The organism is Brevibacillus sp. (assembly GCF_003521185.1).
In the GTDB taxonomy this organism is placed as follows: domain Bacteria; phylum Bacillota; class Bacilli; order Brevibacillales; family Brevibacillaceae; genus Brevibacillus; species Brevibacillus parabrevis.
Genome location: NZ_DOTK01000007.1, coordinates 1 through 57671 on the forward strand (window position 1 = coordinate 1; position 57671 = coordinate 57671).

Consider the following 57671-nt stretch of genomic DNA (forward strand, 5'->3'; position numbering starts at 1 on the left):
CCATGCGTGGCGCACCAAAAAAGCACCGCTTTCGACTGAAAACGGTGCTTTTCCTTTGAACCTCTGAGCCTTTGAGCCTCTGGTCCTTCATCCTGCGGCTAAGTAAAACGGATCGAGTAGCCTCCTGACAGCAAATACAGATGGCTTTCCACTTCCCGGGAAGGGTTGATAATTTGTTTGATCGCCCGAATGTAGAGACTGATTTGCCCATTGTATCTTCGTTTCATTTCTTCCATCGCGTTCGCTGAAGCTTCCTTCGCCATCCAGTCTGTCTTGAAGTCGATCAAAACAAGACCGCCGTCCTCTTCCTCCAACAGACAGTCGATCACCCCTTGGACGATGATTCTCTCGGCAGCAGCTTCGGCAAGCTGTGGCTCTACCTCATGGGCTGGAAGCGCCAAGGTAAATGGCAGCTCGCGGTGGACAGCCTTGGCCGCTTTCATGCGCTGTCCAAGCGGATCGGCAAAAAATCGGGCAATCTGGGCAACGTCTACCGCCTGTACCTGCTCCTCCGTCAAAAAGCGGCGCGCCGCCAGCTCCGCGACTTGCTCGCGAATATCCGCCTCATCCAGCGCTCGCTGCAAGTCAAGATGCTGGAAGACCAGGTGCGTGATCGTCCCTTTTTCAGCCGCCGTCAAACGATTCGACTTTTGTTCAGCCAAAAACTTCGGCTTTTCCGTAATGGAAGGCAAGGCGAACGGCTGACCATTTTTCGTGACCTTGGCCATTCGCGTAAGCTCGCTGACGCTCCACTTGGCTGCTACTCCGGGAGTGATCGGGTGCGGGTCAGACCAGCCGAGCCTGGACTGTACCAACTCTCGCAACGCTTCGTCGCGAGGCCGCTCCGCGATTGCTTCCCGTCTCGTCACTCGCTCCCACAAATTCATGTCGTCGCTGGCAGCTTCCTGTTGTGCCTTTAGCTCGTCTGCCTGGTAAAAATGAAAAGACCAGTCTGAGTCGTCGATAATCGTTCTGACCCGTACTGCTTCTCCTGCTCCTTGCGTCTGCGGATAAGCGCGCAAGTCTCCCGCTGACGGATGCCGCAGCAAGGCACGGCCGACCCAGTCAAAATATCCTTTGGCCTGGATCAAATCTTCATCGCTGAGCCGCTCCCCGTCGCCTTGCCTGCCCCAATCCGTCACGCTTTTGGCCAAGTCTTTCGCCGAGCCGACGAGAATCAGCTTTTCGCGGGCGCGCGTCAAAGCGACGTACAGCACGCGCATTTCTTCCGCGAGCATATCCCGGCGCAGTTGCTGGCGAATACCCAATGCCGCGATGCTCGGGTAGCGAAGCTGCATGGACGGCTCTACGGCCATCGGGCCAAAGCCCAAGTCCTTGTGCAGCAAAAAGGCGCTTTTCAAATCCATCGTGTTGAACTGCTTGCCCATGCCTGCCACGAACACGACAGGGAACTCCAGCCCTTTGCTCTTATGGATCGTCATGATCCGCACGACATCCTCGTTTTCTCCGATCGTGCGCGCCTCGCCCATGTCATTGCCTGCTTCCTGAAGCCTGTCCACGAAGCGCAAAAAGCGGAACAAGCCGCGATAAGAGCCCGCTTCGTACTGGCGTGCCCGATCGTAAAGCGCGCGCAAATTGGCCTGCCGCTGCTGCCCGTTTTCCAGCGCTGCCACATAGTCGAGGTAGCCTGTCTCGCGATACAAGACGGACAACAGCTCGGACAGCGCCCCTCTGCGGGCATGCGTCCGCCAGCCTTCCAGCTTGTAGAAAAAGTGGCGCAGCCGTTTTTCCCACGCTTCTTGCGCCGCCCGCTCCTCTGCATACTGAATGACAGCCAGGTGAAACGGCCCCGTTGGATACTCGATGCGGATGTGCGCAAGCTGTTCCTCGCGCAGACCGACAATCGGCGAACGCAAAACGGCCGCGAGCGGAATGTCCTGCAAAGGATTGTCAATCACGCGCAGAAGCGACAGCATCGTCTCTACTTCTGTCGCAGCGAAATACCCTGCCGTCTGTTCGGCGTAGACAGGAATCCCCGCAGCGTGCAACTCATCCTGCATCGTCTGCCCCCAGCCAGAGGTCGCACGCAGCAGGATGACGATATCCCGGTACGCAAGCGGACGCATTCCGCCTGCTTTTTTATCAAAGACAAGCAGGGGAGACTCTCCCTCTCCCGGTTCCATCCAGCGGCGAATGCGGCTGGCGATCAGCCGCGCCTCCAGTTGGGCGACGCTCGCTTCTTCCACCGTCTCACCAGCTGTATCGGGAACGCCTGCCGTCTCGCCCTCATCGCTCACCTCTGCCGACCACGCCTGTCCCTGCTCTGGCTCGGCCGTGCTGCGATTGATCAGATGCACTTCCGCCTGCAGCCTGCCTGGCTCCGCTTCGGGATACGATGCGCGGTTGATCAGCTCGGCTGACTGATCGTAGTCAATCTCCCCGACGCCCGGAGACATGATTTGCCGAAACAAAAAGTTGACCGCATCGACAACCTCGCGTCGGCTCCGGAAGTTGGCTGCCAGATCGATTCGTCGTCCCGGATCGGCTTCGCCTGCTTGACGGTAAGTCAAATACTTTTCCAGAAACAGCTTCGGCTCAGCCAAGCGAAAGCGGTAAATGCTCTGCTTGACATCTCCTACCATAAAGCGGTTTGCCACAGACTCGTTTGTTCCGTCGCGCGAAACCATGCGCAAGATCGTTTCCTGCACGAGATTGATATCCTGATATTCGTCGACGAGCACTTCCGCGAACTGATCGCGCAGCTGCTCGGATATGGAAGAAGCAACAAGCTCGCCAGCGTCATCGGTCGTCATCAAAATGCTCAAGGCAAGATGCTCCAGATCGCCGAAGTCCACCAAGCCGCGCGAGCGCTTTTCCAGTTGGAAAGCGTCGGAAAACTCGGTAACGAGTCGCGCCAGCGTCTTCATGTGCGGAGCAATCCGCTGCAAATCGGCAGCATACTGCTCGGCTGTCATCGAAAAATACTGCTCGATCAGCTCGGAAAGCTCCTTTTTCACGCCGTTGCGCAGCCCCTGAACCTGATCCTTCGTATCCGGGTCCGTTCCCTTCACGGGTGGCAGCTTGGCAAACGTCACCCCGCAAACAGCCTGGCTCGCTGCTTCCCAGCCTTGCTTGCACGAAGCCGCAGCTTCTCTTAGCGCCTGAGCCTCCGCCTGCAAAAGCGGCAAGTACGCCGCCGGACCTTCTGGCGACGCCGCCAGTTCCTGCGCCCTGCTCATTTTCCCCGCCATGCCGACGAGTTGCAGCTGCACAGATTGCAGCACGCTGTTGGCCCAGACTAGCCCGTCTAGCCCTTTTCCTGGCGGGATGTCAAACATAGCGGCTGCCTCGGCAAGCCATTGCTCGGGGGAAGGATGGCTGCGGGAAAACTCGTACAATCGCAACAGCAGCACAGCCAGTGACTGATCGTCCTGCCCGTCCAGCATGATATCTGCCAGCGCGTGAAAATCCGGGTCGGTTTCATACCAGCTCTCCAGCTGTTCCTCCAGAACGTCTTGCCGGAGCAGCTCGCCTTCCATCTGGTCGGCGATGCGAAAATCCGGGTCAAGCTCAAGCAAATAGTAATACTGCCGCAGAATGCCAAGGCAAAAGGAGTGCAGCGTCGTAATCGTGGCCCGCTGCAAGAGCGCCAGTTGTCTGCGCAAATGCGCGGAATGCGGCTGCTCCTTGAGCGCCTTTTGCAGCGCGTCGCCAATCCGGTGACGCATCTCGGCCGCCGCGGCATTGGTAAAAGTCACAACCAAAAGCTGGTCGACGCCGACAGGGTCGTGCTCATCCATGATGCGCCGGATAATCCGCTCGACCAGCACGGACGTCTTCCCCGAGCCTGCCGCCGCCGCGACGAGCAGATTGCTCCCGCGCTGAATGATCGCTTGCCATTGTTCGTCCGTCCACTGCTCAGGCTTGGCCTGCATCGCTTGCTCCGCCATCCGTGGCATCCCCCTCTCCTGTCAGCTGCTGTTCGGCCAGCATGCTCCAGATTTGTTTGTTGTTCCATTTGGACAGCTGCCTGTGCTCATTGCCGCCCGTCTCCCCGTCAAACTGGCACACAGGCTTGTACGAACAGTAATCGCACGCCGTCATCGTCCCGTTGAAATAAGGCTGGATTTGTATTTCCCCGTCCGTCATCCGCGTGCTGATTTGCTTCACCGTATCGCGCACGTATGTCGTCAATGCCTGGAATTGCTCGGCTGTCGCCACAGAAGAACGCGAAGAAAGCGTTCCGTCTTTTTTCAGTTCAAAAGGAACCAACTCGGACGGGCCTTGCTCGACATATCCGTCCATCATCCTGGCCAGCTCCGGATCAGCCAGCATCAGCCCTTTCATGCGCAAACGCTTGGCCCGCTCCTTGGCTGCTTCGTCGGCTGTCAGCAACCGCTTGGCTGTCACAAACGGGTCCGCCACCTGGTAGTAGAAGACGCCGCCCATCTCCGCCTTTTTGCCCAGCCATGCCTCTGCGTTTTCCACGACGACATCCAGGTAGACGAGCAGTTGCAAGTTCAGCCCGTTCCACACGTCTGAAAGCGATAGCTGCTTGGGACTTGATTTGTAGTCGATGACGCGCAAATACGGAACCTCACTGTCCAGCGACTGGTCCACACGGTCGATGCGTCCGATCAACTGCAACTCCACGCCGTTATCAAGCGTCAGCACCAAGCCTGGCAAATCCGAACCCGGCCCGAAGGAAACTTCCAGCCCTACCGGAGCAAAACGGCTGCGCTTCGCATGCTCTCCCAGCACGTAAATGGCGCGGCCAACCGCTCGCATCAGCTTGCCGGACAAATAGCGATAGCGAGCTGTCCGGGTGAGGATGCTGCTTCTCGTCTGCGGCACCAGCTCAGACACGACTTCGCTGGCCAGTTGCATGCTGTGGTCTTCCGTCAGCCTGCTCCACTCCAGATTTTCCTGATTCATTTTTTCCACGGCGCGTTTGAGCGAGGCGTGGAACAATTCCCCTACATCGAACCGCTCCAGCTTGTACATCGTCCGTTCGGACAGCCGCAAGCCGTGCGAGGAAAAGTGGGAAAACGGACACGCCTGAAAGCGTTCCAGACGCGACACGCTCATTTTCAACTGCTTTCCGTACAAAGTCGCGCTCGTCTGCCTGTCCAGCTCTTCCGGGAGATTGCGGTAGCGCAAGCCGCCCAGCAGCCATTTTTCCCGCAGCTCCTCTGTCGAGGAACGAAGGTACCAGTCGTACACTTCCCACCAGAAGACAGGCAGCTCGCCCGTCTTTTTCATCGAGCGCAAAAGGGTAAGCAGGTGGCGAAACACCCTTCTCGGCTGCCCAAGCAAAAAGGCGTCTGTATCCGCTTCGCCAGTCGGCTCGTTGTAAAACACTTCGTGCGACAAACCCGGCAGCACTTCCCTGATGCGCGAGAACACCGCGGACGGCAATAATGCCTTGCCCTCTTCATCGGCCAGGGCACAGCTCATCGTCAGCCGCTCGGACGGCCGCGTCATCGCCTGGTACAAAAGATACGGCTCTGCCATCAGCTTTTGCTTGGCACTTGGCGCAAGCGATTGTCCCATTTCTGCCAGCCGCTCGCGCTCAGCCTCATCTAAAATGCCTTCTTCTTTCGGGCGCAAAGGAATAATCCCTTCATTCACTCCGAGAATAAACAGCGCCTTGACGTCAGGCTGGCGGGAACGCTCCATGGCCCCGACCAGCACTTGATCCAGCGCGGGCGGTACAAGTCCAAGCTCAATCGACTCCAGTCCGCTGTCGAGGACACGCGCATAAGTAGCCAAATCCATGCTTTCGTCGCCCATGACCTCTACGACTTGATCCATCAGCTCGACAAGCCCGGTCCACACCTGACCATGCACCTGCGCCGCATCGAGATCGCCCTCTTTTTCAGCTTTTCGCTGCCAATATTCCAGCTTGTTTGGCACATCGAGAGCGATCAGCAAGTTGTACAGGGCGAGCGTCATGTCCCGAACGCTTTTGCCCGTGGCCTGCTTCAGCTCCCGTTCAAAGGCAAGCAGCGGAGCAGCGTACTTGCGCCTCAGCTCATCAGCCTGCGCATCTTCCGCAGCCCCGGCTTGTCCGCGAAAACGCCACGCAGACTCCTCCGCCCATTGGTAGCCGAATACGCCGTGTGCCAGCACATAGTTTTCCAATCGGTCGATTTCCTTGCGAGCCGTGCGTTCGTCCGTAATGTCCGTTACGAGCAAGTCTGTTTTCAAACAGCGAAAAACCGCGTCATACCGCCATTTCGTTGTGACGACCTCCAAAGCCGACCGCACAAGCTCCACCAACGGATGATTCATCACTGTACGCTTCTTGTCCAAAAAGTGCGGGATGCCGTAGTCGGTAAATACAGCCGAGATTTCATCGGCATACGTGCCGATTTCCCGCAGCAAGATCGCCATATCTCTCCAGCGGTATCCTTCTTCCCTGGCAAGCGCGACAATTTTCAGCGCGACGGCTTCCACTTCGGCCCGCCTGTTCACGGCAGAGAGCAGAGCTACCTCATCCGTGCGCCCAGCCTCACCGACAGGCGACGCCGCTCCCCATTGGAAATAAGCCTGCTCAAGCTGGCGCAGCCACGGACTGGTCACAAAGCGCCTTGTCTCGTTCAAAAGCAGCGGTTTGGCGATGGAAACGCCCGCTTCTCGCGCCATAAGCGACAGCGCCTGATACGTGCGCAACGTCGGATGGAACAATCCAAGCTCATCGACAGAAGCATCCCGTTCGTCCGGGTCCAACGTCAGGGCAATCGTCACCTGTCTGGCATGCAGCATCAGTTGCTCGATGACTCTCAGCTCCTGGTTGGTAAAGCCGGTGAAGCCGTCGATAAAAATTTCCGCTTGTCGGATGTACGCGGAGTCAGGCACCATGACCGCTACCCGGTTCAAAATATCGTCCGCATCGCAGTAGCCCTCTGCCATGTATCCTTCATAGGCGTTCATGATCAGCCGCAAGTCGCTTATTTTTTGATTGAGGTTCGCTCCCCCCCAATCCACATTTTCCGATTGGGTAAAAGAAACGCCATACGACTTGCACTCGCTGATCAGACGACCGAGCTGGGAGGCGAAGCCCGGCTGCATCGCAGACCGCCCGAATACTTGCAGCTCCTCTTTATGCCGCTCCAAAAGCATGCGCAGCACCATGTGCTTTCCGAGATCGTCAACCGCTACCGTCGTTAAATCCCCTAGTTCTTGTAGCAGCCGATGAGCCAGCCGTCCGAAGCTCAATACTTGCGAGCCAATCACGCCACTCAGCCCGGGCAAGGTGGCGAGGGCGTATTCTTCCTGAAAGCTGGCCTGTTCCGGCACAAGCAAAATCATCGGCGTACCCAGCGGCTGTTCACGCAGTCGCTGTTGCATCTGCTGACGAATCGCTTCTGTCTTGCCCGTTCCTGCCCGTCCCAGTATGAATTGGACTGCCATGTTTTTTCCCCTTCCCTACTCCATTTCCAGCAGCAGCTTGCTGCCTTTGCCCATCGGCTCTGCCGGAGTCACTACCAGACGGCGCGGCATGCGCACACGTATTTCCGGAACGTGACTGATGACGCCAATCGTAAAATCGTCCATGCGCAGCCGCTCAAGCGCATCCATGACGACCTCCAGCAGCTCGGGATCGAGCGTTCCAAAACCTTCGTCCAAAAAGAAAAATTCCAGTCTGCCGCCGCGCATCTGAATCTCCATCGACAAGGCTAACGCCAGCGACAGCGAGGTCAGGAACGTTTCTCCGCCAGACAAGGTGCTGACTGGACGGCGCATACCGCCTGCGCCCTCGTCGCGCAGGACAAACTCTCCCTCGTCGCCGATTTCCAATCCGTAGCGATTGGCCGTCATCCGCTTCAGATGGTAGGAAGCATCTCTCGCAATCGTCACCAGCTTTTCCTCGGCAATGAACTGGACAAACGCCTTGGCTTCAAACAGCTTTTTCAGTTCTTCCAGACGGCTTTGCTCATCTTGCTGCTCGACAATTTGCTGGTGCAGCTCCTGCCACTTGCTATGGTTTTTTTCCATGCGATCGACGTGCTCTTTCGCTACGGCGACTTGCTTTTGCGCCTCGGCAAAAGACTGCTCCCATGTGCCCCACGCCTCTTTGGCAGCGAGCAGTTCTTCCGTGCTGACCGTGCGCCCTGCAATGGCTTGCAGCAGCCTGTCTTCCTCGTAACGCAGCTGTGTCAAAGCACGCGTATACGCTTCGACCTGCTCCCTTGCTTGGGGCAATTGCCCGCGCTCTGCGTACCTTTCTTGTACCCGTTCCACGTTGGCGAAGCCCGTCTCCTGCAACCCTTGATACAAAGCCTCGTGCGCCTCTGACCGCTGTCTCGTCAAGACAGCCAGCGCCTCGGAATGCTTGACCAAATCGTTTTGAACCAATTGTCTTGCCTCGGCAGCCGTTTTTCGCTTGTCTTCTGCCTGTGCCAACGCTTGACGCAAAAGCGACAGCGCCTGCTCTGTCCGAGCCAGCCCTTCACTCGCGGGAGTGCCGCCTGTCCGCTCCAGCCACTGGGCGTGCTTTTGCTCCCACATGCGCTTCCTGTCTGCCAGGCGTTCTCCGAGAGCAGCTTCACGGTTTTTCCAGTCGGCTCTGCGCGTCTTGGCTGTCTCCACCTGTGTCAAAAGCTGGCTCTTCAGCGCTTCCTGCTCGGCACGCGTGCGCTGCAGCTGTGCCAGCAGCCGATCCAGACGGCCGATTTCCTCATACTGCTGGTCAATGTCCTCAACAGGAACGTCTTGGCGCACCTCATTCAGCGCTTGCCATGCCTGGTTGGCAGCTTGCTGCACCACAGCAAGGCGGGCTTGTATTTCCGCTGCTGACTGCTGCGCCTGTTCGAGCAACAGCGCGCTTTTTTCCATTTGCCGCTTCTTGTCGGCCTCTGCCTCGCGGAGCACTTCCAGCTGCTTTTGCTGCTGCTCCCGCTCGGCTTTTGCCTGTTCCCGTTCGGCATGCTTGGCTGCCAACGCTTTTTCCTCGCGCTGGTACACACTGATCAGCTCTTCAAAAGTGTCGACTGCCCAAGGCTGTCCATGCCCGTAACACTCCGCCTTGATGGCAGTTAGCCGCGCCGCCAGCTCTTTGTGCTCTGCCTGTATCGCGGCAAGCCGCTCCTCGACGGCTGCCAACGCCCCTTTGGCAACGACCCACGCTTCTTTGTCTCCGGCTGCTTTCTGTTCGGCAGCCTTCCCTGCTTCCTCTGCGGCTTTGATGCGTGTACGCAGCTCATCGCCAGCGACTTTGGCTTCACCGTCCGCCAATTGGTCCTGATGATCCAGCGAATGGTGCACAGAGCCACACACTGGACATTCTTTGCCCTGTTCCAGACGCTCTCGCAAATAGCGCGCCATGTTTTCCTGCTGCCACTGCTCCCACGCCTGCCTAAGCTCCTCCCGCTCGGTCTGGCGCGCAAGAACAATCGCCTCGCTTGATTGAGCGGCCAGCGCCAACTCTTGGCAGCGCTTTTGCACCTGTATGTGCTCTTGCTCGATCTTTTGCCGCTTTTCCTGCCAGCCTTCCACAGCCTGCAAACCTTCCCGCCATTGGCGGCCGATCTGCTTCATTTCGCCCAGCACATTGCGGGACTGCTCCCACTCTGCATCGCTCATGACCGGCTTGTCCGCTGCTTTCGCCATCTGCTCCTTGTGCGCTGCCAGGTGGCTCTCTGCCTGCTCCCAGTCGCGCTTATCCGCAGCGGCCTTTTCGGTCAACACCTGCAAACGCTGCACAAGCGTCTTCTGCTCTGTTTCTTGCTCACGCAGCTTCGCTTGCTCCCGTTCCCACTGCTGTTTCGCTTCTCTCGCCTGCGTGATCCGATCTCGCCACTCCGGAGCAACCATGGCCTTTTGGCTCGCTTCCTCCAGCCTGTTCCACTCCTGCTGCCAGTTCTCCAAGGCTGCTTCGTCTTGCTGTAGCTGCTGTTCTGTTTGCAAAAGGCCACGCGAGACTTCCTGCCACTCCCGCTCCAAAGCGGTCTGTTCCTCGCGAATCGCTTTTAGCTCGGCTTCCCATTCCTGAGCTTGCACCAGTCTGCCTTTTTGCTCGATCAACTGCGGTTCCTGAACAGCCAGATCCGCCTGAGCCTGAGCATACTGAACTTCTGCCTCTTCCAGAGCAAGCCGCGCCGCTTCCTGTTGTCCGCGGCTTTGTTCCAATGCCTGCCCGGTCCTGACCCACTCCTGGTCGAGCCGCTCGTATTGCTGCACCAGCGGCCACAAGCGGATGCTCGCCTCCCACTCGCCCATTCGCGAAGTCAAAGCAGCCATTTCCGCTTCCTTTGCCGTCTGCTGTTGCAACTGCTGCTGCACGCCCGCAAGCTCTGCCTGCCACTGGTGAAGCTGTTCCAGCTCCTTGAGCTTGCCCGTCAGCTCCTGCTTTTGCTCCGTAAATTCCCGCTCGATGCTGGCTGCCTCTGCGAAAGTTTGTCTCGCCTGCTCCAAAGCCTCTGGCCCCACATCACCCAAAGCCGCTGTCGCAAGCTGTAGCTGATGCATCTGCTCTTTTACCTGATCCAGGGCGTGCCGCACCCGTTCGCTCAGCTTTTCCCCGTATATATGCAGCCGGAACATCCGTTGCAGCATTTCATTGCGCTCGCTGCCTTTCAATGTCAGGAATCGCGAAAATTGCCCCTGCGGCAACACAACGGCACGGGTAAAGTCTTGCAGTGTCAAGCCAATCAAGTCCTCCACCGCCGCAGTGGCAGCCGTCGCCTTCGACTCCAGCACAACGTCCGGCTCTCCGGTCAAAGCCCCTGACTGAATCAGCCGCACTTCCGGCTGTCGCTTGTTTCCCTTTTTATCCAGGCCAAATTCCCGCTCGATCGTATATCGCTTGCGCTCATCCCCTGTGCCCAGCTCGAAAGTAAAAGAAACGAAGACGCGCTGCTCCAACTGGTTCAGCACTTCTTTCGGATGATTGCCTCCGCCCAGACGAACGACCTGACCGTAAAGCGCCAGTGTAATCGCATCGAGGATCGTCGATTTTCCGCTTCCCGTCGGCCCGAAAATCCCAAACAATCCCGCCTGGCACAAAATTTCGAAGTCAACCTCCTGCATCTCTCGATAGCTGTGCATTCCCGCCAGCTTCAATCGTATCGGTCTCACGCTTCTTCCTCCTCTCCTCCGGTTTCTTGGAGCAAACGCTGAAACAAGGCAACAAGCCGATCGTCCGGGGCCGCTCCCCGCTTGCGCTCATAAAATCGCCGGAACAGCTGATCCGCTGTCAGCTCGGTCAACTCCACCCGTTGCGCCTCTTCTTCCTCGCGCTGCTCGCGTACGACGACCCGCTGGATTTTCAAAAAGTCATCCGATAGCTTGCGCACACGCTGGAACTCAGCAGGGTCGATGACATCCGAAACATGCAGCTCCAGATCAATCCAAGAGCCTGCATCCCGCCCTTCTGCCAGCCAGCGCTCGACCTGGGCGATTCCTTCCGTCGCCTTCCAGCGAGCCAACGGTCGACCGCTCGTCAAGTAAATGATCTCTTCTTGCACCGACTGCCCCGGCTGCACCTCGACCAGTACGACCGCCTTGCTCTGTCCCGCTTCGGAAAAGCTGTAGGAAAGCGGCGAGCCACTGTAGCGAACGAGCGGCTTGTCACTGAGCTTTTGCAGCCGATGCAGGTGACCGAGCGCCACGTAATCGGCGTTTTTCGGGAACGCCTGCGGCGACACCGTCAAGGCGCCGCCTATTTGAATCGGCCGTTCCGAATCTGTCTCCATGCCGCCCATGACAAACAAGTGACTGGTGACGAGATTCACCGTATCTTCGCGAAAATGCACGGACAAATCCGCAAACAGCTGGGCAATCCGCTCGGAAAAGGCGAGCTGCATCTGCTCCTGGGTAAAGCTCTCGCTGAGCAGCTCCTTCAAGCGCGACTCTGATGGATAAGGCAGCGCAAGCACTACGGCATGGTGCTCGCAGCCAGGCACCTTCAACTCCAGCCAGGAAGGCCCGCCCTGAACGATCTGCACGCGATCCGCCGACACTTCCTGGGCGATCAACGGCGCTTCCTTCGGCAAGCCGAGCAAGACAATCCCTTGCTTCGTAGCGAGCGGTGCTGCTGCCCTGACCCGTTCCGGCTGATCGTGATTGCCCGCAATCACAATGACACCTCTCCGCCCTTCCGCGGACAACCGTTCCAGCGCTTCGTAAAACAGCTCCTCTGCCCATGCCGGAGGGTTAACCGAATCGTACACATCGCCTGCCACCAGTACCAAATCGACTTCGCGTTCCTCCGCAATCCGGCAAAGCTCGTCCACAAACGCCGTCTGCTCCACGCGTCGGTCCCGGCCTTCGAGCTGGCGGCCGAAATGCCAGTCTGCCGTATGTAAAATGCGCATGACTTCCATCCTTTCCTCACGATCATGTGTTTGCTTTTCATTGTAACAAAAGACAGCGCTGTTCGTGATTGAAATTTACGGTACTTCCCGGTTACTTTTGCGCGTTCTCGACGTCTTTTTACTAGAATCACCTATTCCCTGGTACATGAAAGAAAGGAGCACGCTTATTTTGTGGACGCGCCGCCTGTTGTTTTTCGCCTTGGTCGCACTTGTTTTGCCTAACTTTGTACACGCTGCTACTCCCCAATCTGCCAAACCCGCCACTCCCAACCCGGAGCAGGTCATCGGCTGGATCAATGCGAGCGCAAAAAATCTTGTCGCCTTGCCAAATTTTGATTTTCAACTGGCGAATCTGGACGATGACGCGGATTGGGAGATCGTCGCCAAACAAAATTCTACGGTACACCTCGGAACGTTTTACATCCTCGATCAAAAAGCGGATCGCACCTATTCGCTCGTCGCGGAAAAACCGTGGAACGTCCCGCACCTGCAACTGGAACGGTGGGATTTTTCCAGCGAACGCAACCACCCGCAGCTTGATCCGCATGCTTCAGACGACTCTGCGGAAGTGGCGGGAAAACGCTTGTTTGAAACGATTGACCATACAGGCGGAACCGGAATATCTGCCTATGAAGCCCATCTCTGGTACATGGAAAAAGGCAAGCTGGTCGAAGCCTGGAGCGGTGTTTTGAAGCAAACCTCATCCGTGCCAGGCGGTCAACTTTTCCAGACGCTTGGCAACTACCAGCTGCTTACTGACGACGAGCAGCACCCTGCACTCTACTATTGGACGACGGAACAGGAGCTTGACCCGGATACAGGCAGCCCGCTCTCTGGCAAATCGTCAACCAAGCTGCAAGTATACCGCTTTGAAAACGGCGCATTCACTCTCGCGCCCTGACGCTTTTCGCCACAGATGCACAAAGCCGCACTCCCGTTCGATCAAAGGGAATGCGGCTCTTTTTTTCATCCTACTGCTTATCGTTTCAGCTTGTCCGGACGCGGTGATTTGAGCGACTGCAAGCACATGTAACAAATGACGCCAAACAAAATCGTGATGATCATCGAGTGAAGCAGCGTCGCGTAGAGGTGGAGCTGGAACAAGACGACGAAGCCGCCGCTGAACACTTGAGCGATGACCAGCACAAAAGCGAGGATGCTCGCCCCGTACAGATCGCGACGCGTTTGTTTGAAATGACGGATAGCGTAGATCATCGTTGCCAACAGCACAATCGCCAGCACCAGCGCCCCCAGCCTGTGTGCGAATTGAATGCCGATCTGCCCGGACAGCTCGGGAATGATTTGCCCCTCGCACAGTGGCCAGTCACTACAAGCCATGCTGGAGCCGGTATGTCTGACGTACGCTCCCAGGTAAACCACTCCGTACGTGTAGGCTGCCACAGCCCAAATCCAGTTGCGGAATCCTCTCGGGGCTTTTGCCTGCACCATGCTCGCCATTTTGTCGCGCTGCAACACGAACCCGGTCAAAAGGAACACGCCCGTGAAGGCCAGAAGCGAAAATCCGAAGTGCAGAGCCAGGACGGACGACGACTGCGGCCAGATCACCGCGGAAGCGCCGAGAATGGACTCCAGCACGATAAAAAACAAACCGAACAGGGCGAGATTGCGCACTTCCTGATTGCCCCGGTAATGACGCCAGCAAAGTACGGAGAAAACGATTACCACAATGCCTGCCACGCCTGTAATCAGCCGATGCATGTATTCAATGATTGAAGCCAAGGTATACTCCGGAACCCATTTCCCATTACAGAGCGGCCAGTCGTTTCCACAGCCCAGGCCCGAATCCGTTTTGGTCACAAGCGACCCGGCGATCATGACGATAAACATGACGAGAGTAGCAAGAACGGCTAGAGGTTTCAGCCATTTTTCCATAGTGAATACACCCTATTTCTTGTGATGTTTGAGACTCTCGGTGAAGCAGCCTCTTAACTGTTGCCCTCTCTAACATTAATGAAACATCCCCTGCTAAGCAAGGGATGTTCCGTGAACATTTGGTGAGTGTTTCGTGTCAATAATGGTACACCATTGTGCTGATGACAATGACGGCGCAAAAGACTGTCAAATACAGAATCGAGTAGCCAAAAAGCTTGCGCGCCCACGCCAGATCATCCTTGGCTTTGAAGCCTTGGAACAGCAGCACCATGTACACGATTCCCATCAAGCCCATGACAGCCAGGTAAACATAACCAACGCTTCCATGGATAAAGAGCAGCAACGAAGCCGGGAACAGGACAGATCCCCACAAAACCATTTGCCGCTTCGTTTCTGCGAAGCCTTTGACAACTGGCAGCATAGGCAGATTGCCTGCGCGGTATTCCTCGGTTTTCAGCATCGCCAGCGCAAGGAAGTGCGGCGGCTGCCACAGGAACAAAATCAGGAAAAGCAGCCACGCTGCCGGGTCCATGCTGTTCGTTACAGCAACCCAGCCGATTACAGGCGGAGCCGCACCGGAAATCCCGCCAATGACCGTGTTCAATGTGGTCACGCGTTTGAGCGGAGTGTAAATCAACACGTAGAAAATATGACCGATCAATCCCCAAACAGCAGCCAGCGGATTGGCGAATACGGCGAGCACCGCAAGACCTGCGAGCAGCAAGCCGATCCCCAAGAGGATGGCCGTGCGTGGCGCGATGCGCCCTGCTGCAAGAGCACGCCCTTTGGTACGCTTCATTTTTTTGTCCAAATCACGGTCGTAGTAGTTGTTTAACGTCGCACCCGACATGATCACCAAAGCTGTACCAATCATGGTGAAAATCGCTAGTTTCCAGTCTGGAAAACCGTAAGATGCCATCCATAGGGCAGCAAAGGTAGTCATCAGGTTGGACATGGTAATCCCAGGCTTTGTCAGTTCTACGTAGTCCCGAAAAGTCGCCGGCTCTCCCGGTTGTGCGTGCAGGGGTGTCTCGCTGTTAAGCGATTCCTGCATTGTCACTTGCTGGTCCACGTTTTGTACCTCCTGTCTGAATCTATCTGAACATGCGAATATCCGAATGAAGAACTAACTTCCATTGTATCGAAAGCAAAAGAAGCTAGTCAACTTGAAAAGCGCCCAAGCTACTTTCCAAAAATAACATCCAGAACGCCAGCCGTTTCCCCGCCCGGATAGATGATATACAGCAGCGTGTACACCGTAGCTCCGGTAATGGCGGTCACAAACCAGACGATCGACGTCCACGGCCCGATTTTGCGGTGGGCGGCAATGTTGTTCTTGTAGGCGTGTCTGAGCGTGATCAGCCCCATGACTCCCCCTACGGTTGCCAGCACGATGTGAAAGACGAGAAACGTCTGATAGATTGGCTTCAAGCTGTCCGGCCCGCCGAAATGAGTATTCCCGACAAAAGCCGTTCTGGATACATACGTGATGAAGAAGATCGTCGCACAGATGGCGGCCCACTTCATGATCTTCATGTGCTTATCAATTTGTTTCTTCGCGACCGCATACCAGCCACAAGCGACAAGAATACCGCTGATGACGATAAACGACGTGCTTATCGTAGGCAGCAAGATGGACATTTCTACACCTCATTCAAATAATCTATCTATATTTTTATACCCGGCCTTCATCCATCGTCGGCGTTTTTCTCAGCAGGGCAACCGCGGGCTGCTCATCCATCGGCAGGTCTTCCTGCTTCTCCTGCTTATACCAGTGGTAGAAAACGTAGGCGAGCACGGAACCATACACAAGCTCCTGCACCAGTTTCATGATGATTCCACCAAGTCGCTGGTCACTGAACGTGTCGAGGCTCGGGAACAGTTGCGGAGCCGAGATGTACGTCGCATACAAAGGATCGGACGCGAAAATAATCAACGCACAGGCAGGGGTAATCAGCACCCCGTTGGCAAAAATGTACGTCAATTTTTTTAATCCCGCCAACTGTCTCTTGCTGTCGGACAATGGACTGACAATCGGCCACCACATAGCGAAAGCAGCGAAAATCAAGACGACATGGTAGACTGTCATCCACTCGTGATTAAGAGCCGCTGCATCAAATATAAACGGTATATGGTAGAACGAAAACAGCGTGTTGAACAATAATGCCGCTACCAGCGGGTGAGTAACCGCGCGAAGAATCGCTTTGAGCGGCCGCGGCTGAAAGATTTTTTCCAAAAGCCACTCCGGCATCGCCAAGAGCACAATCGGAGGCAGGGCAAAATACAAAATGGACTGCTGCAGCATGTGCAGGCTGAACAAGTAATGATGGCCATAATAGCTGATCGGGCTTCCTTGTGCCGCGTAAAACAGCAGCAAGCCAAAGACAAACAGCAGCTTTTGCTTTGCTGTCGCCGTGGTGGCATGTTCAAAACGCTTGTGCATGGGACCCGTTACCAGGAAATATACCGTGGCAATTAAAAGAGTGAAGAGCATCACGTCGGGACTCCACAAATCTGAAAAGGATGCCCCCGTGTTCATCGCTGACAGCTCGTGTTGATGCTGACCCATTCATATCCTCCCTTCGAGCTGAGCTTTATCTCGATTTGAATTTTTTTACATTCTAATCTACCTAATAAGGGTGCCCTCTATACAATCTCCATTATACCGTTGATTGCCTGCTTCTTTGATAAGAAAAATGAACAAAGTGTTGACAAATGCTTTGGCAAAAAAAAGAAGACCAGATCTCCTCTGGTCCCCTTGTAAAACGCGGTCTGGACTACACTCCGAAAGAAACGAATTTCGTCTCCAAATACTCATCCATACCGTAGCGTCCACCTTCGCGTCCGATGCCGCTTTCCTTGAATCCGCCAAACGGAGCTTGCGTCTGGGTCGGCGATCCGTCGTTGATGCCGACGATGCCGTACTCCAGCTGCTCTGCCATCCGGAAGCAGCGCTGGTTGTCACGCGTGTACACGTAAGCAGCCAGACCGTAGCGCGTATCGTTTGCCTGGCGCACGACGTCTGCTTCGTCTGAGAAACGAACGAGCGGAACAACTGGTCCAAACGTTTCTTCGTTTGCGATTTTCATCTCTTCGGTCACACCGGAGATAACGGTAGGCTCGCAATAGAAGCCATTTGCGTAGTCGCCTTCTGTCAGACGGTTGCCGCCGTATACGACTTGGCCGCCTTTTCCTTTCGCGTCCTCAATGTGCTCCAGCACTTTGGAAAGCGCGCGCTCGTTCACCAACGGTCCGATTTCGGTTTCCTTCAGTCGTCCGTCTCCCACTTTGGCCCGTTTCAGACGCTCGACCAATTTCTCGGTAAAGGCGTCGGCTACATCTTCGTGAACATACAGGCGATTCGTGCAAATGCACATTTGGCCGGAGTTGCGGAACTTGCTCTCAAACAGTCCTTTTACTGCCGCATCCAGATCGGCGTCAGGGAAGACGATGAATGGCGCGTGGCCGCCCAGCTCCATGCTGACGCGCTTCACTTGCTTCGCCGCTCCTTCCATCAGCAGCTTGCCGACGCGAGTGGAACCTGTGAAGCCGATTTTGCTCAGTTTGGGATTCTCGATAAACTCTTGGCCGATCGATTCCGGCTTGCCGATGACGAGGTTGACGACCCCTTTTGGAAAACCAGCCTTCTCGATCAGTTCAAACAAGCGAATGGCAGACAGCGGCGTCGCTTCCGCCGGCTTCAAGACTACTGTGCAACCGGCTGCCAGTGCAGGAGCGATTTTGCGTGCGACCATGTTCACCGGGAAGTTCCACGGTGTAATCGCGCCGACCACACCTACAGGCTGACGGAGCACCATGATGCGCTTGTTCGGCACGGACGAAGGGATCGTCTCTCCGTAAACGCGCTTCGCTTCTTCCGCATACCAGACGAAGTTGTCCGCTGCACCCAGCACTTCGCCTTTTGCCTCGCCAAGCGGTTTGCCCATTTCCGCAGAAATGATGCCTGCCAGCTCGTCACGGCTCTGTTTGACCAGTTCGGACAAGTTGTACAAATACTTGGAGCGCTCGCGAGCAGTCAAACGGGACCAGCTTCCAAAAGCCTCATGTGCAGCGTCAATCGCTTTTTGGGCATCGCGGGAATCTCCAAAAGCAGCGCTTCCCACGACTTCGCCCGTCGCCGGATTCACGATTTGAATCGATTCGCCGCTCTCGGCAGAAACCCACTCTCCATTGATATACATTTGCTTGTACTCTCCCATGACTATCGCTCCTCTCACTCTCTTCAATAAATTGGCTTTAGCGCCTCAAACGGATTTTTGCAATGCCGGCAATACAAAATGCTGCGGCATGCGGCAGGGCCAAACAAGTTGTCAATTTGCGTATAAGGGGAGTCACAGTAAGGACAGGACACTTCCCATGTATCTCCCGGTTTGAAATCGATTGGCGGAGGAGCAATGCCGAAGCTCTTTAGCTTCCCTCTCGCCTCTGGCACGATGCGATCGGACGTCCAGGCGGGATCGTAGACAAACTGAACCTCCACCTTGCTGATTCCGTCCGCCTCTACCAGCTTCGCTGCGATATTTTTTTTCATGATTTCCAGCGCAGGACATCCGACAAAAGTAGGGAGCACGTCGACATGCGCGACATCGTCCTCTACCCGCACCTTGTGGATCATCCCCATCTCTACCATGCTTATGACCGGAATCTCCGGATCAGTCACTTGCTGTAGCAGTTCCCAGCATGTCGCTTCCAGCCCGTCATGTACATGCATTCCTTCTTGCGCCATGCAGATCACCCTTTCTACCAGCCCGCGGCCGGATCGATGCGATATACTTCCGACAAGGTAGCCAAAGCTTGTGCAAGCTCCGGCGTATGCTGACCGTGACGACCGCGCTGCTCAGGCACTCCCGGCTCACCCGCCCACACGAGGCCCGCTTTTTCAAAAATGCCCTGAGTCAATGTGAGCCACTTCTGTTTCAACTCGCCTTCGCCGGCAATCAGCCCACAGCGGACGATCGCGTCGGCGTTCGCACCGAGCTGATAAAGCTCGCCTGCATCCTTCCATACTTTCTCAATCGCAGCTTCCAGTCTTTTCCGCGCTTCGTCTGTACTGTTGGCCAACTGCGTGAGCCAAACTTGCCAGTGCATCAGATGGTAGCGATGCTCCGTCATCATTTTGCGGCTGACCAGTGCCAGCGGTGTGTACGATGATTGGAGCAAAGACTCCAGGCGAACCTGTTTGTACAGTCCGTACACATAGCTGCGGACAATCGCATACGCCCAGTCATAGTGAGGGTCGGTGTTGTAGTCGCCTTCCCCGTTTTTTCGCTCGACCAAAATCGCATTGCGGAACGCATCTGCTTCCCGAAGCTGTGCGAGATCGTCCGCCTTGCCTACGCCGAGCTGTTCCAGCATCTCGTAAAACATCACGGCATGACCCATCATGTCCTGCGACATCGAAGAAAACGCGACGTCCTCCTCGATGTGCGGAGCCAGCCCGAGCCATTCCGAACCGCGATAGGCGAGAATGAAGTCGTCGTCAGCAAGCTGAAACAGCAAATCAGTCAAGGCTTGCGCGTATTCCGGGTTTTGTTTTGCCGCTTCTGTTGTTTCTACTTGTGAAAAGTCGCCCATGATTGTATCCCCTCCTGCTTAGCTGCCGCTTTCCGCATGCTTTTGTTTTTCTTCGTACTGTTCTCTGTGATGGCGCCATCTCGCCTGCAAGTCGCCATAGCCTCGCGTCTCCCGGTAGCTCTTGTTGTCGAGCCGCTCCAAAAACGGACGCTCTTCCGGCGACAAGCCGTAAATATCGTCGCGCTTCACCACCCAGATGTTAAAACAAGTCTCGCGGCGCAGGAAGTTTTCTCTCGCCATCGCGAGCGCAACTTCCTTGTTTGGAGCCAAGAGGCTGAACTGATGGACAAATGATGAGCTGACACTTCTTTGACTGAATACTTCGTAAATGAAAAAGTCGTCTCTGACTTCTGTTTCCTTGTTCATATCCATTCACCTACCCTACGTGGCGGCCGTACGACATGATTGCGTCGCGCACCCATTTTGTTTCTTCGTACGATGTTTCCCTAAGATTCAGACGATGAGCAGAGCGCGGGCCGTTCCCCTTGACGATCTGCTTGAACTGTTCCCAATCCGGCTGCTGATACACCCATTGGTCTTTTTCTTCATCGAAGTGAATCGTCTCATCCGGCACAGTGAAGCCGAGGTGGAAAATGCGTGGCAAATACTTTTTCAAAAACACTTGCCGCAGTTCCTCATTCGTCTGCGTGCGAATCTTGTAACGCATGTTGGCGGATTGGTTGCTCGTAATCGTACCGTTCTCAGGCGGCCCAAAGAACATCAAAAGCGATGGCCACCAGCGCGTAATCGCTTCTTGCAGCATCTGGCGCTGTTCCTCCGTGCCCTCTGCCAGCTCCAGGACGATGCTCTCGCCGTGCTGCGCATGGAATTTCTCCTCGGCGCAAATCCGGTGCAGCGCCCGCGCATACGGCGCATAAGATGTATCGAGCGACATGGACTGGGTAATGATAGCCGCTCCGTCCACCAGCCAGCCGATTACCCCTGCATCTGCCCAGGTTGGCGCTTCCATGTGGAACACATTGTGAAATTTCAGTCTTTTCGCAAACAAGTCATTCATCAAGTCTTCGCGCGTCTTGCCAAGCGGCGCCAGCAAATCTTCCGCTACCCGCAGCAAAAGCTGCCCGTGTCCCATCTCATCCTGCACCTTCGCCATGATCGCCAGCTTGCGGCGCAACGTCGGTGCCTTGGGTACCCATTCCTTTTCCGGCAAAGCCCCCATGATTTCGCTGATGCCGTGCATCGAAATCAGCTTGATCAGCTGGTTGCGGTAGTCGTCTGGCATCCAGTCGTCCGCTTCGATTTTTCCTCCGCGGTCGATTTTCGCTAAAAACGCTTCCATTTTTTCGTTTTCGGTCAGATCAGAACGTTCCATCTGTGTTTGCATGGAGAATACCTCCTTATTAGCCGTTGTCCATTATGTTAAAATCATACTACGTTTTTATAACGTTATAATAACATAACGTCATACGTTTTAGCAATATCCTTCCGCCTGGAACCTTTGCTTATTCCATCCGCCCGGACAGGACGGCCGCCTTTTTCAGCTGTTCTGCCATATGCCGCAGCTCTTGCATGACAGCGTCCAGCTCCTGAATGCGCGTAGATTGTTGCAGGCTGTGATTCAGCGTCTTTTCCATCTCGCCTGACACGGTGCCGACAAGGGCGTTCATCTCGTCGAGAATGCGAAAAATGTCCTTTGCCGACGTCGAGGTCGTCTGCGACAACTGGCGAATCTCTTCGGCGACGACAGAAAAGCCCCGGCCTGCCGCTCCGGCTCGCGCTGCCTCCAGGACGGCATTCAACCCAAGCACATTGGAACGGGTGGAAATGTTGCGAATCAGCTCATTGATCTGCGTCGTCTCCGCGATTTTCACTTCCATTTGTCCTGCCGCATCGCTCAGCGTATGGCTGGCCTGCGCGAGATGATCGGCGTCTTTTGCCAGGCTTTCCGTATGTACCGCAATGTTTTCCAAGGCGTTCGTCAAATTTTCCGCCAAGCCGCGCAGCCTGTCCTCCTGATCGGTCGTGACCCCTGTAGCCAGACAGCCCACTACTTGCCCCTTTTCCACGATTGGATAACCGACGGCAATATACGGAATGCCGTAAAGCTCCTTGGAGATCTTCTTCACCACCCGCTTGTTTTCCGCAATCGCCGTGGCATTGATGCTCCCCTGGCGCAGCTGGTCCCCGACTTTGATGCCCAGATTGAGTCCATGCGCCGGATAGTAAGCGAGAAACTTCTCCCGGTCGGTCACCCCGACCATGCAATCGAACAAAAAAGCCTTTTGCAAAATGGGGGCAACCATCAGCACGCTGTTTAACAGTTGAGACATGTATTTACCTCCTGACCAAGGGACGAAAACGGCTATTCTCTTCGCATCCGTCACGTTTGCGAAAAGAACAGCCATCGTCTCCACCTGCATCATCGATTGAATTACTTCACAATCTGGAATTTGCCGCCCTTCACTTCGACCATGATCATGCTGTCTTCCGTCAGTCCGTTGTGATCGTCATTCGAGAAGGTAAATTCCCCGGTAACTCCCACGTACTTCACTTTTTCCAAAACTTCGCCCAGCTTGGAAGCGTCGCCGCCTGCTTGCTTCAACCCTTCCACGAGCAAGTTCAGACCGTCGTAGCCGTATCCGGCAAAACCGTCCGGCTGCGAGCTGTACGCTGCTTGATAGCCTTCTGCGAACTTTTTGATGACCGCTGCTTGCGGGTCGTTTGCATCTACCTGATCCGGCACCAGCAGTTTGCCTGCTACCATCAGGACGCCTTCACCCGCATCGCCCACCAGCTCCAAAAACTTGCTGTTGGCTGAACCGTGGCTGCTGATGATCGGAATCGTCATATTGAGCTGTTTCGCTTCCTTCACAATCGTAGCCGGGCCAGGGTTCGTTCCTGCGACGATCAGCGCCTGTGCATCCGTTCCTTTGATCTTGGTCAGCTGGGAGCTCATCGACGGGTCCTTCGTGCCGTACTTCTCTTCCGCTACGATCGTAATGCCGTATTCAGGCGCGTACTTTTGCAATTGCGTTGTCCAGCCGCTTCCGTACGGATTGCTGTCGTTGAGCGTCGCGATTTTGGTAATGCCTTTTTCTTTCAAGTATTTGAAAATGCGCTTCGTGCCGTGTACGTCGGTATGCGGTGTTTTGAAAATGCCTGCGCGCACCGGATTGGTAATCTGATCCGCTGCTGCCATCGAAATCAGCGGCAGCTTCTCTGTTGCGGCAAATTCGGCCATGCCGAGAGATGGTCCGCTGCCGGAGGAGCCGAGGACAGCGACTACTTTTTCTTTGGAAACCAGCTTCTTGATCGCTTTCACAGCTTCCGTGTTATCCGACTTGTCGTCCTCAAACACGACTTCGACCGGGCGGCCATTCACTCCGCCTGCTCCGTTGATTTCTTTGACGAGCAGCTCAACGGCTTGCTTCTCCGGTACCCCAAGCGGGCTGTTCGGGCCAGTCAGAGAGAAAATCGCCCCGACTTTGATCGGTTCCCCGCTGGCGCCACCTGTTGCCGCCGTCTGTCCGCCCCCTGCTTCTGCCGCTGGCTTCGCGCCGCCGCCACAGGCGCTGAGCAAGACGAGCGAAGCAATCGCTACCGGATACAGCCACTTGCGAAACGTTCCTTTTTTCATGGTTAAGCCCCCTTGAGTATCTATCTTTTTATCAATGTCAAACCGCTTCGTGGGAGTGTCCCAGATAAGCAGATTGCACACGCGGATCGTTGCTGATTTCCTCAGCACTGCCTTCCAGCATCACTTCGCCTGTACTCAACACATAAGCCCTGTCGGAAATCGCCAGCGCAGCGCGAGCGTTTTGCTCAACCAACAACACGGTTGTACCCCACTCGGAGCGAATCTCCTGAACGATCGTCAATATTTCCTTGGCAATCAGCGGTGCCAAGCCGAGCGAAGGCTCGTCCAGGAGCAACAGCTGCGGCCTGGATAAAAGCGCCCGTCCGATCGCCAGCATTTGCTGCTGTCCGCCAGATAGCGTTCCCCCTAGTTGCCATTTCCGCTCTGCCAAAATCGGAAAGCGCTCGTAAACGGTCTGCATTTCTTTGGCGATCTCTTTTTTGCTCGTTTTGGGCATGCGGTGGGAAGCGCCCAGCCACAAATTGTCCTCGACGGTGAGCGTGGAGAAAATTTGTCGACGCTCCGGCACATGCGCCATCCCGCGCGGCACGACAAGCTCGGCCGGGATTCCGGTGATGTCGGCATCGCGAAACCAGATCTTCCCTTCTTTCGCTCCGTGCAGACCGCAGATGCAATTCAACAGCGTCGTTTTGCCAGCGCCGTTCGCCCCGAGCAGCGAGACGATCTCTCCTTCGTTCACTTGCATCGTAATTCCGTGCAGCACTTCTACAGGACCGTAGCGAGCCGTGACGCCGTCCACTTTCAAGATCGTTTTTCCCATCGTTTTCCCCCCTACTCCTCTTCCGTTCCCAGATAAGCCGCGATGACGCGAGGATTTTCCTGGATTTCACGCGGGGTTCCTTCCGCAATTTTCGTTCCCTGATCGAGAACCACGATGCGGTCGGCGATGGTCATAATCATGTCCATGTCGTGCTCCACCAGCAAAATCGCCGTTCCGCTGTCGCGAATCTCGCAAAACATCCGGCTCATTTCCGCTGTCTCCGTATGGTTCAAGCCAGCCGCAGGCTCATCGAGGAGCAACAGCCTTGGCCCTGCGACCATCGCCCGGGCAATTTCCATCAGCCTCAGCTTGCCGTAGGGCAAACTTCCCGCCAGCCGCTGGGATTCCGTCGCCAGCCCCACTTGTCCGAGCCAGGCATGTGCCTTTTGCTCCATCAGCTTCTCTTCTTTTTTGGCCTTGCCCAAATTCATGCCGCAGGAGAACAGGCTGGAGCTTGTCTTCGTATGCATCCCGACCATGACGTTCTCCAATACTGTCATGTCGTCAAACGTCTGGAGATTTTGAAAAGTTCGGGTAATGCCCAGCCCGGCGTATTCATAGCCCGGCACCTTCGTCATCGGCTTGCTCGCAAAGCGAATTTCGCCAGCGGACGGAGGAATGACGCCGGACACCATGTTGAGCACCGTGCTTTTGCCTGCTCCGTTCGGGCCGATCAGCGCCAAAATTTCGCCTTCGCGCACTTGAAAATCAACCTGATTGACTGCACGCACCCCGCCGAAATCGCGGGACAGCTCTTGTACTTCCAAAAGGGTCGTCATGTTGCCGCCTTCCTTTCCACTCGCTCACCAGACTGTGCTTTGACAGCAGCTTCCTTTGCCTTTTTGGCTTGCGCTTTTTCATAGACGGAACGAATACGCGGCACCAGACCTTCCGGCATAAACATGACAATCAAGACGAGTATGCCACCGAAAACAATCGTATCGACATCGCCCTGCAAGCCCGGGATGACTTCGCTGAGCAAAATCAGTCCCTCGCTGATAAAGCCGATCAGTACCGTGCCAATCAACGCTCCCCATATGCTCGTCATCCCGCCGATGACGACCATCGTGAGAAATTTGATCGACTCGTGCAGTCCAAAAGGCTGCGGATCGAGTATCCCCATGTAGTGAGCGTACAGACCGCCGGAAATTCCGGCGAACATGCCGCTGACGACGAAAGCGTTCAGCTTGAACTTGCTCACGTCAATTCCCATTGAGGTTGCGGCAATCTCACTCTTGTGAATCGCCCGAAACGCTCTGCCTACCCGCGAATGCAGCAGGTTGAGCGAGAACAGGAGCACACAAGTAACGACCGCCCAGATCAGATAGTACATGGACAGCTCGCTGCCTCCGAAGAACGGAACCTGTGGGATGCTGATCATCCCGCTCGCGCCCCCGGTGACTGGCTCCCATTCGGTAATCCCGATCTGGACGATATAGCCGAATGCCAGCGTCGCCATCGCGAGATAGTAGCCTTGCAGTCCCGCTATCGCTCGTCCGAGAATGAAGGCAAACAACCCAGGAACAATTGCCGAGGCGATGAGGCCGACGAATGGCGACAGCCCGTATTTGGTCGTCAACACCGCGGAAGTGTAAGCGCCGATTCCCCAAAAGGCTGCTTGTCCGAGCGAAATTTGTCCAGCCAGCCCCATCACCAGGCACAGCCCGATCGTCACGATGGCATGCAGCCCGATAATAATGCCGACGGAACGGTAATACTCATCTGGCATCACAAACGGGAAAACGATCATCAAAGCGACGTAAATTCCGAAGCCTTTTCCCCATTTTTGCAACAACTGCTTCATCTATAGCCCTCCTTTCCCCACGCTGCGCTCTCCGAAGAGTCCGGATGGCTTCACCAGGAGCATGCCGATCAAGACCAGAAACGCGATGGCGTCCTTCATCCCGGAGCTGACGTATCCGGCTCCGAGCGACTCGACAATCCCGAGCAAAAAGGCAGCCACAGCCGCGCCAAGCGGATTGCCCAACCCGCCGAGAATCGCGGCGGAAAAGCCTTTGATTCCAAGCAGCACACCGATGTCGTAGGAGGTCACGCTCAGCGGTGCGATGACGATTCCGGCAACAGCTCCGGTGGCTCCGCTGATGGCGAAGGCGAGCATGCTCATCTTCGTTGGAGAAATCCCCATCAGGCGGGCTGCCATCGGATTGACCGAACAGGCGTTGATTTTTTTCCCGAGAATCGTCTTTTCCATCAAATACCAGAGGAGAAACAAAATGATAAGGACAGCAGCCAAAATCCAAACGCTTTGCGTCGCGATCGTCACGCCCCCGAACGAGAGGGGTTCGTTGCTTGTAATCGGCTCCAGCGCAAAAGCATCCTTGCCCCAAATAAAGCTGGCGATCCCGCGGATTAAGGTGGAAATTCCTATTGTCAAAATTATCAAACTAATAGGACTAGCTTTTTTCACATAATCAATGACATATTTCTGCATGATGATTCCGATTGCCGTTACTGCCAGAATGGCAAGCAATGCTGCGAGTCCGTAAGGCAAATTCATCCCGATCAAAGCTACCGTAACCATTCCGCCGAGCATCAAAAACTCACCCTGTGCGAGATTGATGACCTTGCTCACGTTGTAAATCGTGATGAAGCCTACGGCAACAATCGCATAAATGCCGCCACTGACGAGGCCGTTTGCGACATACTGCAACAGTTCCGTCATATTCGTGCTGTACCCCCTCTTGTTTCGCGCCTTAACCGCTACCATCTAAAACGCTTACATTTTAATTAATGGAAATATTATTGAAGAAGAAATGCCCTAGCTTGTCACTAGGGCGCTTTCTTCGTAGCAACCGCTTAATGCACAGGTGCAACTTCATACACCGTCTCGAAGAATCGAACTGCCCCTGGATTTAATCGTTGATAATAGTTTTGGAACAATTGATCCGCCTCTTTGCCTAGCCACAGTTCCGGAAGCAGCTCCTGCGGCAAGTCCGGGTCGATAAACAAAAACTTGCGATATTCATGGACGAGCTTCGTCTTTTCCACAAAGCAGTGGCTGTCTGGCACTTCCTCGCCACTGTCTATTTTCGCGGATAGCTGCTCGAATTGTTCGCGGTAGTTGTCAATGAACTCTTTGTACTTCTCGTTGATTTCAGCGATGTTCCAGCACTTTTGCACCAATTGCTTCGGATCGCTCCAGCCCAGATGCTGCGCGCTGAAAATTTCTACATGGTCGGTGATTTCATGCGCCTCGGTCAACTCTTTCACCCGGTCTGCGAGATCGTTCGGGCTGATCCACGTGCTCGTCGTCAGCATCCCGAAGCCCATCCACCCCAGTTCCTTGCGCAGCTGATCCCGCAACGCGCGGCGTTCCTCCGGTATGTTGTAGCTGGCGATGCACCATTTTCCGTCCCAGACATCTGTCTCGACTTTATAAATGCGGGCTGCCGCTTCCTCCAGCCGTTTTTTCCCACGTTCGGATACCGAGTAGTAGCTCTTGTTTCCTACTTTTCTGGATTCCAGCCAGCCTTGGCGGAGCATCCTGGAAATGGCGGCGCGAACAGCCGGTTCGGACAGACCAAATTCTCCCATGAGCCGTGTCAGGCTGCCGATCCAGATCTCGCTCCCGTAATGGCGAACATATTCTCCATAAATCGTAAAAAGCATGGATTGTGGCTTCACGTTCTTCAACCCCCAAATCGATTCATACCTTTATGCTGTGAAATTGTACCATATTCTCTAGAAGGTGCGTGAATCGTTTGAGAGTATGACGATAAAATCGTATAACGTAATTTTAACGTTATTATATTAAAACATTTTAAAAGAGTCAATTTATTCTGTACAATTATTTTCCGCAGCGATTTCTGCCTGGAGCGCTTCAAAGCGCCGCCTGATTTCGTGCTTGTTGAAAATCGCCTGGGTAAACGAACCGACCCCGACGCGATTCCGGGCGGTGTCGGCTGTCACCTCGCACACCACCCGATTTTTCGTGACTTCCTGGCACACGGCTTTGAAGGTCACCACTTGACCCGCTACCGCCGGGCCGACATGGCGGATATCCACAGCGAAGCCGGAGCCTTCCTCATCCGCTTCCAAATAAGGCAAAATCACCTGACGCCCTGCCCATTCCATGTAGTAGATCATGCTGACCGTCGACATGACCGGATGCACAACCTCCCCTGCAAACTTGGGCAGCATGTCCTCTGTGACGACCACCGTAAATTCGGCAGTCGTCCCTGGCTTCAGTCCTTCCTTCACGCACATGCACCTCTCGTCACGCGTGATTGCTTTCTACACGCGCTCAATAATCGTCGCGATTCCCTGGCCCACGCCGATACACATGGCAGCCAGACCATAGCGAGCTTCCCTGCGCTCCATCTCGTACAAAAGCGTGGTCAGGATACGTGCGCCACTAGCTCCGAGCGGATGCCCCAAAGCAATCGCGCCGCCATTGACATTGACCAGATCAGGATTGACTCCCAGCTCTTGCACGCAAGCTACCGCTTGTGCGGCAAAAGCTTCGTTAAATTCAAACAGGTCGATATCGGCAAGCGACAGTCCCGCCTGCTTCAACGCCTTGTGCGTAGCCGGAATCGGCCCAATCCCCATGACAGAAGGATCAACGCCTGCCACTGCGGAAGCGACGATGCGGGCGCGCGGTTTAAGCCCGGCAGCCAAAGCCGCCTTTTGCTCCATGATAAGCAGGGCGCTTGCCCCATCGTTCAAACCGCTGGAATTGCCCGCCGTAACGGTGCCGTTTGCCTGAAAAGCTGGCTTGAGCTTTTGCAGTTGCTCTATCGTCGTCTCCGGGCGAGCGTGTTCGTCGCGGTCAAACAGCGTGACATCCCCTTTGCGCCCTCTCAGCTCGACAGGCACAATCTCTGCTGCCCATTTTCCTTCCGCCAGTGCTCTCGCGTAGTTTTGCTGGCTTCGCAGCGCAAACTCGTCCTGCGCTTCGCGGCTGATCCCGTATTGCTCGGCAACCTTTTCGGCTGTTTCGCCCAAGCTGATCGGCGGATACAGCTCGTTCATTTTATCGTTCACCAGCCGCCAGCCGAGCGTCGTGTCCACCAGTTGCTGATTTCCGCGCTGAAAAGCAGCTCCAGGCTTCATCATGACCAAAGGGGCGCGCGTCATGCTCTCCAGTCCGCCGGCAATGTACACTTCGCCAGCGCCTGCCTTGATCGCGTTCGCGCTTTGGTTCACGGCTTCCAGCCCAGAGCCGCACAAACGGTTGACAGTCACGCCAGGCACTTCGACAGGCAAGCCAGCCAAAAGCAGCGACATCCGCGCCACGTTGCGGTTATCCTCACCCGCCTGATTGGCACACCCCATCATGACATCGTCAATCGTTCCTACATCAAGCGGATTTCGTTCCAGCAATTTTTGGATAACCAAAGCGCCCAGATCATCCGGGCGCACCTCTTTCAATGCTCCGCCAATCCGTCCGATCGGTGTGCGTATCGCATCGATAATGACAGGTGTATTCATCTTCCACTCCTCCAGTACAGTAGGACATCCCGATTCATCTACAACGCTTCGACCAGCGTAGCCAGTCCCTGTCCGCCCCCGATGCACAGCGAAACGATTCCGTATTTCTTTTTGCGGCGGCGCAGTTCGTACAGGAGCGTGCCTGCCAGACGAGCGCCGCTCATGCCGAGCGGGTGGCCCAAGGCGATAGCACCGCCGTTCACATTGGTCTTCTCTGGGTCAAGCCCCAGCTCGCGCATGCAGGCGAGCGACTGGGAGGCAAAAGCTTCATTCAGTTCAAACAGGTCAATGTCTTCGACAGACAGCTTGACCTCGGCGAGCAGCTTGCGGATGGCTGCGACTGGTCCTATGCCCATAATGCGCGGGTCGACGCCAGCGCAAGCAAAATGCACGATGCGTCCCAAAGGCGCGGTACCCGAACGCTTCAACATTTCCTCATTCATGAGCAAAAGAGCCGACGCGCCATCGTTGATCCCGGAGGAGTTGCCTGCGGTCACGCTGCCGTTTTTGCGAAAAGCAGGGCGCAGCTTGGCAAGCGACTCCACACTGGAATCGCGGCGCGGGAACTCATCTGTATCAAACAGCGTTTCTTCGCCTTTTTTTCCTCGCAAAACTACCGGGATGATCTCTTCCTTGAACAAGCCGGCATCGATCGCCGCGATAGCACGTCTCTGGCTTTCGGCAGCAAACAAATCTTGATCCTCGCGGCTGATGCCGAACTTTTCGGCAACGTTTTCCGCCGTATCGCCCATGGTCAAATCTCCGTAGAGCGACACAGGCGCAGAGCGCGGGCCGCCGAACGATTCCATCAGCGTCTGTGCCCCGCGCTGGTACGGCTGCTCGAATTTCTCCATGATGTACGGCGAGCGCGTCAAATTTTCTACTCCGCCCGCAAGCATCGCCTGGCTGTGTCCGGTCTGGATGGACTGTGCAGCCAGATTGAGCGCTTCCAATCCGGAGGCGCAGACCCGGTTCACTGTCAGTCCCGGCACGCTCTCCGGCAACCCTGCTTTCAACAGACCTACGCGCGCGATATTGATGAACGGCCCCGCGGAAATGACGTTCCCCATAATGACTCCGTCGATAGCATCGCCTGTTTGCCCTGCCTGCGCCAAGGCGCCATTCAGCACGAGCGCAGTCAAATCATCCATAGGCGTATGCTTCAGACTGCCCCCGAGCTTGCCGATCGGCGTGCGAACGGCGGCAGCTACGTATACGTCGTTTCTGTTCATCGTCATGCCTTCGCCTCCGCCTTGCTTTCGTATGCGTAAAAACCTTGCCCGCTGCGTACGCCGACTCGCCCCGCCAGCACGAGCTTGCGCAGCAGCGGAGCTGTACGGTAGCGCTCTTCCGCGAGATCGCGCTGCAAGCCTCTGGAAATCGCATAAATCTCGTCCAATCCGATGCGATCCGCCCATTCCAGCGGACCATACGGATAGTTGGTGCCTTTTTTCATGGCAATATCAATATCGCGGGCAGTCGCCGCCTTTTCCATCAGCGTAAAAGCCGCTTCATTAATAATCAGGGAAAGAATGCGCGGGAAAACCAGCCCGACCTCGTCGTTGACGGCTTCCGTTTCTTTGCCAAGCGACTGGAAAAAAGCTTCCGCTGCTTGCAGCGTCTTCGCTTCTGTTTGCAGGGCCGGAGCAAGCTCAATCAGCTCCCGCTCCACCAGCGGAACCAGCGTGCCGAACCCGCACACCCGCTCGGGATGCTTCGTCCAGGAAGCGACCTCTGTCGCCGTGATCGCAAGCGAAGTCGTGAGAATCGGCACATCAGGGGCAAGCAAGCTGTCCAACTGGCGAATCTCCTCAGCCTTTTGCTCTAAATCGAGATTGCTGACCTCCACTGCGAACGCCACCGCCGCAGAATTTGTGGCGGCTTGCGCCAGGGACAGCACTTGATATCCTTTTTCTGCAAAAAGTTGGTGCAGCTCTGCAAAAAGCGGGCTTGTGCCCGTCAGCACGACCGCCTTATTTGTCATAGTCATAGAAGCCTTCCCCCGTCTTTCTGCCCAAGCTGCCGGCCTGAACCATCCGCTGCTGAATCCGGCTGGGCTTAAATCGTCCTTCATGGAAGAAGTCGGTGTACACCGATTCCGTTGTGGCAAAATTGATGTCGATGCCGATCATGTCCTGCAACTCAAACGGACCCATTTTGAAGCCGCCTGCGCGTTTCATGATTCGGTCGATCTGCTCTACCTCTGCCACATGGTCGCCCAAAATGCGCAACGCCTCGTTATAGTACGGACGCGCGATGCGATTGACGATAAATCCGGGCGTGTCTGTCACCAGCACGGGCACCTTGCCCAGTTCTGTTGCGAAGCGATACGCCGCCTGCACGTTGTCTTCGCTCGATTTTTTGCCGCGGATTACTTCGACGAGCGGCATGACTGGCGCAGGATTGAAAAAATGAAACCCGAGAATGCGCTCGGGATGAGGAAGCCCTCCAGCAATTTGCGTAATGGAAATGGAGGAAGTATTGGTCAGCAAAAGCGCGTCCGGTCTGCAAATGCGGCTTAGCTCGCTGAAAATGCCCTTTTTCAAATCGAGCCGCTCCGGCACGGCTTCGATGACAATATCGCACGCCGCCAGTTGTTCCATCTCTGATACGAGCTTTGCCCTGTCCAGCATGTCCGCTTTTTCCTGCTCGCTGATTTTGCCTTTTTCCACATCTTTTCCCGTGATCGATTGCAAGTAGGTCAGCGCTTTGTCCAAAACCGCCTGATTGGCATCCAAAAGCACGACCTGATGTCCTTTGCGAATGCAGACGAGAGCGATCCCCGCTCCCATCGTGCCCGCACCGATAACGCCTACTGTTTTTGTATTCACTAGACTTGTGCCTCCCTTCGCCTAACGACCCGTAAAACGGGGAGCGCGTTTTTCCATGAAGGCCGCTACCCCTTCCTTGTGATCGGCTGTGCTGCCCGCAGCCTCTTGTGCGTAGGCTTCGTAGGCCAACGTCTCTTCCAGTCCCATTTCCAGCCCTTTGTACATCGCGCGCTTGATCAGCCCGATGGCTCTCGTCGGCAAGGCAGCCAGCTTGCGCGCATAGGCGAGGGCATCTTCCATAAAGCTCTCTGCCGGATACACCTGATTGACGAGTCCGATGCCGAGAGCCTCTTGTGCCGATACTTTTTCTCCCGTCATCGCCAGTTCCAGCGCCTTGCCGATTCCGACGATGCGCGGCAGGAAGTAGCAACCGCCCGAGTCTGGAACAAGTCCGATGCCCACGAACGCATTGACAAAAGACGCTTTTTCCGAAGCCAAGCGAATATCGCAAGCGAGCGCCACACTCATGCCCGCTCCTGCTGCCACGCCGTTAACTGCCGCAACAATCGGCTTCTCCGTTTTGTGCATCTGCAAAATCATCGGATTGTAACGCTCGCGTAAAAATCCGCCGAAATCCACGTCTCCGCCAGAAACTTCGCTCAGGTCCTGTCCGGCATTGAAAGCCCGGCCTGCGCCTGTGAGCAAAATGCAGCGAACAGCGTCATCCTTTTGCGCCTGTTTAAGCGCCGCAATGATTTCCTTGTGCATGACTTCTGTAAAAGCGTTGAATTTATCCGGTCGATTCAAGGTGACAATCGCTACGCCTTCTGACACTTCATACAGAATCGTTTCGTACATGGCCGCCTCCTAATTACCCGTAAACCGGGGTTTGCGCTTGTTCAGGAAAGCTTGCATTCCTTCCTTGCGATCCTCGCTGGCGAGCAGCAAATAAAAGCCGTTGCGTTCATAGTCCATGCCCTCGGCAAGCGGCAAATCCTCGGCTTTGTGCACCGCCTTTTTGATCACCTGTACAGCGAGCGGAGGCTGGACGGCAATTTGCTTCGCCAGCTTGAGCGCTTCCTGAAAATACGCCTCCACTGGCACGACGCGATTGACCAGCCCGTAGCGCAACGCTTCTTTGGCCGATATCGGTTCTCCCGTCAGCAGCATTTCCATTGCCTTGCGCATTCCCACCGCACGGGTCAGCCGCTGCGTTCCGCCCGCTCCCGGCATGACGCCAAGCTTGATTTCCGGCTGGCCGATGACGGCTGTCTCCGAAGCGATGACGATATCGCAGTTCATCATCAGTTCACAGCCGCCGCCCAGCACGAAGCCGCTGACAGCGCCGATGATCGGCTTGGAAATAAGCGACATGCGATCCCAGACGGCAAACTGGTCGCGCTTCATGATCTCGATAGCGGACGCCTCTGCCATTTCGTTGATGTCCGCTCCCGCTGCGAACGCTTTGTCATTGCCCGTCAGCACAATCACGCGAATGTCCGGGTCCCGATCCAGCCGTTCCAGCTCGGCGACCAGTTCATCAATCAACTGCAAATTCAATGCGTTAAGAATCTTCGGTCGATTCAAGGTAATAATACCGATACCGTCTTCGCTGGCCGTTTTGATATATTCGTAAGCCATGCGCTGTTCACACCCTTTTTCGCAGGTAGTCGAGTCGATAGGAAACTCGCCAGCTAGATCGCTGCCTGGGCTTTGCCCCGATTGTCCACAATGCGAATCGCCTTTCCTTCGCTGCGCGTCAAGGAATTTGGTTGTTGAATCCGCAGCACGACAGACACACCCAATGTATTTTTGATCATATGCCCGATCTCTTTTACAAGATGCGACAACGCAGCGCTTTCATTTCCACTGATTTCACTGGCGTACTTCTCGGTCAGCTCGCAGTGCACCTCAAAGCGATCCAATGCCCCGTCGCGCTCGATCACTACCTGATAGTGCGGAGCCAACTGGTTAAAGGTCAGCAAAACAGACTCGATCTCGGTCGGGAACACATTGACACCGCGAATGATGAGCATATCGTCTACACGGCCTTTGATGCGGGACATGCGCATGGTGGTGCGGCCACACTTACAGGGTTCCGGGTTGAGCGATGCGATATCTCCTGTGCGATAACGAATGACAGGGAATGCTTCTTTCGTCAGGGAAGTGAAGACAAGCTCGCCTTCTTGTCCATGCGGCAGCACTTCACCTGTATTCGGATCGATGATTTCTGCGTAGAAATGATCTTCCGCAATGTGCAAGCCATCCTGGGCCTCGTGGCATTCGATCGATACGCCCGGTCCCATGACCTCGCTCAATCCGTAAATGTCCACCGCCTTGATGTCGAGCGCTTCTTCGAGCTGAACGCGCATTTCCTCCGACCATGGCTCGGCCCCGAAAATGCCGTACTTCACGCTTGTCTCCCGCGGGTTGATGCCTTGCTTTTTCATTTCTTCGACGATGTTGAGCACGTAAGACGGAGTGGCTGCGATCCCGCGTGGCTGGAAGTCCTCAATTAGTGTAATTTGCCGGGAAGTATTGCCCCCGGATACAGGAACCGCTACCGCGCCCATGTGCTCGATTCCGTTATGCAGGCCAAGACCGCCCGTAAACAGGCCGTAACCGTAAGCGTTGTGGAAAATATCCCCTGGCTGACCGCCCGCACAGCAAATGGCGCGCGCGACGATTTCCGCCCAGTTTTCCAGGTCTTTCTTCGTGTAGCCTACAACAGTCGGCTTGCCTTTTGTGCCGGACGAACCGTGAATGCGCGCTACTTCCTTCATGTCCACAGCGAACAGCTTGAACGGATAATTTTCCCGCAGATCGGTTTTTTTCATGAACGGCAGCTTCTGAATGTCTTCGATGGACTGGATATCTTCCGGTTTTACGCCTGCTTCGTCAAAAGCTTTTTGATGAAAAGGCACTCGTTCGTAGACGCGCGCCACCGTTTCTTTCAAACGCTCCACTTGAAGCTTGGTCAGCTCTTCTCTTGACAACGTTTCCATTTCTGTATTAAAGATCATGCCGTTTCCCTCATTCCGTCACGTTATGTCTTTGTAGCTATCGCCTATTCTCCCTTGAACACAGGCTTTCTTTTTTCGCGGAAAGCTTCCAGCGCTTCCAGGCGGTCTTTCGTTGGGATAATGACTTCATAGCACATCGTTTCCACGTCCAGCCCTGTTTGCAAATCGACGCTGCTTCCGCGGTCGATGGCCGCCTTTGCCTGATAGACGGCGAGCGGTGCGTTGCCGAGAATCTCTTGGGCCAGCCCCATTGCCAGCTCCAGCAATTGTTCCCCGTCTTGCGCAACTCCATTCAATATCCCCAAGCGGCAAGCTTCATTCGCCTGAATGCGCCGGGCTGTCAAAATCAGTTCCTTCGCCTTCGCCGGACTGATCAAACGCGACAGACGCTGCGTTCCGCCCGCTCCGGGAATGATGCCCAGACTGACCTCGGTCAGCCCCATTTTCGCTTCCTCCACGGCGTAGCGGAAATCACAAGCGAGCGCTAGTTCAAATCCACCACCGAAAGCGAAGCCGTTGATCAACGCGATCGTCGGCTGCGGCAATCGTTCCAGCGCGGTGAACACATCGCGAATTTTGCGAACGTTTCTGCGGACTTGCTGTTCGTTCAGCGTGCGCCGCTCTTTCAAATCAGCTCCTGCGCAAAACGCCCGGCCTTCGCCTTTTATCAGCAGCACCCGAATGTCTTTTGAATCAAGCCGCACTTGTTCAATCAGATCACCCAGCCGCTCCAATGTAGCGTAGTTCAGTGCATTCAGCTCATCCGGACGGTTGAGCGTGATGATCGCCACATGACCGTCTCGTTCAAAGCGAACCGTTTCTTCCACTTCTATCCCCTCCTCGTGCAACCATACTCTTTAGCTTCGATTGGGATTGACCCGCGCATACGTTCCCGTGGCAAAAGCAACGAGCTTGCCGTCACAGGTGACGCGCGCCTCCATAATGATCAGGCTCTTGCCCTGCTTCAAAACGCGAGACTCAGCTTCCAGCCTCTCCCCACGGGCAGGGTACAAATATTGAATTTTGCTCTCTACCGTAACGCATTGCTGCACGCCGTCTACATGTGGCGCAGCTCCATGTCCCATCGCTACGTCAGCCAACGTCGCCGTCACGCCACCATGTACGACCCCATCTATGCTGTTGAACAGTTCAGGGCGAATTTTCAGTGCTACCTTGCAGCCCTGCTCATCTCGGTGTACGACTTCTATGCCCAGGTAGTGATTGAATCGATTGCGGATTTCCACTGTCATCCTCTCGCCCCCGTGTCTGGTATCCTCGTGAAACAGGGAAAGGAGCCTGTGCACGCGGCATTCGGCTTCCTTTCTCCGTTTTGTGTGTGCATTTGGTTATTCCTTGTCGTCCAGCGAAATGAAGTATTCATTTTTCCGATAAGCCAGTGCGTCCAATGTCGCTACCAGGCCGTGCTCGGATTCGACGCGGATGCGGTACCAGGCTGTCCGGTTGTTCTTCTTCTCTTCCGTAGCCGTTGCCACAAGCCGGTTTCCTTTCATTGCTGCGGCCAAAAATCCGATGTTCATCGAGAGCGCAACAGATGTTTTTCCGTAGGAGTTACAGGCTGCGGCAAAAACAAAATCAGCCAGGGAGAAAATGATGGCGCCGTGCGCTGTACCGTGCGCATTCAACATATGATCGGCCACCGTCACCTCTGCTGTCGCAGTCCCCTCGCCAAGCTCGATCAGCTTGACTCCCAAAAACTGGGCGAACTGGTCTTGTTTCAGCTTTTCGCAAATCTCGTCGTAATGTTTATGATGCAGCTCGCGCTCGTCAACAAACGATTTTGTTCCCATACGTTAAACCACTTCGGCAAAATGCATGGACACTACTTGGCCTGCAAATCCGCGCAAGTCTTTGCCTGCTGCACGCCCCTCTGGAGATGACAACGCTTCCAACAAGGCTTCCTTCGTTTCAAAGTACATTTCTGCGAGCAGATGCAGATCGGATTCGCCCATCGGCGTGCCGTATACTTTGCTTACCTCCATCTTGATCAAGCCAGGCATTTTCTCAGCGAGTGCAGCGTGCACTTCAAAATAGTGCTTGTCAAAAGCCTCGATATCTTCCGGCTTGCGATAAATTGCCACCAATTTCACCATTGCGATCCCTGCTTTCATTCATTTATTTTCACAAAATATGTGACGACTTAATAATATAACGTTATTTTAACGCATGTTGATATTTTTATTATATAAAGCCTTGTAGATAGGTGCAAGTATTTTTCAAAAAGCGAGAAAACTCTGTCTGCTCCCTCCCTTCCCGAAAAGCCGCTCCTATCCCATGCTTATCTCAATTCCCGCTCGATAGTACAAAAAAATGGCTGCCAGAAATGACTTCTGACAGCCCGAAAAAAAGAGGACAGACTTTTGGTCTGCCCTCTTGTCCTTGCCAAGCGTTCTAGATCCACACCCAGTAAACGAAGACGATTACTGCAAGCAGGATCACGAACAGCCCGGCGAAAATGCTGATCCGTGCGAACTCGTGGCCTTTTTGATCCATGTGCATCCAAACAAACAGTTGGAAGAACGCCTGGATGAAAGCCAAGACGACGATGAACGGTACGGTAAAACCTACCGGAATCACTTCATACGCAACAGCAATAAATGCAAGTGCGGTCAATACGAGAGATCCGATGAAAGCTACAACGTGTCTTTTTGGACCGTCGTGTTTTACTTTCGGCTTGCGTACCTCTTCATTATGAGCGTGTGCTCCCATAGATTATCCCACCTTTCCACCGATCATACCCATGAGATATACCACGGTAAAGATGAATACCCATACTACGTCGATAAAGTGCCAGTACAAGCAGGCCAGGTAGAACTTAGGAGCCGTTACTACCGTCAAGCCTTTCTTCACTGCCGACAACTGCAACAAAGTGATCCAGAGAATCCCGAACGCTACGTGACCCCCGTGGAAGCCAACCAATGTGTAGAACGCAGAGCCGAACGCACTTGTCGAGATTTTATGTCCTTCATGCACATAATGCACAAACTCATAAATCTCCAGGGCAAGGAATCCGAGACCGAGCAATACAGTGATGGTCAGCCAAACTTGAATCATTTTCAAGTTTTTCTTGTGCAGAGCGAGTGTAGCCATAACACTTGTCATCGAACTGGTAAGCAAAAGAAGTGTTGCAGCTGCAACCAGCGGCATGTCAAACAGTTGCTGGGACGTCGGTCCGCCGTTTGCTTGATCACGCAGCGCGATAAAAGTTGCGAACAACGAACCGAAAAGAACAGTCTCTCCACCAAGGAAGAGCCAGAAGCCAAGAATCTTGTTCTTGCCTTCAAGGGTGGCTTTTTCCGGTTCATCAGGTAAAACTGCATTTGCGTGATGTGTAGCCATTAAGCCTTAACCCCTTTCTCTTCGATTTCATCCTCATGAATATGATAACCAGGATCGTCTTTTACAGAACGTGCGAACATACATCCGAAAGTCAAAATCAAGCCGATCGCTACTACAACGTAGTTGTGGTACATGAAGCCATAGCCTGCAATGAACAGACCGACGGACATCAGGAACGGCAGGAACGATGGCGATGGCATGTGGATGTCACCGAGCGGTTCAGCAGGTGTCATGCCTTTGTTGCCAGCCATTTTCTCGATCCAGAATGCATCCAGACCACGCACCAGAGGTGTTTGGGCAAAGTTGTACTCAGGCGGCGGCGACGGAATTGTCCACTCCAGCGAGCGTCCATCCCACGGGTCCGCAGGTGCGCGTTTGCCTTTTGCTGCAACGACAACGTTGATGAGGAACAGGATTGTACCGATCGTCATACCGAATACACCGATGGTACTGATAAAGTTCCCTACATCCAGGTCCTGACCTTTCAGGTATGTGAAGACGCGGCGCGGCATCCCCATCAGACCAAGGAAGTGTTGCGGGAAGAAGGTAAGATGGAAACCGATGAAGAACGTCCAGAAGTTCCATTTACCGATTGTTTCATTCAGCATTTTACCGAACATTTTCGGCCACCAGTAGTAAAGACCGGCGAACAGACCGAAGACGAGACCCCCTACGATAACGTAGTGGAAGTGAGCTACTACGAAGTAGCTGTCATGGTATTGGTAGTCAGCTGGCGGAACCGCGAGCATAACCCCTGTCATACCACCGATCGTAAATGTCGGAATGAAGCCTACTGCAAACAAGTTTGCGGTAGGGAAGCGAATTTGTCCGCCCCACATGGTCAAAAGCCAGTTAAAGATTTTAATACCCGTAGGTACCGCAATCAGCATCGTAGCCAGACCGAACAGCGTGTTGGCAATGGCGCCCAAACCAGTTGTGAACATGTGGTGAGCCCACACCATGAAGCCGAGGAAGCCGATCAGCGCAGTTGCGAATACCATGGAGCTGTAACCGAACAGGCGCTTTCTTGCAAAGGTGGAGATAATTTCAGAAATAACACCGAATGCCGGGAGAATCAGGATGTATACTTCGGGGTGACCGAAGATCCAGAACAAGTGCTCCCAAATGACAACGTTACCACCCGCATCCGGGTTGAAGAAGTTACCGCCAAACAAACGGTCGAACATCAAGAGAACCAGACCTACTGTAATCGCCGGGAAAGCGAACAGAATCAGACCGGATGTAATAAAAGACGCCCAGGTGAACATTGGCATGCGCATGAATGTCATCCCTGGAGCACGCATGTTGATGATGGTAACAAGGAAGTTGATACCACCGATCAGCGTACCGAGACCGGCAATTTGCAAACCGAGAACGTAGAAGTCTACTCCGCGGCCGCTATATTGGTTCAAAGCCAAAGTGGTATAAGATGTCCATCCGGCATCTGGTGCTCCGCCAAGGAACCAGCTGGTGTTCAGGAGCACTCCTCCGAAGAAGAACAACCAGAAACCGAGAGCGTTAACAAAAGGGAACGCTACGTCGCGCGCTCCGATTTGAAGCGGAACGACTGCGTTCATCAGCGCGAAAATGACTGGCATGACCGCCAAGAAAATCATCGTCGTGCCGTGCATGGTAATCAATTCGTTAAACGTCTTGGCACCAACTACAGAAGCTTCTGGATACATCAACTGCAAACGGATCAACAGGGCCTCATAACCACCGGCGAGAAAGAAAATACCACCGGCAATCAAGTACAGGATCGCGATCTTCTTGTGATCCACTGTCGTGAGCCAGTCCCACAGCCCTGAACGTTTTGGTGCGGGTGCGTGAGAAGCATGTGCAGACACAGGTTTACCTCCTTTTTAAGCGTCACTGCCTATGACGAAATGTCATTTCATTACGGTAGTTACTTCACGCTGAGTGTAGACATGTACTCTACAAGCGCTTTCACTTGTGCATCGTCGAGGTTGAGGTTAGGCATGTTGTTGCCCGGTTTTACCTTTTGCGGATCTTTGAGCCACTCTGCCAGATTTTCAGGCGTGTGGGCAAGAATACCTGCTACGCGTTCGCGATCTGCGAAGTTGGTCAGGTTTGGACCCAGTTTTCCGCCTTTTCCAGCGATGGCGTGACAGCCGAGACAGCTTTTGTTGAAGATTTCTTGACCTTGTGCAGCACTTGGAGCTGTAGCGGCTACCGGCTCTTTGGACTGAACGCCCTTCATGCCGTTTGCCCAGCTGTCAAATGCAGTCTGGTCCATTACTTCTACCTTGAAGTCCATCAAGGCATGGGACGCTCCACAGAGCTCCGCGCATTTTCCGTAGAAAATACCTGTTTTGTCTGCTTGCAGCCAAATCTTGTTTTCTTGTCCCGGGTTGGTATCGATTTTACCGCCCAGAGCAGGAATCCAGAATGCGTGCATAACGTCAGCAGAGGTCACTTGGAACTGAACCTTTTTGCCAACTGGCAGAACCAGGTCTTGTGCGGTTGCTACTCCCAGATCCGGATACTCGAACTCCCACCAGAACTGGTGAGCGGTTACCTTCACTTGAAGCGCTTCCTCTTTTGGAAATTCCTTGTGCAGGGCGAAACCGGTTGTAACGGTTGGAATCGCCATCACAATCAGGAGCAGGAAAGGAATTACTGTCCAAAGAATCTCAAGTGCATGATTGCCTTCGACCTGCTTTGGAACGCCTTGCTGTCCTGGACGCTTACGGTATCGGATAAGGACGTACGTAAAGATCAGCATAACGACAATGAAGACGCCGATCATGATAGCGGAGGACAGCTTCATCAGGTCATACTGCATCGAAGCAACCGGGCCGGAAGGCTTGAGCGCTGAGAGCTCATCTTTGCCACACCCGGTTAACACCAGCGCCAGCAGACCAAACAGAGAAAGCTGACGCCAAAACTGTTGCCAACCCTTCATACCAATGAACCCCTCTTTCTTCGTGTTGGTAACGTTCTAGCCACGCATACAAACTAGAAGCTTTTTGCTCTTTCAATTTTGCACAAGGATGGCTATCTATTCCTTCCCCAACTATCATACCCAATCAGGAAAAGTATTAGCAGTCATCCCAAAAACAAACAGAAGGAGCAAAAGGGCCGAGATTGCAGACTCCTGCCAATGCGTGGTAACCATTTAAGTATACATAAATTTTCCTTAATCTAAAGGCTATTTGTTATCATTTTGTTAACAAATTTATGAACAAATTTGTGAACTTTTAAGATAAATGTAACCAGTTTAGGCAACTTAAAGGAGAAATATATGAAAAAAAGACCAATTGCACTAATCACTGGCTCCTCCAGCGGCTTCGGCATGCACGCTTCTGTGGCATTAGTCAAGGCTGGATTTTACGTAATTGCTTCCATGCGCGACCCGCAAAAAAGGGGCCCACTTGACAAACTCGCAAACTTGCATATAGCAACCGAACATATGGAAGTGATTTCCTTGGATGTCACCAGCCCTCCCCAGATCGAACAGGCGATCGCCGACATCGCGGATCGCCACGGGCGAATCGACCTGTTGCTCAACAATGCCGGATGCGCATACGGAGGCTTCAGCGAATCGTTGCGCCTGGAGCTGGATCGAACGGATCGCAACCAAAAAGCTGGCTCCTTCGAAAAACGATTGACGCGCGCGCAGAAAAAAAGACAGCCCCGTCTTTTCGCAGATGGACGGGGCTGTCCCGGCAACAATGGCACCTCTATGTGTTTTCCGAGCGGATCGCACGAAGCAGCCATGTATGCTGCAAGTATTCGGCCACACCGTAAAAGATGGCGACAAATCCCGCTCCCATTGCCGAGATTTGGGCATCAGGCAAAAAGACGATGCTGCCGTATACAATCAGAAAACCGATGATAAAATCAATGGCGGTTGTAAGCCACAGACTGCCTGGAGCCAGAATGGCCCTGTCCAGAAAAAATCCGGCAAGAGCAAGGACAAAGCCGACACCGACAGACTGGTACAGGTTCGCAAAATTCACCTCGGGAAAGAGGGCATCAGCCAAAACAACCAAGATCGGGCTTACCAGAAGCTTCATCAAAAGACCGTCCACGTGTGTTTCCACTCCTTTGCTGAGGTCTTCTCAGTATGCCCCGCTTTCCAGCGGCAATCCTCGCGGCAACAAGCCTCCGTCCTCAATGCAGCCACTGCTTGATCCAGTCATCCATCGGCTTGTAGATGATTTCCATCGCATAGACAGGGTTGGGCACAAGACCAAATTGTGTAGCGGCATACATCCCGACACTGATCACGAGCATGACGATAAACACAATCGTTTCTTTTCGCTGTTTCTTGCGGATCAGCCTGGGCAGCTCGTACAGACTGACGACGATGGAGATGAAGACTACCGTCAATACCGACATGACTCCCCCTCCTGATCACTCATTTTTCCTTGAAAGCGTTGTTGATCGTTCCCAGTCGCCTGATTTTCACTTCTGCCTTGATGTGAACCGGGAGCTTGGCAAATTCCTTGTTCCAGTTTTTTTCGAGTTGTTTCCACACCTTCGGATACTGGCGGTGGATGACATCTCCGAATCCGAAAATGTCCACTTCATGCTGCTTCGCATAAGTGACCGCCCGCATTCCTGTAGCAACCATGCCTTTTTCGGCTTCTTTTTGGATTTCTTCGATCGTCTCCATTTTGGTCAGGTCGATTTTGCACTGCACTTCGCCGATGTCATTTTCCAGGTGAATATCGACCATGATTTCCGGCTTGCCATTTTTCAGGATGGCTTTCACCTTGGAGTTCGACTTCATAATTTCCATCGTCAGGCGCCCTCCCCCTTTGCACGGAAGGCTAGCCGTACTTTTGACATTTCCGGTTATGTAGTTGTACGCCTTGCTGTCCTTCTCGTTGAGCCAGCCAATCAGCTTGTCTCCCCGAAAGGCAGCGAGTGTCGTGTACTGCAAAAGCACGTTGGAATCAATCTGCTCCACATTTTCGCGCTGATCCCCTTCCTCCGGCGAGCCTGTCAGCTTTATGCCCGTCAGTACCGCCTGTTTGCCCTTATTCGTCAAGTCCGCAATCAGTTGATCAAGGGTAATCGCGGCGGTTGGCGCCCACGCTTTGGACGACGTCTCCAAGGAAGCGAACAGCTCATTGGCGGGAATCTGCTCCAACGGCGTAATGACCTTCAAGATGTTGTGAGCTGTCGTACCGCGAGCCACAGCAATGTAAAAATCCGTCCGAAACTCGTGATCGCGCGAAACAAAATCAAGCACAGGCGCAATTCCTTCCCGTGCCAGTTCCTCCCCCAAAATCAGCATCCTCGTGTGCGACATATAAATTTTCCGCGGCGATATCGTCGTCATTTTGCGGAGAGCTTCAAATACAGTGGCACCGCTCATCGTAAACAGCGTAACAGGAGCCCTCCCCGGTTTGCCTTTGTTGGCTGCCACTTCAGCCGGGTCCACGACTTGGACAGACACGCTATACCCGGTCTTTACCTTGTCAATTCCGATGCCGACGCAAATCGCCAGATCGTTCAGCTCCTTGCGATTCCAGCAACCGCCCAGCAGGAAGACAAGTGTCAAGCAGAGAAGCACTTTGATGACTTTCATAGAAGTTCACTCCTTGCCTTTTTACCTTAATGCTCTGGCGGCTTCGGCTTCAAATTCGGTGATTGACGGCGCATGTTTCGTTTGGTGATCGACTCTGGGCGTTTGTCCATCATCCAGCGCGGCGCGCGCAAGATCGCATCACGCTGTTCTTTGAAGGAAAACGGGGCGAATGTACTCATGTAGGGTACGCCAAACGAACGCAGGCTGCACAAATGCAGAACCAGCCCAAGCACTCCGACGATAATCCCGTAAATCCCAAAGGAAGCTGCCAAAATCATCAACGGAAACCGGAGAATCCGCACGGGAATCGACATGTTGATCGCGGGAAAAATAAAGCTGGAGATCGCCGTAATCGACACGACGATGACCATCGCTGCCGAGACGATTCCCGCCTCTACCGCCGCCTGTCCGATGACCAGCGTTCCGACAACGGAGATCGCTTGACCGACCGCACGCGGCATGCGGATGCCCGCCTCTCGCAAAATTTCGAACGCGATCTCCATCAACAGCGCCTCTACCAGCGCGGGAAAAGGCACGCCCTCACGCTGCGCGGCCAAGCTGATCAAAAGCTGTGTCGGCAACATCTCCTGATGGAAGGTCGTGATCGCAATATAGAGCGACGGTGCGAGCAAGGCGATAAAAAAGCTGACAAAGCGCAGCATCCGAATCAACGTACTGAAATCAGCCCGCTGGTAGTAGTCTTCAGCCGAATGAAAAAACTCGACAAACAAAGAAGGGACAGTCAAAACGAACGGAGTCCCATCGACTATGATGGCAACTCTCCCCTCCAGCAAATTGGCCGCGACCACATCGGGACGCTCGGAATTGGAAATCGTGGGAAAAGGAGTGTACGCCGCATCCTGTATCAGTTCCTCGATCATCCCGCTCTCCATCAGGCCGTCCACATCAATCCGATCCAGCCTGTTGCGAACCTCCTCGATTACGCCTTCCTCGACCAGACCTTTGATGTACACGACGGCGATCTCGGTCTTCGTCACTTCCCCGATTCGCCTAGTTTCCACCCACATCTTTTCGCTGGCGATCCTTCTGCGCAAAAGAGTGATATTCGTCCGCAGACTTTCCGTAAAGCCTTCCCTCGGCCCGCGAATGACCGTTTGCGCTGTAGGCTCGGTCACTCCCCTGTCTTTCCACTCCTGCAAGCCGATGGCCATTGCTTTTTCATAGCCGTCTATGAGGATGATGACACAGCCGGAAAGCATGGCTGTAAACAGCTCGGGAAAATTGTTGACGTCTCCGATATCTCCAACGGTCAGAACCGCATCCTTTAAAAAAGGGACGAGATCTTCCTCTCGTTCCAGCTCTATTTCTTTGAACCGGGTCTTGTAGAGCAGACTGTTAATCAAAACGCCCTGTACCATGTGCGAGTCGACCATCCCATCCGTGTAGAGGATCGCAGCACGTACAGGCTCCCGGCTATCCAGCACCAGTTCGCGAATTACAATATCATTGCTGTACCCAAGCGACTCTTTCACAAAATGAACATTCTCATCCAGGCGAGGGCCAATCTGAGCCATCTCATTGCTCCTTACATTGGCAATTATTTATCCAGTTTTTCCACCCGAGTCTGTTACTAAACGAAAACATCAAAAAGAAAAGGCGCCCTCCCCCGTTCAATCGGGAAGAGACGCCTTTTCAGCTGGTTTATCCGGCAGCGGGCTTGTTCGGCTCGTCAAAAGACGGATCGTACCATTCTACCTTGTGGTTTTTCTGGATGTCATTCAGCCAGTTGTTGTAGTTCTCGCTGCGGTTTTTATCGGCCAAAACAGATTTGATCTGATCCCGCACCTTTTCAAATTCCGGCGCTGGCGATCCCATCTGCTGTTTGTTTTCATCGTAATATTGTTTCACTTGCTCATCTGTGACCGGGAATGCCTTGTCGAGCAGCTTGTCGCGGGTCATCAGGACAGACATCTTTTCACGAAGCTTCTTTTCGTCTAGCCCCATTCCCTGAAGATAGCTTTGAAAAGCTTCCTCGGAGCCGACTTGCTGTTTCATCGAGGCGATTTCCTTGTCCATTTCCTCTTTGGTGACCTGGATCTTCTGTGCCTTGGCTTCCTGCGAAATCAAAGATTGAGCGACCATCTCATGTATCATTTGCTTGCCGTACGTGCTTTTCATTTCATCGTACAGCTGGTATTGCGTAATCGAGGTATCACCGGCCTTTACCAGAACCGGATCTTTCTTCGCTTCTCCTGCCTGATAGACACCGAGTACAGCCAGTCCGGTCAGTAAAATGGCAACTGAGAGTATGGAAACATCAAACTTCTTCACGTGGATATCCTCTCTTTCAATGTTCTGCCCATCAAGTATAGCCAGGAGATGCGGTAGAAAAATGGAAAAGCCTTTACACAACTTTTCCACATTTTATATCATCATGTGCCGATTTGGCGATCGTCATTCACGGAAAGTGTCACCTTACATGAAAAACCGTGCAAAAAGAGAGGTGAGAACGGAGGCAAGGACGGGACCTAAAACCGCCCATATTTGTAAAAAGCGCTCTTGCTTTCTGCTTCTGTCTCCTTCGATCATCTGTGCCAAATTTTCTTTGTCCCGATTGTCGTTGTTCAGTAGCTGCATGATGATATCTTTCTCTTTGTTTGCTTTTTCTTCTCTCAATTTCAGCTCCGTCTGTAGCTTCGCGATCGCTTGCAACAAATCTATGCGTACGTCTTCCATGCGTTCTAATCTGTGTTCTATGCGTTCCAACCACTTTGTTGCGACTGTCATTTGTCCCTCAAGCTGGTCGATCCTCTCTTCGAATTTGTCCAGTTTCTGGTAGATGCGCTGCATTTGCAAGTCCATGTCTCTTTGGTTGTCCTGTTGCCCCGGCGTCATAGGTTCCACCTCCTCCGTCCTTTGTAATAATGGTTTATGTTGAGCAGTCAGCCATTGCTTGTACGGTTATCCCTTTCCTCTTCACCCGCAAGCAAAAAAGGCTGTGCACAGCGTTTTTCCAAAAAGCTGGGTTTTCGGCTACAATAGGGGGATGACCGATTGCCATTTGCTTTGGCGAGAAGGAGGAACTTATGAAAGCCTTGCTGGAAGTCAACAACGTAACGGGCGGCTACTCCCCGAGCCGTGCCGTCATCCAAAATATTTCCTTTGATATTCATGCTCACGAAATCGTCGCCTTGATCGGACTGAACGGAGCAGGGAAAAGCACGACGATTAAGCATATTCTGGGTCTTTTGCAGCCGCTGGAAGGCTCTATCCACATTGCAGGCCAAACCTTTCAATCCGATCCTGACCACTATCGGCTCTCTTACGGCTACATCCCGGAATCTCCCATCTATTACGAGGAACTGACACTTTGGGAGCATATCGAGCTGATGGCGATGAGCCACGGTTTGACAAAAGAGCAGCTTGACCAGCGAGCTTCCGTCCTGCTCAAAGAATTTCGCATGGAGGAAATGAAAAACCGTTTTCCGCAGCAGTTCTCCAAAGGGATGCGGCAAAAATTGATGATCATGATGGCGCTTCTCGTCCAGCCGCCTCTGTATATCGTCGACGAACCGATCCTTGGTCTTGATCCGCTCGGGATACGCTCTTTGCTCACCTGGCTGGAGCGCTGCAAGGAGCAAGGGGCTGGCATCCTCATGTCTACACACATCTTGGCGACCGCAGAGAAGTATTGCGATCGTTTTATCCTGCTCCACAAAGGACAAATCAAGGCCCAGGGCACGCTTGCAGAGCTTCGCCAGTTCACAGGTCTGACCAACCATTCGTTGGATGACATCTACTTACATATCGTAGAGGATGAAAAACAGTGAAGATGGATATGGAGCAGCTGTTTCAAAAAAGATTGCACGCCTTTTCCACAGAGTTCATCAAATACGCGCAATACATGGCCAATGGCGGTGTCTTGTTTGTCGCCGTTTTCCTTGCCGGATTGATCTCCATGTACTACCGCAGCATAATCGAACTGATTCCGGCCTGGTTTCCACTCGTCCACGCACTGGCACTGGTTATGGCCATCGTGGTGACGCGCAGTCCGCACCGCACCTTTTTGCTGGAAGCAGACCTGATTTTCCTCACTCCGCACGAGACGCGGCTCGCTGGCTATTTTCGCCGGGCGCAGGTCTATAACTTTTTCGTCCAAAGCGTGGGACTGTTTGTGCTGGTTCTCTTGCTCTTCCCTATGTACACAAATGCTGCGGGAGCGGACAAAATACAGCTCTGGCTGTACTGGCTGATTCCGTTTTTGCTGAAGGGCTGGAATGTTCACAGCAGCTGGATTTTTTTGCGCCTGCCTGCCGTCCAAGCACAGCGCCTGTTCTTTGCCGCCCGCTTTTTGCTGTCCTATCTGATTCTTGCCTGGATTTTCAGTGCGGGGCAATTTCTCACTTTTGGATATGTGCCTTGTGGGGCCGTCCTTAGCGCCCTTTTGCTTGTCTGGCTCCATCGGCAAATGCGCAAAGTGCAGGCCCAGCATCCGCTCAAATGGTATCGGCTGCTGGCGATGGAAAACGGGTTGCGTCAGCGGTTTTATCAGATCATGAACAACTTCCGGGACGTTCCTGCCTTGCAGCATCAGGTGAAGCCGCGCTTTTGGCTGACCCGCCTGGCGCAGCTTCTGCCTTACAGTCCGGCTCATACGGCGCGTCATTTGTACGCCCGGACGTTCATTCGCTCCGGGGATTACGCCGGGATTTACGCCCGCCTCGTCTGCCTGGGCATCATCGTCATTCTCGTCCTGCCGAACCTGTACGCCAAAGCGATTGCTGCCGCTCTCTTGCTGCTGATGACAGCAAGTCAGCTGGGCGGCATCTGGCGACAACAAGGCAAGCGAGCCAGCCACCAGCTTTTCCCTGTTCCGCCTTCCGAGCAAAAGCGCGCATTTGTCTGGCTGCGCTCGACCTTGCTGCTGTTTCAGGGCGTCGTGCACATCGCCGTACTTTTGTGGTAACCAGCACCTTTTCGCTGCCAACAAAAACAGCCCTTCGCTTGGCAAGAAAGCCAGTGCGAAGGGCTGTTTTGTTTCGGGCAAAGCTTACAAGCGGAACGTATCCACTTTTCTGCGCAACTCCTGGATGCTTTCGGTAACGTCCTGAATTTCGACGACAAACTGGTCCACGTTGCCGCTGACGTCATGAATTGTAGCCGACACCTCTTCGGTCGCAGCGGCTGTCTGTTCGGAAATCGCCGTTACGGTCAATACGGATTCGTTCACCTTGTTTTGACCGTGCTTCATGGTTTCAACGCTTGCAATCACATTGGCCAGCGAAGTTTTGAGCGTGTTCGTCATCGTGGACAGCTCGGTGATTCCTTTTGCCACCGAATCGAGGCGCTGTGTTCCGGCATTGTAACGGTTCAAAGTTCCGTTCGTTTTTTCGGCTGCCTGCTTCACCTGATCCTGGATGTCCTTGATGCTCTCCTGAATGACCAGCGTTGCCGCTCCTGTCTGCTCAGCCAGTTTGCGCACCTCGTCTGCAACCACGGCAAAGCCGCGACCTGCTTCCCCGGCCCGGGCGCTCTCGATGGCAGCGTTCAGCGCGAGCAAGTTCGTCTGTCCTGCAATTTGCTGGATCGTTTCAATTACGTCATTGATTCGGCGCGATTTTTCCTCCAAAATCATCATCGTGTTTTGGACATCGTGGAACTGGTTGTTCGTTTCCGTTCCGTCAGCCAAAAACTCCTGCAATACTGTGTAGCTGCTCTGGCCGATGTCAGCTACCTGGTTAGAGACAGCATCCATCGCTTCGATCGCGCTGTTCAGCTCGGACAGCTCGCTCAAAAATTCTTGAACCGTTTGCACGGTAGTTTCCATCGCCGTTGCCGTTTGTTCATTGCCAGATGCGATCTCCTGGCTCGTAACCACGATATTTTTATTTTGCTCGCGAACAGAGGAAGCGCCTTCCCGAATGGAAACAGCCATATTGTCGATGCGCTCTGTCGTCTCCTTGACGCCGCCGATAATTTGGCGAAGCTGTGTTGTCATCTCGCTAAAAGCGACAACGATCCGGCCGATTTCATCATTTCGCTTCGTGACGGCGATCTTCGCGTCTGTCAAATCGCCTCCAGCGATCCTCGCCGAGGCTTCCTGTACGATTCCCAGCGGACGCAGCATTCTTTTCACCACGAAGTAGACCGCAATCAAAGCGACTATCGTCACCGCCGCCATGGAAATAATGATGCGCGGCATCGTTTCACTCAGTACAAGCTCGTTGATCAGCTCGACCTTTTCCGCAGCGGTATCGACACCGAGAATAGCCATAACTTGCCCGGACTTGTCCTGGATCGGTGCAAACGCACTCAGATACGAACCGTAAACCGGATCATTGACGATGGGCGTATTGCTCGTTCCGCCTTGAAGCACGGGCGCGATGTCTGCAAAGGTGGTCGAAGTCGTAGGCTGTCCGATCGTGAAGCTATCCTCGACCATGCCGTCCGCCATGATTTTGACCTTCTCTCCATCTGCCTGGAGAATGTATACGTATAGCGCTCCCGTCTTGTCCATGTACTCTTTCAGCGTCTTTTGGATGGACATGTACTCGTCATTTTTCTCGGGCTTGGCCAAGAAACTGGCGAGCTTCTCTGTATCGATGCCTGCCGCTACATGCATCGCGGTTCCAATACTTGAGCGTGAAAGCGTCCGTTCGATCGTGGTTGCGCTGTTTTGATTGATCATGAAGACGTTGACTGCCATCGTCAAAACGACAATCACAGCCACGAGCGCGACCACCCGACTAGCCAAGCTCTTGTTCATCCTTTCTCACTTCCCCTTTTCTCTGTACGATAGATTAATAGATCGATAATTCCCCCACAGAAGTTTCTTCAAACAAAAAACGCCTCAAAGGGCGCTTTTGTACTGAACTCCCTATTTGTCTTATCGACAAAAAGGAGCCTATTTATTAACTGAATATGACCCTAATTTTGCCAAAATCATGAAACGATGGTTAGGAATATCCACATAGCCGATCGGCTCCATTTTCTTTTGCAAAGCAAGCAGCGCTTCCGCGTATTGCTCTACCGCGAAGTCGCGAATCTGCCATTCGATCGCCTTCAAATAGTAGACGATTGCCCCGACGTCATAGAAACGGGTGAAGCTCATTTCCTCTTTTTGCTGCAAAATGACAAAGCCTGCGTCCTGTAGCTCGGCGGCTGCAAAAGCCAGATTCCAGTGCAAATAATCGGGAGGAATCGGCGCTCCGAGCAAACGGTTCAACTCCAGGTTGTCCTGCCCGCCGACCTGCTGGGTTACGAACGTCCCGGTCGGTTTCAGCAAGCGCGACAGCTCACTCGGCAAATACGATTCATGACGATTGATGATCAGATCAAAAGTGCGATCCGCGAATGGCAGCACATCTTCTCCGTCCGCCTCGACCACCTCGATGCCCAGTGGCGCAAGATTGGCCCGGGCTACTCCTACGTTGGGCTGGTATCCTTCTGTCGCAAACGTTCTCGCCGGATGCGGCTGCAAGGAAGCGAGCAGTTCTCCCCCGCCTGTTCCCATATCGAGCATCGAGTCAATCCCGTTCATCAGCGCTTTGACGATACTCGCATAATTCCAGGTCAGCGGAGCTTCCTGCATTCTCCCTGTCTGGGTGAGCCGCTGAAAATTCCATCCGGCAAATGGCGCTTCTACCTCTCGCTTGAAAATCTCCCATGCTGTTCTTTGTTCCATGATTGATGTCTCCTCCTGTTTCTGTCGTTTGCCTCGAATTGGCTGGATGACGATGATCCAGGTGGAGAACGACAGCGTTCCGAGCGTTGTTATGTCTCGAAAAAGTCAAAAGACATGCCTTCTGCACTCCTTTCACTCACATGTATCCGTCCCGAGGCGGAGGGAAAATACTGCCCCAGTACGTTTGGCTGATCAGCGATGCTCTCTATCATGTAAGAATGGAACTGTTCACGGGAGGAATTATTTATGGCAGATTTTGCGGTGCTCGCCGGAACCCACCAAGGCTTGTTTCTCGTTCTGGTCCTCACGACACTCATCCCGGCCCTTATCGCCCATACGCTCGTCTATCAGCCAACCAAACGAGCGCTTGCAAGAAAGACCCGCTTGACTCTGCTGTTTGTCTGGATATCGCTGTCTGTATTCGCCGGACAACTGCTTTTGACCTGGGCGTATTTTCAATCATTCGGTTGGCTTTACATAAAGGACAAAACAATCGGCTTTCTCCCGCTGATCGCTGTCCCTGTTATTTGCGTGCTTTTTTTCTCGCTTCCCCGCTTGCTGGACCTGGCAGCAAAGCTGGGCAGATGCAGCAACAAGCCATCTTATATTGTCGATAATCCCGACATGTCTCTGATTGCGCAAGAGGTTGCTTCAGCAGACATGAGTCTTTTGCGGCAAGCAGACCCTTTTTACACTACAGATCATGAGCGGGTGGATGAACATCTCCGAAAAATGGTTTCGGCGCCTGAACTGATCGTTCCCTTGCAGCTTGCCGTTCTGGGCAGTGTCACAGCCTGCTACCTGCAGCTTACCTTCCCTGCTGTCACGCTGGAGCCATCCACGCTGCTCGTCGCCTGGGTGGTAATGGTGGCTGCCACCTCAGCTCTCTGGATCGTTCAATCATGGCAGCAGCAGCGTTGCTCCCACCCCGGAGAATGGAAGCGCCCTGCGCCGCTTTTTCGTTTTTTGCGGGCAACGGGTGTATTCATGGTCCTGTCCACCGGACTTGTCGCGTTTGGCAGTCAGGCCCTTCAAGCCAGCCTGCTTCCGGAACAGTTCAACATGACCAGTCACACGAACGTCGATACTGGGCTAAGCACAAAGCAACTTGCCCACCATTCGCACGCTAGTCATGCGCCGGACAGCGGCACTGCGCCCTCGTCGAATGCCAAAACGGTCAGCGTAGCGGACTTGACCGGGCCGCGTGCGGGCACGGCAGATCGAAAATTCGCATTGACGGCACAAAAAGCGACGATTCGGCTGCCTTCCGGAAATACGCTGGAAACCTGGACCTTTAACGGGCAATACCCCGGGCCAGAGCTGCGGCTCAGGCAAGGCGAGCTGGTTGAGATCGTCCTGGAAAACAAAGATATCGCTGATGGCGTCACCATTCACTGGCACGGTCTGAACGTTCCCAACGCCGAAGATGGCGTAGCCGGAGCGACACAGGACGCTGTACTTCCTGGCGAAAAGCACGTCTACCGCTTTCGCGCCGAGCAAGCCGGAACCTTTTGGTACCACTCGCATCAGCAAGCCTCTGTCCAGGTGCGAAAAGGGCTTTTTGGCGCTATGGTGATTGAGCCTGCTGCCAATGCAAATGCATCTCGGTCAGAGCCCGCCATCCGCGATCTTGCCCTCATTCATCACAAACCAAAAGGAGAAGGGCCGACGCTGAATGGCGCAGACACGCTTGCCAAGCAAACGGTTGCCCCTGGTACTCCTGTAAGACTTCGTTTCATCAACGCGGAAAACCTGCCCGTCACTTATCAGCTCCTCGGCACTTCTTTTCAAGTGAGCGCCATTGACGGAAACGAAGTCAACGAGCCGAATTTGCTTGCCAACCAAGCGCTGAAGCTTGCTGCCGGAGGGAGATATGACGTCTCCTTTACCATGCCGAATCGCCCCGTCTTGTTCACACAAGCGACCCAAGGCAAAAACCGCGGCAAAGGATTGCTGCTCAGCCCGGACGGAGGCGATGCCTTGCCGAACCTGCAAGCAGACTTGCCGCTGTTCGATCCTGCTCGCTACGGCGCTCCGCTGCCTTTGCCTTTTGATCTCGCCACATCGTACGATCGCGAATACGTTCTGCTGTTTGATGTCGCCTTCGGGATGTACGATGGCCGCATCGACGGTCTGTGGACGATAAACGGCGAGGTGTTTCCCGACACGCCGATGATGCTCGTCCAGGAGGGCGACCTGGTGAAAATGACTTTCGTCAACCGCAGCTTCATGGATCACCCGATGCATCTTCACGGTCATCACATGCTCGTCCTCACACGCAACGGCAGACAGACTACAGGAAGTCCCTGGTGGACGGACACGCTGAATGTAGCGCCGGGCGAGACATACGAAGTCGCCTTTCGCGCTGACAATCCCGGCCTTTGGATGGACCATTGCCACAATCAGGATCACGCCGCGCTTGGCATGAGCATGCATCTTTTGTACGAAGGAGTAACCACTCCCTACGAAGCAGGTCGCGCTACCCGCAATCATCCCGAATAATAGAAGAAAAAGCAGCCTGGCCATGTACCGGGCTGCTTTTTCGCTGCTCACGGTTTGCTTCGACGTTTCTTCGCCGCGAGCAGCCTGTTGAGCGTATCATCCGAATCTTGCTGTTCCTCGCGGGACGGCGGCTGTTGTCCCGATACCGCTGCTGGTCTGTTTTTCAACGGTTCCTGCACGGTCTTGGCCGTGCCTTTTGCTTGGAAAGCAGTCAAATCACTGTCTTTGCGAATGTGCGCCGGGGCATCTGAACGCGAACGCTGGGTCGCGGAACGTCTGTCTGACAGCTGCGTCCATACCGTTTGCTGCGGCTGCGACCCGGCTGTTGCAGGCGATGCTGATCTGCGCCACAGGCCCGCGAGCCTTGTCCACCATTGATCGGGCAGTTGCAAGCGGCGCGCCGCAATATCTACTGGCAAAAGCAATGCCGCAAGCATCAACAGCCACTCCCCGATGGATTGCGTGTCCCACTTGGCGGGAAACGGACCGCCGTAGACTTCCTGCGGTTCGCTGATCTGTTTGCCGCCACCTGCGAGCAGCCAGGTGCGCAGCTCTGTTTCTCCATCCCGCGACATTCCGTATTCGGGAGAGTAAGATACGGTCAGTCCTGTCGTTTGACTCGCGAGTACGCGTCCCTGACTCTTTTCGGATATCTGGATCATGTACGTGCCGGGGTCTGCCGTCTCGAACTTGCCTTCCATAACCCCTGGGGCAATCGGTTTGAGCTTGATGATCTCCCGCTGCATTTTCTCGTTGAGGACAACCGCCTCCAGCTCTTGCGGCAAGCTTGCCCCGGCAGGCATCGTCACTTTTACACTTCCCGCAGCTCCGTCCAGGCTTGTCCGCGCTTTCCACTTTCCTTCCGCGATTTGCGGGAATGTCCAGGCGACTACCTCATTCCACAGACGGCCAGTGCCACCCCAACTCACCCAGTCAGGCGCCCATTTGCCTTCGAGATCGCTCGTCCAGACAACGGCGCGTCCCAGCCCGTACTGCCAGCGGGTCAAAATCGGGTCGTCATCCATGCTCATCAGTGACGTCTCCGCTGTCTGTTTGGCTGTTGTCGCCACATACGCCCTTAGCGGCGGCAATGCCTGCTGCAAGGTCGGCCACATGCCGGCTCCTGTCACTTCGGGAATTTGCGGCTTTTCGACGATGAATGTCCGGCTGGCCAGTGCCGTCTCCTTGCTGAAAATTTTCGGAATCGATTCGGCGTCATTGGCAAAGTAATAGCGGCCATTGCCCATTTTCGCGATCATTTCCAAAAGCGTATGATCCGCATCATCTCCCACAGCGACTGTCGACACGGTAATATTTTCGGAGGTCATTTGCTGCAATAGCCCCTGGTAGTCATCCTGCATGCCTGACTGTCCATCCGTCAGCAAAATCACGTGCTTGCGCTGCGTATTCATCTGTTTCACCCGATCGTACGCCAGCTGCAGCGCGGGGTAAATATCTGTTCCGCCATCGGCGCGAATGCGGCCGATTTGCTGGTGAATCTCTTCTTTGTTGGCGACGGTCTGCGGGGCAACCACTTCCCACGGATCACCGTCAAACGCGATGACTCCGATGGAATCTTGCTGATTCATCATGGTCGTAGCCCGAATCGCGGCTTCCTTCGCCAGCTCCATTTTATCGACACCTCTGGCATCTGAGCTCATGCTGCCGGATTTGTCGATCACCAGTTCCAGCCCGAGAGAAGGAAGCTGTTGTTTTCCGCGCAAATCCATATGCACCGGAAGCGCTTCTTCGATCGGCGTCTGGAACCAGCCGCCCATTCCGAAGCTCTCGCTTCCTCCGGTCATAATCAGCCCCAGCCCCAGATCGCGCACCGCTGTCCTCATGCGCTCCATGTCAGCGTCACTCATTTGGGTAGCGGACACATCGGACAACACGATCGTCGCGTATTGCTTGTAGCCCGCAAGCTCCTTGGGCAAAAGCGCAAGCTCGCGCTGTTCGACCTGCATCCCGCCTGCCCGGAGCGCCTGCACGAGATTTTTCGCCGCGCCCGGATGTCCTTCCAGCACGAGGACGACAGGCGCTCCGGCTACCTGGGTATAAGCCGTTGCCTGATTGTTCGCCTGAACGGTATCCTGGCGAGGCTCGATTTCCACCCGATAGCGGTGAAAGCCTTGCTCCATCGCTTTTTGCGAAAAGACAAAGCGGTTTTTTCCTTTATCGATTTGCACCGTTTGCTGACCAGCTGCTCGGTTGCCTTCGTACAACCGCAGCGTCGCTTCTGTGGCAAGCGAACTCTCCACATCGACTGTGATCGCATACTCTTCTCCGGCGTACAACCTTTGCGGAACTTGCACAGACGAGAGAACGACTTCGTCTCCTTGCGGCTGCTGCAAGGACACAGCCTCTACACTGATGCCGCGTTCTTGCGCCAGCTTCGTTTGCCGGGAAGCATCGCCGTTCGTCGCGATTCCATCGGTGAGCAGCACGACTTTGCCTCTCGTGTTGCTCCCAATCATCGCCGCCGCAAGCCGTATTCCTTCTTCCAGATTCGTCGCGTTGCGGTTCACTTCGACTCCCAGCGGCGCAAGCTCTTCGCGCGATGTCAACGGCTGGTCGACAGCGGCGTCAGCTCCGACGGCAACGACTGCATACTTGTCTTCCGCACGCTTTTGCCCGATAGCGTCTCGCAAAAACGAGAGCACCCGCGGATCGTCCTTCATCGAGGCTGAACGGTCCACGACAAAAACAACCGTCTTGGCTTGAACAGGCGTGAGCAGCTGCGTCCCTGCCAACGCGAAAATGAGCAGCGCGAACAAAACGAAACGAAGGGTGGCAATAACGGTTTTTCTGCTTGCGGGCATCTGCTTTTGCTTTTGCCACCACTGGATCACGAGGTAGGCAGCAGGCAACAAAAGCAGCAAAAGCCACGGCTGTGTAAAGTTAATACCCACGTTGGTACACCCTCCATTCCACAAGCAAAACCAAGAGCACAAGCGCTGCCAGCCAGTACGTCAACTCCCGCGTGCCTGTGCCCGCTCTTTGCTGCTCTGCTTCGCCTTGTCCAGCCTGCGAACTGGCAACACTGAGCGTTTTCGGCGTAATATCCGACTCGCTCTCACTCAGGCGCACGGAAAAATACTTGCTCACAGCTCCCGCGTCCAATGTCTCGTCCAGTTTGTACAAGCCGATCTGCTCCGGCACCTGTATCGTCAAGACCGTTCCGTTTGCCTTGATCGCTTGCTGCTGA

At 54.2% G+C, this 57671-nt stretch carries 50 protein-coding genes and 1 pseudogene (1 of these 51 running past the window's edge); 5 read left to right on the forward strand and 46 right to left on the reverse strand.

Features of this window, described 5'->3' with window-relative positions; all coding sequences use genetic code 11:
- Positions 1–98 precede the first annotated feature (98 nt).
- Genes addA through DEP07_RS01655 form a run of 4 tightly spaced genes read right to left on the reverse strand, consistent with a single transcriptional unit; the run spans position 99 to position 12281 of the window.
- Positions 99–3911 carry a helicase-exonuclease AddAB subunit AddA gene (gene addA / locus DEP07_RS01640; protein WP_287102042.1) on the reverse strand — a complete coding sequence of 1271 codons (3813 nt, stop codon included), beginning with the start codon at positions 3909–3911 and terminating at the stop codon, positions 99–101.
- Positions 3880–7377, reverse strand: a complete 3498-nt coding sequence (gene addB, locus DEP07_RS01645) for a helicase-exonuclease AddAB subunit AddB (RefSeq protein ID WP_287102015.1) — start codon at positions 7375–7377, stop codon at positions 3880–3882. Before addB ends, addA begins: the two co-directional genes overlap by 32 nt.
- A gap of 15 nt (positions 7378–7392) precedes the next feature.
- Positions 7393–11043: an AAA family ATPase gene (locus DEP07_RS01650; protein WP_287102016.1), complete on the reverse strand. Its 3651-nt coding sequence runs from the start codon at positions 11041–11043 to the stop codon at positions 7393–7395.
- Entirely contained in the window at positions 11040–12281 is a 1242-nt protein-coding gene (locus DEP07_RS01655) for an exonuclease SbcCD subunit D (RefSeq protein ID WP_173598547.1), read from the reverse strand. Before DEP07_RS01655 ends, DEP07_RS01650 begins: the two co-directional genes overlap by 4 nt.
- 169 nt (positions 12282–12450) lie before the next feature.
- On the opposite strand from DEP07_RS01655, the gene DEP07_RS01660 reads away from it, so the two are divergent.
- A complete protein-coding gene (locus DEP07_RS01660; RefSeq protein WP_281869685.1) occupies positions 12451–13182 on the forward strand; it encodes a hypothetical protein in 732 nt (243 codons plus the stop codon).
- 77 nt (positions 13183–13259) lie between these two features.
- Here DEP07_RS01660 and DEP07_RS01665 read toward each other — a convergent pair whose 3' ends face one another.
- From DEP07_RS01665 to coxB, 32 genes are all read right to left on the reverse strand, one after another.
- Positions 13260–14174 (reverse strand): COX15/CtaA family protein, encoded by a 915-nt coding sequence (locus DEP07_RS01665; protein ID WP_122964334.1) that lies wholly within the window; start codon positions 14172–14174, stop codon positions 13260–13262.
- A 136-nt stretch (positions 14175–14310) separates the two neighbouring features.
- Complete coding sequence (gene cyoE / locus DEP07_RS01670) at positions 14311–15246, reverse strand: heme o synthase (protein ID WP_122964333.1); 936 nt, start codon at positions 15244–15246, stop codon at positions 14311–14313.
- Positions 15247–15356: 110 nt separating this feature from the next.
- The gene (locus tag DEP07_RS01675; protein WP_122964332.1) at positions 15357–15815 is read right to left on the reverse strand and encodes a DUF420 domain-containing protein; all 459 of its coding nucleotides are present in this window, start codon (positions 15813–15815) and stop codon (positions 15357–15359) included.
- 34 nt (positions 15816–15849) lie between these two features.
- The gene (locus DEP07_RS01680; RefSeq protein WP_122964331.1) at positions 15850–16743 is read right to left on the reverse strand and encodes a cytochrome c oxidase assembly protein; all 894 of its coding nucleotides are present in this window, start codon (positions 16741–16743) and stop codon (positions 15850–15852) included.
- Positions 16744–16951: 208 nt separating this feature from the next.
- A complete protein-coding gene (locus DEP07_RS01685; protein ID WP_122964330.1) occupies positions 16952–18394 on the reverse strand; it encodes an NAD-dependent succinate-semialdehyde dehydrogenase in 1443 nt (480 codons plus the stop codon).
- Between the two features lie 23 nt (positions 18395–18417).
- Positions 18418–18921 (reverse strand): 1,2-phenylacetyl-CoA epoxidase subunit PaaD, encoded by a 504-nt coding sequence (gene paaD, locus DEP07_RS01690; RefSeq protein WP_063230860.1) that lies wholly within the window; start codon positions 18919–18921, stop codon positions 18418–18420.
- Between the two features lie 14 nt (positions 18922–18935).
- Positions 18936–19769, reverse strand: coding sequence for a 1,2-phenylacetyl-CoA epoxidase subunit PaaC (paaC, locus tag DEP07_RS01695; RefSeq protein ID WP_173596658.1), 834 nt, complete (start codon positions 19767–19769; stop codon positions 18936–18938).
- An 18-nt stretch (positions 19770–19787) separates the two neighbouring features.
- Positions 19788–20135, reverse strand: a complete 348-nt coding sequence (paaB, locus tag DEP07_RS01700) for a 1,2-phenylacetyl-CoA epoxidase subunit PaaB (protein WP_063230858.1) — start codon at positions 20133–20135, stop codon at positions 19788–19790.
- Positions 20136–20145: 10 nt separating this feature from the next.
- Positions 20146–21114 (reverse strand): 1,2-phenylacetyl-CoA epoxidase subunit PaaA, encoded by a 969-nt coding sequence (paaA, locus tag DEP07_RS01705; protein WP_122964328.1) that lies wholly within the window; start codon positions 21112–21114, stop codon positions 20146–20148.
- Between the two features lie 118 nt (positions 21115–21232).
- On the reverse strand, positions 21233–22060 hold the full coding sequence (locus DEP07_RS01710; protein WP_280648601.1) for a methyl-accepting chemotaxis protein: 828 nt from the start codon (positions 22058–22060) through the stop codon (positions 21233–21235).
- A 101-nt stretch (positions 22061–22161) separates the two neighbouring features.
- On the reverse strand, positions 22162–23367 hold the full coding sequence (locus tag DEP07_RS01715; RefSeq protein ID WP_122964326.1) for an ABC transporter substrate-binding protein: 1206 nt from the start codon (positions 23365–23367) through the stop codon (positions 22162–22164).
- A 37-nt stretch (positions 23368–23404) separates the two neighbouring features.
- Positions 23405–24148, reverse strand: a complete 744-nt coding sequence (locus tag DEP07_RS01720) for an ABC transporter ATP-binding protein (protein WP_122964325.1) — start codon at positions 24146–24148, stop codon at positions 23405–23407.
- Positions 24149–24159: 11 nt separating this feature from the next.
- Positions 24160–24927: an ABC transporter ATP-binding protein gene (locus DEP07_RS01725; protein ID WP_122964324.1), complete on the reverse strand. Its 768-nt coding sequence runs from the start codon at positions 24925–24927 to the stop codon at positions 24160–24162.
- Positions 24924–25952, reverse strand: coding sequence for a branched-chain amino acid ABC transporter permease (locus tag DEP07_RS01730; RefSeq protein WP_122964323.1), 1029 nt, complete (start codon positions 25950–25952; stop codon positions 24924–24926). Before DEP07_RS01730 ends, DEP07_RS01725 begins: the two co-directional genes overlap by 4 nt.
- Entirely contained in the window at positions 25953–26831 is an 879-nt protein-coding gene (locus DEP07_RS01735) for a branched-chain amino acid ABC transporter permease (RefSeq protein ID WP_063230851.1), read from the reverse strand.
- Positions 26832–26965: 134 nt separating this feature from the next.
- Entirely contained in the window at positions 26966–27793 is an 828-nt protein-coding gene (paaX, locus tag DEP07_RS01740) for a phenylacetic acid degradation operon negative regulatory protein PaaX (RefSeq protein WP_287102020.1), read from the reverse strand.
- A gap of 150 nt (positions 27794–27943) precedes the next feature.
- Complete coding sequence (locus DEP07_RS01745; protein WP_122964321.1) at positions 27944–28369, reverse strand: thioesterase family protein; 426 nt, start codon at positions 28367–28369, stop codon at positions 27944–27946.
- Between the two features lie 33 nt (positions 28370–28402).
- Positions 28403–29602: a thiolase family protein gene (locus tag DEP07_RS01750; RefSeq protein WP_217022191.1), complete on the reverse strand. Its 1200-nt coding sequence runs from the start codon at positions 29600–29602 to the stop codon at positions 28403–28405.
- Positions 29603–29640: 38 nt separating this feature from the next.
- Positions 29641–30840: a thiolase family protein gene (locus DEP07_RS01755; protein WP_287102021.1), complete on the reverse strand. Its 1200-nt coding sequence runs from the start codon at positions 30838–30840 to the stop codon at positions 29641–29643.
- A complete protein-coding gene (locus tag DEP07_RS01760; protein ID WP_122964318.1) occupies positions 30837–31592 on the reverse strand; it encodes a 3-hydroxyacyl-CoA dehydrogenase family protein in 756 nt (251 codons plus the stop codon). Before DEP07_RS01760 ends, DEP07_RS01755 begins: the two co-directional genes overlap by 4 nt.
- Positions 31576–32433 carry a 3-hydroxyacyl-CoA dehydrogenase family protein gene (locus DEP07_RS01765; protein ID WP_122964317.1) on the reverse strand — a complete coding sequence of 286 codons (858 nt, stop codon included), beginning with the start codon at positions 32431–32433 and terminating at the stop codon, positions 31576–31578. The genes DEP07_RS01760 and DEP07_RS01765 overlap by 17 nt, the downstream gene beginning before the upstream one ends.
- 21 nt (positions 32434–32454) lie before the next feature.
- Positions 32455–33231: an enoyl-CoA hydratase-related protein gene (locus DEP07_RS01770; RefSeq protein ID WP_122964316.1), complete on the reverse strand. Its 777-nt coding sequence runs from the start codon at positions 33229–33231 to the stop codon at positions 32455–32457.
- Positions 33232–33240: 9 nt separating this feature from the next.
- Positions 33241–34014: an enoyl-CoA hydratase-related protein gene (locus tag DEP07_RS01775; protein ID WP_122964315.1), complete on the reverse strand. Its 774-nt coding sequence runs from the start codon at positions 34012–34014 to the stop codon at positions 33241–33243.
- Between the two features lie 53 nt (positions 34015–34067).
- Positions 34068–35396, reverse strand: coding sequence for a phenylacetate--CoA ligase PaaK (paaK, locus tag DEP07_RS01780; protein WP_063230842.1), 1329 nt, complete (start codon positions 35394–35396; stop codon positions 34068–34070).
- Positions 35397–35440: 44 nt separating this feature from the next.
- Positions 35441–36223 carry an enoyl-CoA hydratase-related protein gene (locus tag DEP07_RS01785; RefSeq protein ID WP_063230841.1) on the reverse strand — a complete coding sequence of 261 codons (783 nt, stop codon included), beginning with the start codon at positions 36221–36223 and terminating at the stop codon, positions 35441–35443.
- Positions 36224–36253: 30 nt separating this feature from the next.
- Positions 36254–36646, reverse strand: coding sequence for a PaaI family thioesterase (locus tag DEP07_RS01790; RefSeq protein WP_063230840.1), 393 nt, complete (start codon positions 36644–36646; stop codon positions 36254–36256).
- A 96-nt stretch (positions 36647–36742) separates the two neighbouring features.
- Entirely contained in the window at positions 36743–37204 is a 462-nt protein-coding gene (locus tag DEP07_RS01795; RefSeq protein ID WP_063230839.1) for a hotdog fold thioesterase, read from the reverse strand.
- Between the two features lie 3 nt (positions 37205–37207).
- Positions 37208–37507 (reverse strand): EthD family reductase, encoded by a 300-nt coding sequence (locus DEP07_RS01800; protein WP_122964313.1) that lies wholly within the window; start codon positions 37505–37507, stop codon positions 37208–37210.
- A 298-nt stretch (positions 37508–37805) separates the two neighbouring features.
- A complete protein-coding gene (locus DEP07_RS01805; RefSeq protein WP_122964312.1) occupies positions 37806–38123 on the reverse strand; it encodes a cytochrome C oxidase subunit IV family protein in 318 nt (105 codons plus the stop codon).
- Positions 38124–38126: 3 nt separating this feature from the next.
- On the reverse strand, positions 38127–38753 hold the full coding sequence (locus tag DEP07_RS01810) for a cytochrome (ubi)quinol oxidase subunit III (protein ID WP_122964311.1): 627 nt from the start codon (positions 38751–38753) through the stop codon (positions 38127–38129).
- Positions 38753–40600 carry a cytochrome c oxidase subunit I gene (gene ctaD, locus DEP07_RS01815; RefSeq protein WP_122964310.1) on the reverse strand — a complete coding sequence of 616 codons (1848 nt, stop codon included), beginning with the start codon at positions 40598–40600 and terminating at the stop codon, positions 38753–38755. The genes DEP07_RS01810 and ctaD overlap by 1 nt, the downstream gene beginning before the upstream one ends.
- Positions 40601–40659: 59 nt before the next feature.
- Entirely contained in the window at positions 40660–41679 is a 1020-nt protein-coding gene (gene coxB / locus DEP07_RS01820) for a cytochrome c oxidase subunit II (protein ID WP_122964309.1), read from the reverse strand.
- A 390-nt stretch (positions 41680–42069) separates the two neighbouring features.
- Here coxB and DEP07_RS01825 point away from each other — a divergent pair.
- A pseudogene (locus tag DEP07_RS01825) lies at positions 42070–42258 on the forward strand (short-chain dehydrogenase/reductase); the annotation flags it as partial.
- Positions 42259–42457: 199 nt separating this feature from the next.
- Here DEP07_RS01825 and DEP07_RS01830 read toward each other — a convergent pair.
- The 6 genes from DEP07_RS01830 to DEP07_RS01855 all read right to left on the reverse strand — a co-directional run bounded on the left by DEP07_RS01830 (position 42458) and on the right by DEP07_RS01855 (position 47139).
- Positions 42458–42808 (reverse strand): DUF2512 family protein, encoded by a 351-nt coding sequence (locus DEP07_RS01830; protein WP_063230832.1) that lies wholly within the window; start codon positions 42806–42808, stop codon positions 42458–42460.
- Positions 42809–42890: 82 nt separating this feature from the next.
- Positions 42891–43118, reverse strand: a complete 228-nt coding sequence (locus DEP07_RS01835; RefSeq protein WP_122964308.1) for a hypothetical protein — start codon at positions 43116–43118, stop codon at positions 42891–42893.
- A 19-nt stretch (positions 43119–43137) separates the two neighbouring features.
- Entirely contained in the window at positions 43138–44316 is a 1179-nt protein-coding gene (locus tag DEP07_RS01840; protein WP_242774316.1) for a Ger(x)C family spore germination protein, read from the reverse strand.
- A gap of 26 nt (positions 44317–44342) precedes the next feature.
- A complete protein-coding gene (locus tag DEP07_RS01845) occupies positions 44343–45851 on the reverse strand; it encodes a spore germination protein (RefSeq protein ID WP_122964306.1) in 1509 nt (502 codons plus the stop codon).
- Positions 45852–45978: 127 nt separating this feature from the next.
- Positions 45979–46608 carry a SurA N-terminal domain-containing protein gene (locus DEP07_RS01850; RefSeq protein ID WP_122964305.1) on the reverse strand — a complete coding sequence of 210 codons (630 nt, stop codon included), beginning with the start codon at positions 46606–46608 and terminating at the stop codon, positions 45979–45981.
- A gap of 144 nt (positions 46609–46752) precedes the next feature.
- Positions 46753–47139, reverse strand: coding sequence for a hypothetical protein (locus DEP07_RS01855; RefSeq protein ID WP_229049749.1), 387 nt, complete (start codon positions 47137–47139; stop codon positions 46753–46755).
- A gap of 224 nt (positions 47140–47363) precedes the next feature.
- On the opposite strand from DEP07_RS01855, the gene DEP07_RS01860 reads away from it, so the two are divergent.
- Together DEP07_RS01860 and DEP07_RS01865 are read left to right on the forward strand one after the other, a co-directional pair.
- The gene (locus DEP07_RS01860) at positions 47364–48107 is read left to right on the forward strand and encodes an ABC transporter ATP-binding protein (RefSeq protein ID WP_063230827.1); all 744 of its coding nucleotides are present in this window, start codon (positions 47364–47366) and stop codon (positions 48105–48107) included.
- Between the two features lie 2 nt (positions 48108–48109).
- Positions 48110–49243 carry an ABC transporter permease gene (locus tag DEP07_RS01865; protein WP_217365106.1) on the forward strand — a complete coding sequence of 378 codons (1134 nt, stop codon included), beginning with the start codon at positions 48110–48112 and terminating at the stop codon, positions 49241–49243.
- Between the two features lie 84 nt (positions 49244–49327).
- On the opposite strand, the gene DEP07_RS01870 is transcribed toward DEP07_RS01865, so the two are convergent.
- On the reverse strand, positions 49328–51043 hold the full coding sequence (locus DEP07_RS01870; protein ID WP_122966375.1) for a methyl-accepting chemotaxis protein: 1716 nt from the start codon (positions 51041–51043) through the stop codon (positions 49328–49330).
- Between the two features lie 138 nt (positions 51044–51181).
- The gene (locus DEP07_RS01875; RefSeq protein ID WP_173596652.1) at positions 51182–51961 is read right to left on the reverse strand and encodes a class I SAM-dependent methyltransferase; all 780 of its coding nucleotides are present in this window, start codon (positions 51959–51961) and stop codon (positions 51182–51184) included.
- A gap of 246 nt (positions 51962–52207) precedes the next feature.
- On the opposite strand from DEP07_RS01875, the gene DEP07_RS01880 reads away from it, so the two are divergent.
- Positions 52208–54463 (forward strand): multicopper oxidase family protein, encoded by a 2256-nt coding sequence (locus tag DEP07_RS01880; RefSeq protein ID WP_281869690.1) that lies wholly within the window; start codon positions 52208–52210, stop codon positions 54461–54463.
- A 47-nt stretch (positions 54464–54510) separates the two neighbouring features.
- Here the strand turns inward: DEP07_RS01880 and DEP07_RS01885 are convergent, their stop codons facing one another.
- Both DEP07_RS01885 and DEP07_RS01890 read right to left on the reverse strand, forming a co-directional pair.
- Entirely contained in the window at positions 54511–57375 is a 2865-nt protein-coding gene (locus DEP07_RS01885) for a VWA domain-containing protein (protein ID WP_281869691.1), read from the reverse strand.
- Positions 57365–57671, reverse strand: partial view of a vWA domain-containing protein gene (locus DEP07_RS01890; RefSeq protein ID WP_281869692.1) — the end only. It continues 1550 nt past the right edge of the window; the window shows 307 of its 1857 coding nt (coding positions 1551–1857); its start codon lies beyond the right edge, outside the window — the gene reads right to left on this strand; the stop codon is at positions 57365–57367. Before DEP07_RS01890 ends, DEP07_RS01885 begins: the two co-directional genes overlap by 11 nt.

Bases quoted from the DNA above. Each gene is read 5' to 3' on its own strand.
- addA (WP_287102042.1), bottom strand. From the start codon at position 3,911: ATGGCGGAGCAAGCGATGCAGGCCAAGCCTGAGCAGTGGACGGACGAA.
- addB (WP_287102015.1), bottom strand. From the start codon at position 7,377: ATGGCAGTCCAATTCATACTGGGACGGGCAGGAACGGGCAAGACAGAA.
- DEP07_RS01655 (WP_173598547.1), bottom strand. From the start codon at position 12,281: ATGCGCATTTTACATACGGCAGACTGGCATTTCGGCCGCCAGCTCGAA.
- DEP07_RS01665 (WP_122964334.1), bottom strand. From the start codon at position 14,174: ATGGAAAAATGGCTGAAACCTCTAGCCGTTCTTGCTACTCTCGTCATG.
- DEP07_RS01675 (WP_122964332.1), bottom strand. From the start codon at position 15,815: ATGTCCATCTTGCTGCCTACGATAAGCACGTCGTTTATCGTCATCAGC.
- DEP07_RS01680 (WP_122964331.1), bottom strand. From the start codon at position 16,743: ATGGGTCAGCATCAACACGAGCTGTCAGCGATGAACACGGGGGCATCC.
- DEP07_RS01685 (WP_122964330.1), bottom strand. From the start codon at position 18,394: ATGGGAGAGTACAAGCAAATGTATATCAATGGAGAGTGGGTTTCTGCC.
- paaD (WP_063230860.1), bottom strand. From the start codon at position 18,921: ATGGCGCAAGAAGGAATGCATGTACATGACGGGCTGGAAGCGACATGC.
- paaC (WP_173596658.1), bottom strand. From the start codon at position 19,769: ATGGGCGACTTTTCACAAGTAGAAACAACAGAAGCGGCAAAACAAAAC.
- paaB (WP_063230858.1), bottom strand. From the start codon at position 20,135: ATGAACAAGGAAACAGAAGTCAGAGACGACTTTTTCATTTACGAAGTA.
- paaA (WP_122964328.1), bottom strand. From the start codon at position 21,114: ATGCAAACACAGATGGAACGTTCTGATCTGACCGAAAACGAAAAAATG.
- DEP07_RS01710 (WP_280648601.1), bottom strand. From the start codon at position 22,060: ATGTCTCAACTGTTAAACAGCGTGCTGATGGTTGCCCCCATTTTGCAA.
- DEP07_RS01715 (WP_122964326.1), bottom strand. From the start codon at position 23,367: ATGAAAAAAGGAACGTTTCGCAAGTGGCTGTATCCGGTAGCGATTGCT.
- DEP07_RS01720 (WP_122964325.1), bottom strand. From the start codon at position 24,148: ATGGGAAAAACGATCTTGAAAGTGGACGGCGTCACGGCTCGCTACGGT.
- DEP07_RS01725 (WP_122964324.1), bottom strand. From the start codon at position 24,927: ATGACGACCCTTTTGGAAGTACAAGAGCTGTCCCGCGATTTCGGCGGG.
- DEP07_RS01730 (WP_122964323.1), bottom strand. From the start codon at position 25,952: ATGAAGCAGTTGTTGCAAAAATGGGGAAAAGGCTTCGGAATTTACGTC.
- DEP07_RS01735 (WP_063230851.1), bottom strand. From the start codon at position 26,831: ATGACGGAACTGTTGCAGTATGTCGCAAACGGCCTCGTCAGTGGCGGC.
- DEP07_RS01750 (WP_217022191.1), bottom strand. From the start codon at position 29,602: ATGAATACACCTGTCATTATCGATGCGATACGCACACCGATCGGACGG.
- DEP07_RS01755 (WP_287102021.1), bottom strand. From the start codon at position 30,840: ATGACGATGAACAGAAACGACGTATACGTAGCTGCCGCCGTTCGCACG.
- DEP07_RS01760 (WP_122964318.1), bottom strand. From the start codon at position 31,592: ATGACTATGACAAATAAGGCGGTCGTGCTGACGGGCACAAGCCCGCTT.
- DEP07_RS01770 (WP_122964316.1), bottom strand. From the start codon at position 33,231: ATGTACGAAACGATTCTGTATGAAGTGTCAGAAGGCGTAGCGATTGTC.
- DEP07_RS01775 (WP_122964315.1), bottom strand. From the start codon at position 34,014: ATGGCTTACGAATATATCAAAACGGCCAGCGAAGACGGTATCGGTATT.
- paaK (WP_063230842.1), bottom strand. From the start codon at position 35,396: ATGATCTTTAATACAGAAATGGAAACGTTGTCAAGAGAAGAGCTGACC.
- DEP07_RS01790 (WP_063230840.1), bottom strand. From the start codon at position 36,646: ATGACAGTGGAAATCCGCAATCGATTCAATCACTACCTGGGCATAGAA.
- DEP07_RS01795 (WP_063230839.1), bottom strand. From the start codon at position 37,204: ATGGGAACAAAATCGTTTGTTGACGAGCGCGAGCTGCATCATAAACAT.
- DEP07_RS01800 (WP_122964313.1), bottom strand. From the start codon at position 37,507: ATGGTGAAATTGGTGGCAATTTATCGCAAGCCGGAAGATATCGAGGCT.
- DEP07_RS01805 (WP_122964312.1), bottom strand. From the start codon at position 38,123: ATGGGAGCACACGCTCATAATGAAGAGGTACGCAAGCCGAAAGTAAAA.
- DEP07_RS01810 (WP_122964311.1), bottom strand. From the start codon at position 38,753: ATGGCTACACATCACGCAAATGCAGTTTTACCTGATGAACCGGAAAAA.
- coxB (WP_122964309.1), bottom strand. From the start codon at position 41,679: ATGAAGGGTTGGCAACAGTTTTGGCGTCAGCTTTCTCTGTTTGGTCTG.
- DEP07_RS01835 (WP_122964308.1), bottom strand. From the start codon at position 43,118: ATGTCGGTATTGACGGTAGTCTTCATCTCCATCGTCGTCAGTCTGTAC.
- DEP07_RS01840 (WP_242774316.1), bottom strand. From the start codon at position 44,316: ATGAAAGTCATCAAAGTGCTTCTCTGCTTGACACTTGTCTTCCTGCTG.
- DEP07_RS01845 (WP_122964306.1), bottom strand. From the start codon at position 45,851: ATGGCTCAGATTGGCCCTCGCCTGGATGAGAATGTTCATTTTGTGAAA.
- DEP07_RS01855 (WP_229049749.1), bottom strand. From the start codon at position 47,139: ATGGACTTGCAAATGCAGCGCATCTACCAGAAACTGGACAAATTCGAA.
- DEP07_RS01860 (WP_063230827.1), top strand. From the start codon at position 47,364: ATGAAAGCCTTGCTGGAAGTCAACAACGTAACGGGCGGCTACTCCCCG.
- DEP07_RS01865 (WP_217365106.1), top strand. From the start codon at position 48,110: ATGGATATGGAGCAGCTGTTTCAAAAAAGATTGCACGCCTTTTCCACA.
- DEP07_RS01870 (WP_122966375.1), bottom strand. From the start codon at position 51,043: ATGAACAAGAGCTTGGCTAGTCGGGTGGTCGCGCTCGTGGCTGTGATT.
- DEP07_RS01875 (WP_173596652.1), bottom strand. From the start codon at position 51,961: ATGGAACAAAGAACAGCATGGGAGATTTTCAAGCGAGAGGTAGAAGCG.
- DEP07_RS01880 (WP_281869690.1), top strand. From the start codon at position 52,208: ATGGCAGATTTTGCGGTGCTCGCCGGAACCCACCAAGGCTTGTTTCTC.